The 53,426-nt window shown below is 71.9% G+C and carries 57 protein-coding genes, 1 rRNA gene and 1 pseudogene (1 of these 59 running past the window's edge); 24 read left to right on the forward strand and 35 right to left on the reverse strand.

Annotated elements, in window-relative coordinates; translation table 11 throughout:
- A 5S ribosomal RNA gene (gene rrf / locus ACWCV9_RS28660) occupies nucleotides 1-91 on the forward strand; the annotation flags it as partial.
- Nucleotides 92-151: 60 nt separating this feature from the next.
- Here rrf and ACWCV9_RS28665 read toward each other — a convergent pair.
- The 9 genes from ACWCV9_RS28665 to ACWCV9_RS28705 form a co-directional block, all read right to left on the reverse strand.
- On the reverse strand, nucleotides 152-700 hold the full coding sequence (locus ACWCV9_RS28665) for a cysteine hydrolase family protein (protein ID WP_450790826.1): 549 nt from the start codon (nucleotides 698-700) through the stop codon (nucleotides 152-154).
- A gap of 52 nt (nucleotides 701-752) precedes the next feature.
- Nucleotides 753-2,273: a type VI secretion protein gene (locus tag ACWCV9_RS28670; protein WP_450790827.1), complete on the reverse strand. Its 1,521-nt coding sequence runs from the start codon at nucleotides 2,271-2,273 to the stop codon at nucleotides 753-755.
- Nucleotides 2,274-2,326: 53 nt separating this feature from the next.
- On the reverse strand, nucleotides 2,327-3,739 hold the full coding sequence (locus tag ACWCV9_RS28675) for an ATP-binding protein (RefSeq protein ID WP_450790829.1): 1,413 nt from the start codon (nucleotides 3,737-3,739) through the stop codon (nucleotides 2,327-2,329).
- A 14-nt stretch (nucleotides 3,740-3,753) separates the two neighbouring features.
- Nucleotides 3,754-5,313 carry an SCO6880 family protein gene (locus tag ACWCV9_RS28680; protein ID WP_450790831.1) on the reverse strand — a complete coding sequence of 520 codons (1,560 nt, stop codon included), beginning with the start codon at nucleotides 5,311-5,313 and terminating at the stop codon, nucleotides 3,754-3,756.
- Entirely contained in the window at nucleotides 5,310-6,653 is a 1,344-nt protein-coding gene (locus tag ACWCV9_RS28685; RefSeq protein WP_450790833.1) for a hypothetical protein, read from the reverse strand. Before ACWCV9_RS28685 ends, ACWCV9_RS28680 begins: the two co-directional genes overlap by 4 nt.
- Nucleotides 6,643-7,467 (reverse strand): hypothetical protein, encoded by an 825-nt coding sequence (locus ACWCV9_RS28690; protein WP_450791098.1) that lies wholly within the window; start codon nucleotides 7,465-7,467, stop codon nucleotides 6,643-6,645. Before ACWCV9_RS28690 ends, ACWCV9_RS28685 begins: the two co-directional genes overlap by 11 nt.
- A gap of 154 nt (nucleotides 7,468-7,621) precedes the next feature.
- Nucleotides 7,622-7,930: a hypothetical protein gene (locus ACWCV9_RS28695; protein ID WP_009189392.1), complete on the reverse strand. Its 309-nt coding sequence runs from the start codon at nucleotides 7,928-7,930 to the stop codon at nucleotides 7,622-7,624.
- A 390-nt stretch (nucleotides 7,931-8,320) separates the two neighbouring features.
- The gene (locus tag ACWCV9_RS28700) at nucleotides 8,321-9,640 is read right to left on the reverse strand and encodes a S53 family peptidase (RefSeq protein ID WP_450790835.1); all 1,320 of its coding nucleotides are present in this window, start codon (nucleotides 9,638-9,640) and stop codon (nucleotides 8,321-8,323) included.
- Between the two features lie 262 nt (nucleotides 9,641-9,902).
- Nucleotides 9,903-10,508 (reverse strand): TetR/AcrR family transcriptional regulator, encoded by a 606-nt coding sequence (locus ACWCV9_RS28705; protein ID WP_450790837.1) that lies wholly within the window; start codon nucleotides 10,506-10,508, stop codon nucleotides 9,903-9,905.
- An 80-nt stretch (nucleotides 10,509-10,588) separates the two neighbouring features.
- On the opposite strand from ACWCV9_RS28705, the gene ACWCV9_RS28710 reads away from it, so the two are divergent.
- The gene (locus tag ACWCV9_RS28710) at nucleotides 10,589-11,509 is read left to right on the forward strand and encodes an oxidoreductase (RefSeq protein WP_450790838.1); all 921 of its coding nucleotides are present in this window, start codon (nucleotides 10,589-10,591) and stop codon (nucleotides 11,507-11,509) included.
- Here the strand turns inward: ACWCV9_RS28710 and ACWCV9_RS28715 are convergent.
- Entirely contained in the window at nucleotides 11,496-11,966 is a 471-nt protein-coding gene (locus tag ACWCV9_RS28715) for a plastocyanin/azurin family copper-binding protein (RefSeq protein WP_450790839.1), read from the reverse strand. The two genes, ACWCV9_RS28710 and ACWCV9_RS28715, sit on opposite strands and share 14 nt — an antisense overlap.
- 152 nt (nucleotides 11,967-12,118) lie before the next feature.
- Here ACWCV9_RS28715 and ACWCV9_RS28720 point away from each other — a divergent pair, with 152 nt between their 5' ends.
- From ACWCV9_RS28720 to ACWCV9_RS28735, 4 genes are all read left to right on the forward strand, one after another.
- Nucleotides 12,119-12,889 (forward strand): SDR family oxidoreductase, encoded by a 771-nt coding sequence (locus tag ACWCV9_RS28720; RefSeq protein ID WP_450790840.1) that lies wholly within the window; start codon nucleotides 12,119-12,121, stop codon nucleotides 12,887-12,889.
- Nucleotides 12,890-13,064: 175 nt separating this feature from the next.
- Nucleotides 13,065-13,832: a trypsin-like serine peptidase gene (locus ACWCV9_RS28725; RefSeq protein ID WP_450790842.1), complete on the forward strand. Its 768-nt coding sequence runs from the start codon at nucleotides 13,065-13,067 to the stop codon at nucleotides 13,830-13,832.
- A 112-nt stretch (nucleotides 13,833-13,944) separates the two neighbouring features.
- Complete coding sequence (locus tag ACWCV9_RS28730) at nucleotides 13,945-14,946, forward strand: bifunctional lytic transglycosylase/C40 family peptidase (protein ID WP_450790844.1); 1,002 nt, start codon at nucleotides 13,945-13,947, stop codon at nucleotides 14,944-14,946.
- Between the two features lie 249 nt (nucleotides 14,947-15,195).
- On the forward strand, nucleotides 15,196-15,891 hold the full coding sequence (locus ACWCV9_RS28735; RefSeq protein ID WP_450790845.1) for a phosphatase PAP2 family protein: 696 nt from the start codon (nucleotides 15,196-15,198) through the stop codon (nucleotides 15,889-15,891).
- Nucleotides 15,892-15,919: 28 nt separating this feature from the next.
- Here the strand turns inward: ACWCV9_RS28735 and ACWCV9_RS28740 are convergent, their stop codons facing one another.
- A complete protein-coding gene (locus ACWCV9_RS28740; protein ID WP_450790846.1) occupies nucleotides 15,920-17,482 on the reverse strand; it encodes an FAD-binding oxidoreductase in 1,563 nt (520 codons plus the stop codon).
- Between the two features lie 329 nt (nucleotides 17,483-17,811).
- Between ACWCV9_RS28740 and pstS the strand changes: the two genes are divergently transcribed.
- The 4 genes from pstS to pstB all read left to right on the forward strand — a co-directional run bounded on the left by pstS (nucleotide 17,812) and on the right by pstB (nucleotide 21,942).
- Nucleotides 17,812-18,942 carry a phosphate ABC transporter substrate-binding protein PstS gene (gene pstS, locus ACWCV9_RS28745; protein WP_450790848.1) on the forward strand — a complete coding sequence of 377 codons (1,131 nt, stop codon included), beginning with the start codon at nucleotides 17,812-17,814 and terminating at the stop codon, nucleotides 18,940-18,942.
- 121 nt (nucleotides 18,943-19,063) lie between these two features.
- Entirely contained in the window at nucleotides 19,064-20,074 is a 1,011-nt protein-coding gene (gene pstC, locus ACWCV9_RS28750; protein ID WP_450790850.1) for a phosphate ABC transporter permease subunit PstC, read from the forward strand.
- Nucleotides 20,071-21,132, forward strand: coding sequence for a phosphate ABC transporter permease PstA (gene pstA, locus ACWCV9_RS28755; RefSeq protein WP_385845491.1), 1,062 nt, complete (start codon nucleotides 20,071-20,073; stop codon nucleotides 21,130-21,132). The genes pstC and pstA overlap by 4 nt, the downstream gene beginning before the upstream one ends.
- 33 nt (nucleotides 21,133-21,165) lie before the next feature.
- Nucleotides 21,166-21,942 carry a phosphate ABC transporter ATP-binding protein PstB gene (pstB, locus tag ACWCV9_RS28760; protein ID WP_450790851.1) on the forward strand — a complete coding sequence of 259 codons (777 nt, stop codon included), beginning with the start codon at nucleotides 21,166-21,168 and terminating at the stop codon, nucleotides 21,940-21,942.
- 95 nt (nucleotides 21,943-22,037) lie between these two features.
- Here pstB and ACWCV9_RS28765 read toward each other — a convergent pair whose 3' ends face one another.
- Nucleotides 22,038-22,379, reverse strand: a complete 342-nt coding sequence (locus ACWCV9_RS28765) for a winged helix-turn-helix transcriptional regulator (protein WP_450790853.1) — start codon at nucleotides 22,377-22,379, stop codon at nucleotides 22,038-22,040.
- A 97-nt stretch (nucleotides 22,380-22,476) separates the two neighbouring features.
- Between ACWCV9_RS28765 and ACWCV9_RS28770 the strand changes: the two genes are divergently transcribed.
- Complete coding sequence (locus tag ACWCV9_RS28770; RefSeq protein ID WP_450790855.1) at nucleotides 22,477-23,358, forward strand: NAD(P)-dependent oxidoreductase; 882 nt, start codon at nucleotides 22,477-22,479, stop codon at nucleotides 23,356-23,358.
- A gap of 377 nt (nucleotides 23,359-23,735) precedes the next feature.
- Here the strand turns inward: ACWCV9_RS28770 and ACWCV9_RS28775 are convergent, their stop codons facing one another.
- Both ACWCV9_RS28775 and ACWCV9_RS28780 read right to left on the reverse strand, forming a co-directional pair.
- Complete coding sequence (locus tag ACWCV9_RS28775) at nucleotides 23,736-24,734, reverse strand: inorganic phosphate transporter (RefSeq protein ID WP_385845504.1); 999 nt, start codon at nucleotides 24,732-24,734, stop codon at nucleotides 23,736-23,738.
- Nucleotides 24,735-24,741: 7 nt separating this feature from the next.
- On the reverse strand, nucleotides 24,742-25,362 hold the full coding sequence (locus ACWCV9_RS28780) for a DUF47 domain-containing protein (RefSeq protein WP_015493282.1): 621 nt from the start codon (nucleotides 25,360-25,362) through the stop codon (nucleotides 24,742-24,744).
- 209 nt (nucleotides 25,363-25,571) lie between these two features.
- Between ACWCV9_RS28780 and ACWCV9_RS28785 the strand changes: the two genes are divergently transcribed.
- Nucleotides 25,572-25,889 (forward strand): metal-sensitive transcriptional regulator, encoded by a 318-nt coding sequence (locus ACWCV9_RS28785; RefSeq protein ID WP_385845505.1) that lies wholly within the window; start codon nucleotides 25,572-25,574, stop codon nucleotides 25,887-25,889.
- Nucleotides 25,890-25,899: 10 nt separating this feature from the next.
- On the opposite strand, the gene ACWCV9_RS28790 is transcribed toward ACWCV9_RS28785, so the two are convergent.
- The gene (locus ACWCV9_RS28790) at nucleotides 25,900-26,094 is read right to left on the reverse strand and encodes a hypothetical protein (protein ID WP_450790858.1); all 195 of its coding nucleotides are present in this window, start codon (nucleotides 26,092-26,094) and stop codon (nucleotides 25,900-25,902) included.
- Nucleotides 26,095-26,184: 90 nt separating this feature from the next.
- Nucleotides 26,185-27,069 (reverse strand): hypothetical protein, encoded by an 885-nt coding sequence (locus ACWCV9_RS28795; RefSeq protein ID WP_450790859.1) that lies wholly within the window; start codon nucleotides 27,067-27,069, stop codon nucleotides 26,185-26,187.
- A gap of 158 nt (nucleotides 27,070-27,227) precedes the next feature.
- On the opposite strand from ACWCV9_RS28795, the gene ACWCV9_RS28800 reads away from it, so the two are divergent.
- The gene (locus ACWCV9_RS28800; protein WP_385845508.1) at nucleotides 27,228-27,401 is read left to right on the forward strand and encodes a hypothetical protein; all 174 of its coding nucleotides are present in this window, start codon (nucleotides 27,228-27,230) and stop codon (nucleotides 27,399-27,401) included.
- On the opposite strand, the gene ACWCV9_RS28805 is transcribed toward ACWCV9_RS28800, so the two are convergent.
- From ACWCV9_RS28805 to ACWCV9_RS28830, 6 genes are all read right to left on the reverse strand, one after another.
- Complete coding sequence (locus tag ACWCV9_RS28805) at nucleotides 27,383-27,790, reverse strand: NUDIX hydrolase (protein WP_450790861.1); 408 nt, start codon at nucleotides 27,788-27,790, stop codon at nucleotides 27,383-27,385. The genes ACWCV9_RS28800 and ACWCV9_RS28805 overlap by 19 nt on opposite strands.
- Before the next feature lie 12 nt (nucleotides 27,791-27,802).
- Nucleotides 27,803-28,978, reverse strand: coding sequence for a CHAD domain-containing protein (locus ACWCV9_RS28810; protein WP_450790863.1), 1,176 nt, complete (start codon nucleotides 28,976-28,978; stop codon nucleotides 27,803-27,805).
- Nucleotides 28,959-31,313, reverse strand: coding sequence for an RNA degradosome polyphosphate kinase (locus ACWCV9_RS28815; protein WP_450790865.1), 2,355 nt, complete (start codon nucleotides 31,311-31,313; stop codon nucleotides 28,959-28,961). Before ACWCV9_RS28815 ends, ACWCV9_RS28810 begins: the two co-directional genes overlap by 20 nt.
- Nucleotides 31,314-31,423: 110 nt before the next feature.
- Nucleotides 31,424-32,404, reverse strand: a complete 981-nt coding sequence (locus ACWCV9_RS28820; protein WP_450790866.1) for an ABC transporter permease — start codon at nucleotides 32,402-32,404, stop codon at nucleotides 31,424-31,426.
- Nucleotides 32,401-33,276, reverse strand: coding sequence for an ABC transporter ATP-binding protein (locus ACWCV9_RS28825; RefSeq protein WP_450790868.1), 876 nt, complete (start codon nucleotides 33,274-33,276; stop codon nucleotides 32,401-32,403). Before ACWCV9_RS28825 ends, ACWCV9_RS28820 begins: the two co-directional genes overlap by 4 nt.
- A complete protein-coding gene (locus ACWCV9_RS28830) occupies nucleotides 33,273-33,659 on the reverse strand; it encodes a GntR family transcriptional regulator (RefSeq protein WP_450791100.1) in 387 nt (128 codons plus the stop codon). Before ACWCV9_RS28830 ends, ACWCV9_RS28825 begins: the two co-directional genes overlap by 4 nt.
- 123 nt (nucleotides 33,660-33,782) lie before the next feature.
- On the opposite strand from ACWCV9_RS28830, the gene ACWCV9_RS28835 reads away from it, so the two are divergent.
- The 5 genes from ACWCV9_RS28835 (at nucleotide 33,783) to ACWCV9_RS28855 (ending at nucleotide 38,343) form a co-directional block, all read left to right on the forward strand.
- A complete protein-coding gene (locus ACWCV9_RS28835; RefSeq protein ID WP_385845514.1) occupies nucleotides 33,783-34,334 on the forward strand; it encodes an RNA polymerase sigma factor in 552 nt (183 codons plus the stop codon).
- Nucleotides 34,331-35,197, forward strand: coding sequence for a zf-HC2 domain-containing protein (locus tag ACWCV9_RS28840; RefSeq protein ID WP_450790869.1), 867 nt, complete (start codon nucleotides 34,331-34,333; stop codon nucleotides 35,195-35,197). The genes ACWCV9_RS28835 and ACWCV9_RS28840 overlap by 4 nt, the downstream gene beginning before the upstream one ends.
- Before the next feature lie 64 nt (nucleotides 35,198-35,261).
- A complete protein-coding gene (locus ACWCV9_RS28845) occupies nucleotides 35,262-36,134 on the forward strand; it encodes an ABC transporter ATP-binding protein (RefSeq protein ID WP_450790871.1) in 873 nt (290 codons plus the stop codon).
- Complete coding sequence (locus ACWCV9_RS28850; RefSeq protein ID WP_450790873.1) at nucleotides 36,131-37,660, forward strand: ABC transporter permease; 1,530 nt, start codon at nucleotides 36,131-36,133, stop codon at nucleotides 37,658-37,660. The genes ACWCV9_RS28845 and ACWCV9_RS28850 overlap by 4 nt, the downstream gene beginning before the upstream one ends.
- Nucleotides 37,648-38,343, forward strand: coding sequence for an ABC transporter (locus ACWCV9_RS28855; protein ID WP_450790875.1), 696 nt, complete (start codon nucleotides 37,648-37,650; stop codon nucleotides 38,341-38,343). The genes ACWCV9_RS28850 and ACWCV9_RS28855 overlap by 13 nt, the downstream gene beginning before the upstream one ends.
- Here the strand turns inward: ACWCV9_RS28855 and mshD are convergent.
- The 3 genes and pseudogenes from mshD to ACWCV9_RS28870 form a co-directional block, all read right to left on the reverse strand.
- Complete coding sequence (gene mshD, locus ACWCV9_RS28860; protein WP_450790877.1) at nucleotides 38,300-39,226, reverse strand: mycothiol synthase; 927 nt, start codon at nucleotides 39,224-39,226, stop codon at nucleotides 38,300-38,302. The genes ACWCV9_RS28855 and mshD overlap by 44 nt on opposite strands.
- Before the next feature lie 103 nt (nucleotides 39,227-39,329).
- A pseudogene (locus ACWCV9_RS28865) lies at nucleotides 39,330-40,298 on the reverse strand (pectinesterase family protein); the annotation flags it as partial.
- A 190-nt stretch (nucleotides 40,299-40,488) separates the two neighbouring features.
- Nucleotides 40,489-41,364: an NmrA/HSCARG family protein gene (locus ACWCV9_RS28870; RefSeq protein ID WP_450790879.1), complete on the reverse strand. Its 876-nt coding sequence runs from the start codon at nucleotides 41,362-41,364 to the stop codon at nucleotides 40,489-40,491.
- 160 nt (nucleotides 41,365-41,524) lie between these two features.
- On the opposite strand from ACWCV9_RS28870, the gene ACWCV9_RS28875 reads away from it, so the two are divergent.
- Nucleotides 41,525-42,028, forward strand: a complete 504-nt coding sequence (locus ACWCV9_RS28875) for a MarR family winged helix-turn-helix transcriptional regulator (RefSeq protein WP_385845522.1) — start codon at nucleotides 41,525-41,527, stop codon at nucleotides 42,026-42,028.
- A 9-nt stretch (nucleotides 42,029-42,037) separates the two neighbouring features.
- On the opposite strand, the gene ACWCV9_RS28880 is transcribed toward ACWCV9_RS28875, so the two are convergent.
- The 6 genes from ACWCV9_RS28880 to ACWCV9_RS28905 form a co-directional block, all read right to left on the reverse strand.
- Nucleotides 42,038-43,486: a HAMP domain-containing sensor histidine kinase gene (locus tag ACWCV9_RS28880; RefSeq protein WP_450790881.1), complete on the reverse strand. Its 1,449-nt coding sequence runs from the start codon at nucleotides 43,484-43,486 to the stop codon at nucleotides 42,038-42,040.
- Nucleotides 43,483-44,217 (reverse strand): response regulator transcription factor, encoded by a 735-nt coding sequence (locus ACWCV9_RS28885; RefSeq protein WP_385845524.1) that lies wholly within the window; start codon nucleotides 44,215-44,217, stop codon nucleotides 43,483-43,485. Before ACWCV9_RS28885 ends, ACWCV9_RS28880 begins: the two co-directional genes overlap by 4 nt.
- An 81-nt stretch (nucleotides 44,218-44,298) precedes the next feature.
- Entirely contained in the window at nucleotides 44,299-44,553 is a 255-nt protein-coding gene (locus tag ACWCV9_RS28890) for a hypothetical protein (protein WP_385845525.1), read from the reverse strand.
- 29 nt (nucleotides 44,554-44,582) lie between these two features.
- Nucleotides 44,583-45,599, reverse strand: coding sequence for a S1C family serine protease (locus ACWCV9_RS28895; protein ID WP_450790883.1), 1,017 nt, complete (start codon nucleotides 45,597-45,599; stop codon nucleotides 44,583-44,585).
- Nucleotides 45,600-45,717: 118 nt separating this feature from the next.
- On the reverse strand, nucleotides 45,718-46,743 hold the full coding sequence (locus ACWCV9_RS28900; protein ID WP_385845527.1) for a LacI family DNA-binding transcriptional regulator: 1,026 nt from the start codon (nucleotides 46,741-46,743) through the stop codon (nucleotides 45,718-45,720).
- Between the two features lie 96 nt (nucleotides 46,744-46,839).
- Nucleotides 46,840-47,619 carry a response regulator transcription factor gene (locus tag ACWCV9_RS28905; RefSeq protein WP_385845528.1) on the reverse strand — a complete coding sequence of 260 codons (780 nt, stop codon included), beginning with the start codon at nucleotides 47,617-47,619 and terminating at the stop codon, nucleotides 46,840-46,842.
- Nucleotides 47,620-47,813: 194 nt separating this feature from the next.
- On the opposite strand from ACWCV9_RS28905, the gene ACWCV9_RS28910 reads away from it, so the two are divergent.
- From ACWCV9_RS28910 to ACWCV9_RS28920, 3 genes are read left to right on the forward strand one after another with little or no spacing between them, the layout of a single operon-like run.
- Nucleotides 47,814-48,665 (forward strand): alpha/beta hydrolase, encoded by an 852-nt coding sequence (locus ACWCV9_RS28910; RefSeq protein ID WP_450790886.1) that lies wholly within the window; start codon nucleotides 47,814-47,816, stop codon nucleotides 48,663-48,665.
- Nucleotides 48,666-48,711: 46 nt separating this feature from the next.
- Nucleotides 48,712-48,966: a MoaD/ThiS family protein gene (locus ACWCV9_RS28915; RefSeq protein ID WP_450790888.1), complete on the forward strand. Its 255-nt coding sequence runs from the start codon at nucleotides 48,712-48,714 to the stop codon at nucleotides 48,964-48,966.
- Nucleotides 48,967-48,970: 4 nt separating this feature from the next.
- On the forward strand, nucleotides 48,971-50,167 hold the full coding sequence (locus tag ACWCV9_RS28920) for a hypothetical protein (protein ID WP_450790890.1): 1,197 nt from the start codon (nucleotides 48,971-48,973) through the stop codon (nucleotides 50,165-50,167).
- A gap of 90 nt (nucleotides 50,168-50,257) precedes the next feature.
- Here the strand turns inward: ACWCV9_RS28920 and ACWCV9_RS28925 are convergent, their stop codons facing one another.
- Together ACWCV9_RS28925 and ACWCV9_RS28930 are read right to left on the reverse strand one after the other, a co-directional pair.
- Nucleotides 50,258-50,503 carry a hypothetical protein gene (locus ACWCV9_RS28925; protein WP_450790891.1) on the reverse strand — a complete coding sequence of 82 codons (246 nt, stop codon included), beginning with the start codon at nucleotides 50,501-50,503 and terminating at the stop codon, nucleotides 50,258-50,260.
- A 145-nt stretch (nucleotides 50,504-50,648) separates the two neighbouring features.
- On the reverse strand, nucleotides 50,649-51,140 hold the full coding sequence (locus ACWCV9_RS28930; RefSeq protein ID WP_450790893.1) for a DUF3515 family protein: 492 nt from the start codon (nucleotides 51,138-51,140) through the stop codon (nucleotides 50,649-50,651).
- Between the two features lie 118 nt (nucleotides 51,141-51,258).
- On the opposite strand from ACWCV9_RS28930, the gene ACWCV9_RS28935 reads away from it, so the two are divergent.
- A complete protein-coding gene (locus tag ACWCV9_RS28935; protein WP_450790895.1) occupies nucleotides 51,259-51,831 on the forward strand; it encodes a TlpA family protein disulfide reductase in 573 nt (190 codons plus the stop codon).
- A gap of 6 nt (nucleotides 51,832-51,837) precedes the next feature.
- On the opposite strand, the gene ACWCV9_RS28940 is transcribed toward ACWCV9_RS28935, so the two are convergent.
- Nucleotides 51,838-52,809, reverse strand: coding sequence for an ArsR family transcriptional regulator (locus ACWCV9_RS28940; RefSeq protein ID WP_450790896.1), 972 nt, complete (start codon nucleotides 52,807-52,809; stop codon nucleotides 51,838-51,840).
- A 117-nt stretch (nucleotides 52,810-52,926) separates the two neighbouring features.
- On the opposite strand from ACWCV9_RS28940, the gene ACWCV9_RS28945 reads away from it, so the two are divergent.
- Nucleotides 52,927-53,322, forward strand: coding sequence for a hypothetical protein (locus ACWCV9_RS28945; RefSeq protein WP_385845535.1), 396 nt, complete (start codon nucleotides 52,927-52,929; stop codon nucleotides 53,320-53,322).
- Between the two features lie 82 nt (nucleotides 53,323-53,404).
- Here the strand turns inward: ACWCV9_RS28945 and ACWCV9_RS28950 are convergent, their stop codons facing one another.
- Nucleotides 53,405-53,426: the final stretch of a DUF1416 domain-containing protein gene (locus ACWCV9_RS28950; RefSeq protein ID WP_385845536.1), read on the reverse strand. Its footprint extends 269 nt past the window's final position; the window shows 22 of its 291 coding nt (coding positions 270-291); its start codon lies off the right edge, out of view; the stop codon is at nucleotides 53,405-53,407.

The raw sequence follows: 53,426 nt of genomic DNA on the forward strand, positions 1-53,426 counted from the left end.
GCCCGGTTACATTCCGAACCCGGAAGCTAAGCCTCACAGCGCCGATGGTACTGCAGGGGGGACCCTGTGGGAGAGTAGGACACCGCCGAACAATCATTGGGAAAGGCCCACGCCGTATGGCGTGGGCCTTTCTGCATTTTCAGGGCATTTTTCAGAAGGTCACGTCGGCGGTCTTGATGATTCCGCCCCGGCGGCCCGGTGCCGACTGGTCGCTCCAGTAGAGGTTCGTGTGGGCGATGACCTGCTCCGCGGCCGGCGCGCCGTACTCGGTGAGGTCCTGCGTGGTGTGGGCATCGGCGACCAGTGTCGTGTCGTAGCCCCGCGCGAGGGCGCCGTGCAGGGTCGAGCGGATGCAGAAGTCGGTCATGGCGCCCGTGACGAGGAGCCGGCCCACTCCCCGCTCGGCGAGGGCGGACTCCAGGACGGTGTCCTCGAAGGAGTCCCGGTAGGCCTTGGCGACCAGGGGTTCGGTGTCCAGGCGCTTCAGTTCCGGGACGAACTCCCAGCGCTCGGTGCCGGGCACCAGGTCCTCGTCCTGGTGCTGCACCCAGATCACCGGGACGCCGGCGGCGCGGGCCTTGTCGATGAGGGTCGTGATGTTGCTGATGACGGTGTCACGGCGGACGGCGTGCTCCACCACACCGTTCTGGACGTCGATGACGAGCAGTGCGGTGTGCGGGCGGTCGGGAAGTGTGGTCATGCGGACCACGGTATGTCGTGTTACTGACAGGCCAGGCCGGAATGGGTGCGTCCTAGACCGGTAGGTGCTGGTGGGGCCAGCGGGTGCGGGCCTGTTCGGGGGAGCGGAGGAGGGCCAGGGTGGGGAGGCCCTGGTCGGGGCCCATTGCCAGGAGGTCCGGGAGCTGGGGGACGGGGGCCACGGCCGCGATGTCGTCCAGAATCAGGGTGAGTGGTGGGTCGAGCCGACCGGAGGATGACCGTTCGGCCATGCGCCGGCCGCGCTCGACCACGCTGGAGACGAGGGCCGTCAGCAGAGGCATCGCGCCCGGGTGGGTCCTGGGGTCCTCGATGGAGTCACCCACCACATAGAGCGTTCCCCCTTCGTGGACAAAGGAATCCAAGGCGAGCGCATCTGTTCGGTTTGGAGTGCATGCCTCGCGGACGTTGACCGTGGAGATGGCCGACAGGGCGCGGCTGGTCAGCTCGTGGGCCATGTCGCGGCGCTCGGGGTGCGCGGTGAGCGCGGCCTCGAGTTCACCGGCGGCGCCCGGGGCGGCCTTGGGGTGGGTGCGCAGGGTGCGGACGGCGTCCTGCACCTGGGTGCCCTGGGCCCAGCGGTGGACGTGCCGGATCGTGCGGTTCTCCAGGGCGGCGGCGTGCAGGTAGCTGCGGAGCAGGGTGATCGCCGTGTCCGTGAGGATCTGGTCGATCTTGGCGGTGGGCTGCACCGGGGCGAGCAGGGCGGTCGCTCGCTGGAGGGCCGTCTGTTTGTCCTCGCAGCCGGTCACCGGGGACCAGTGCAGCCGGGCCGGGGTGTCGCAGAGGTGGGTGGGGTCGTAGAGGAGGCTGGGGCCGAGTTTGGCCCGGGCGTCCTTGGTGTCCTGCCAGAGGGCGGGGTTGGAGGTGACGAGGAGGGCGGGGCCCTCGGCGTCGAGGAGGGCCTGGGCGGCGGAGGTGTGGCGGGCTTCCCTGGGGGCGTAGAGCACGGCTGGCTGGGCCGTGAGGGTGGGGGGAGCGGGTGGAGCGGGTGCCGTGGTGACCGTCCCCGGCTCCGGCTCCCGCTCCGGCTCCCGCTGTGGCAGGGGGACGGCTTCGGTCGCTTGCGGCTGCGGCTGCGGCTGCGGTTGGGGCTCGGGCTGGGGCTGGGGTGCCGGTTCGGTGCGGGGTACGGGGACGTCGTAGCGAAGGTTCTGGGACTGGCGGGTGCGGGCTCTTGCCGTGCGCCAGCGGGCCACCGCGCCCATCACGAAGACCGTGAGGACGAACAGGATCATCAGCTGGGCGATGAAGAGGCCCCAGAACAAGCCCCAGCCGGAGAGCCGGCCGGCGGAGGTGTCGGGCCAGGCGCCGGGGAGGTCGTGGGGGTGGCCGATGAGGTGGCGCATGGCCAGAGGGGTGCGGGTGAAGGTGACGCCGTCGGGCCAGTCCCCGTGGGCGAAGAAGGACGCCAGGCCCGTGGCCGTCCACACCAGCACGGTCATGCCGAGGAGGAACGCGAGTATGCCGACCAGCAGGCCGTCCGGGATGCCGCCGGCCCGGCCGCCTGGGTGCCCGCCGCCCTGGTGACGGTCGCGGCGCTCGTCGGGTGTCACCGTGTTCCTCCCCTGTCTCCCCTGTCTGCCCCGGGTCTCCCTGGTCCTGCCGTCTACGCCACCGTCGACTCGGAGTCGCCCAGGTGCTGTTCCACGAAGGCGGCGGCCCGCTGCTCGGCCTCCAGTTCGGCGGCGTGCAGGGCGTCGTCGGCGGTGAGGGCGCTGGAGGACTCGGTCATCGCGCGGTCGGTGAAGACGAGGGGGCGTTCGGTCTCCGTGACCAGGTGTTTGACGACCTGGACATTGCCGTTGACGTCCCAGACGGCGATGCCGGGGGTGAGGGTGGGGATGATCTCCACGGCCCAGCGGGGCAGGCCGAGGACACGGCCGGTCGCCCTCGCCTCGTCGGCCTTCTGGGCGTAGATCGTCCTGGTGGAGGCCATCTTCAGGATCGCCGCGGCCTCCTTGGCGGCCGCGCCGTCGACCACGTCGGACAGGTGGTGGACGACCGCCACGAAGGAGAGTCCGAGGCGTCGGCCGAACTTCAGCAGGCGCTGGAACAGCTGGGCCACGAAGGGGCTGTTGATGATGTGCCAGGCCTCCTCGACCAGGAAGATGCGCTTCTTCCGGTCGGGGCGGAGCCAGGTGTGTTCCAGCCACACGCCGACGATCGCCATGAGGATGGGCATGGCGATGGAGTTGCGGTCGATGTGGGACAGGTCGAAGACGATGAGGGGGGCGTCGAGGTCGATGCCGACCGTGGTGGGGCCGTCGAACATGCCGCGCAGGTCGCCGTCGACCAGGCGGTCGATGACGAGGGCGACGTCCAGGCCCCAGGCCCGTACGTCGTCTATGGCGACGTTCATGGCTTCGGCGGACTCGGGCTCGGGGTGTCGTAGCTGCTCGACGATGTCGGAGAGGACGGGCTGGCGGTCGACGATCGTCTCGTTGACGTAGGAGTGGGCGACCTTGAGGGCGAAGCCGGAGCGTTCGTCCAGGCCGTGGCCCATCGCGACCTCGATGATCGTGCGGAGCAGGGCCAGCTGGCCGGTGGTGGTGATCGACGGGTCGAGCGGGTTGAGGCGGATGCCGTGGTTCAGGGCGGCCGTCGGGTCGAGGCGGATGGGTGTTATCCCCAGCTCCTGCGCGATCAGGTTCCATTCGCCGACGCCGTCCTCGCCCTGGGCGTCCAGGACGACGACCTGGCGGTCCTTGAAGCGCAGCTGGCGCAGGACGTAGGTCTTCTCCAGGGCCGACTTGCCGTTGCCGGACTCGCCGAGGACGAGCCAGTGCGGGGCCGGGAGCTGTTGGCCGTAGAGCTGGAAGGGGTCGTAGATGTAGCCCTTTCCGGAGTACACCTCGCGGCCGATGATGACGCCGGAGTCGCCGAGGCCCGGGGCGGCGGTGGGCAGATAGACGGCCTGGGCCTGGCCCGTGGAGGTGCGGACCGGGAGACGGGTCGTCTCGACCCTTCCGAAGAGGAAGGACGTGAAGGCGTCGGTGAGGACGGACAGCGGATCCCGCATCGGCGAATCAGCCCCTACCTTCGGATGCCGGTGGCGAAGGGAAGTGTGTTCACGAAGGCGCGGTGGTGCTCTCGGTCGCACCACTCCAGCTTGAGGTACGACTTGCCGGCGGAGGCCCTTATCGTGCGCTTGTCGCGGGCGAGGGCGTCCGGGGTGCGGGAGGACACGGTGATGTAGCCGACCAGGTTGACGCCGGCCGCGCCGCTGGCGAGGTCTTCGCCGCGCTGGTCGAGCCGGTTGTGGGCGGCGATGTCGCGTGGGTCGACGGTGCGGTTCATCTTGGCGGCGCGGGAGGCCTCGGCCACGTCGTTGGTCTTCTCGGTCAGCATGCGTTCGATGGCGATCTCGGTGGGTTCGAGGTCCATGGTCACGGCGACCGTGCGGATGACGTCCGGGGTGTGGACGAGCAGGGGAGCGAGGAAGTTCACGCCGACGGGGGTCATGGGCCATTCCTTCACCCAGGCGGTGGCGTGGCACCAGGGGGCGCGGGTGCTGGACTCACGGGTCTTGGCCTGGAGGAAGGTGGGTTCGGTGGCGTCCAGTTCGGCCGGCCAGGCGTTGCGCTGGGTCATCGCCTGGATGTGGTCGATGGGGTGGTCGGGGTCGTACATGGAGTGGATGAGGGAGGCGAGCCGGCCCTGGCCGAGGGGCTGGCGGACGCGGATGTCGGCCTCCTGGAGGCGCGAGCAGATGTCGGTCAGCTCGCGGGCCATGACGACGGCGAGTCCGGCGTCCCGGTCGACCTTGCCGCCGTGGGCGCGGACGGCGCGGGCCATGGCGTTGGCCTCGGCGGCGAGTTCGCGGTTGAAGTGCATGCAGGCGACGAGGTAGGCGCGGTGCTGCTCGCTGCTGGTGGAGACCATGGACTGGAGCTGGTCGTAGGACTGCTGGAGCCAGGTCGGGGCGCGGTCGTCGCCGCGCTGGGCGACGTCCTTGGCGTGGGCGTCGGGGTCGGCGGGGAGGGTGCGGGCGAGCATCTGGAGGCGGGTGACGAAGCCGTCGCCGTTGGCCACGTGCTTGAGGAGGGTGCCGAAGCGGTCGACGAGGGCTTCCTGGTCCTCGGAGTCGCGCAGGCCGACGCCGGGGCCCTCGATCTCGATGGCGGCGGTGACGGTCTTGCGGTCGGCGTGCAGGAGTACGGCGATCTCGTCGGGGCCGAAGGGGGCGGCGAGCCAGGTGATGCGGCCGATGCCGGGGGGCGGGCCGATCTCGATCTCGTGGCCGTCGAGGCGGGTGCCGGCCTCCATGGCGCTGGAGCGGTAGACGGCGCCGCGCTTCAGGGTGCGCTTGTAGCTGCGGTTGATCTCGAACCACTTGTAGAAGGTGCGGCGCTTGTACGGCATGTAGACGGCGGCGAGCGCGAGCAGGGGGAAGCCGGTCAGCAGCACGATGCGCAGGGACAGGACGGGGACGAGGAGGCCGCACATCATGCCGAGGAACGCGCCGACGACGATGAGCGCGATCTCGCCGGACTCGCGGTTCCGGCCGATGATCGCGTTCGGCCGGGCGCGGCCGATGAGATAGGTACGGCGGGGCGTGACCGGGTGGGACGACAGGTGGGACTCGGTCGTCAACGCCCTTCACCTCCTGTGCGGTTGTTGCGGGTGTTGCTGGCGTGCGGGGTGTTGACCGGGCTGGGTGCGCGGGGGGCGGGGGTGGCGGAGGGGACGGATCCGCCGGTGCCCGTGCTGGGGGTACGGCTGCTGTGGGCGGCGACGCCGCCGGTGGCGGGGTTGGCGGGGCGGGGGGCGCTGCTTGCGGTGCCGGCGGAGCCGTTGCTGTCGGCGCGGGTGCTGTGGGTCTTGATGCCCTGGGCGACGAGGCTGGCGGGGGAGCTGATGACGGCGGCGGCCTTGGATTCGGCGCCCTGCATGATGCGGTTGTTGCGGCCGGACGCGATCTCGTCGCCGAAGCCGGGGACGAAGCGGTAGATGGCGGCGCTGGCGAAGATGGCGAGCAGGATGATGGCGAGGCCGGAGACGACGGCGGAGAAGGCGTCGGGGCCGTGGCCGGAGGAGAGGGCGCCGGCGAGGCCGAGGACGATGACGATGACCGGCTTGACCAGGATGACGGCGATCATGATGCCGGCCCAGCGGCGGACGTGTCCCCAGAGGTTCTTGTCGACGAGTCCGGCGTAGACGACGGTGCCGAGGAGGGCGCCGACGTAGAGCAGGGCGGCGCGGATGACGAGCTCCAGCCAGAGGACGCCGGCGGCGAGGATGCTGACGAGGGAGACGACGATCAGCATGATGGGGCCGCCGCCGATGTCGTTGCCTTTGCCGAGGGCGCCGGAGAAGGTGCCGAAGAAGGTGTCGGCCTGGTCGCCGGTGGCTTTGGCGAGGACGTCGGTGACGCTGTCGGTGGCGGAGACGACGGTGTAGAGGATCAGGGGGGTGAAGGCGGAGGCCAGCACGGTGAGCCAGAGGAAGCCGACGGCTTCGGAGATGGCGGTGGTGAGGGGGACGCCGCGGACGGCTCGCTTGGCGACGGCGAGGAGCCAGAGGACGAGGGTGAGGATGGTGGAGGCGGCGAAGACGATGGCGTACTGCTGGAGGAACTTCTGATTGGTGAAGTCGACGTTGGCGGTGTCCTTCACGGCCTTGCTCAGCTTGTCCACCGTCCAGGAGGCGGCTTGGGCGCAGCCTTTGGCGAGGGAGGAGAGGGGGTCCTGGGTGGAGGTGTCCGGGACGTTGGCACCCTTCGAGCCGCTGGTGGTGTTGCCTCGCTCGCAGTACTTCTTGGCCTCGCCCGAGATGACGGAACAGTTGTACTTGCCGGACGGCGAAGGCGACGGGCTGCCCGAGGGGGTGGGCGAGGGCGCGGCGAAGGCGCGCGTGGCCAGCAGTACGGCCGTTGTCTGTACGGCTGCCACCACTCCGGCCAGCTTGAGCGCACGCTGCGGGCTACCGGGCATACGTGAACCCTCCGTACTCTTCGATGGCCTTGCTGATCTCGTCGGAGGTGGCGGCCCTGTCGTCGCCGGGGACCGGGGCGGGGCCGTCCTTCTGTGCGTCGGTGCTGATCTTCCAGTCGCCGTCGATCCACCGCAGGTCGAACGTCCAGGTCTTCCACGAAGTGGTGACCGGGTCTGTCGAGGAGTTGCCGGCCATGCCGATGAGTCCCACGTACCAGACCGCGACCTGCGTTTCGTCGTCCGTGTAGTGCTGCAGCGTGGTGCCGATCGGGACCACTCGGGAGACGAAGGTGTCACCCTTCGGCGGGTTGCCCTGTGCGTCGAGCCCCATCTTGGCGAGGAAGTCGGCCGAATAGGCCTGGTCCGTCGCGCTCTGGAGGCGGTCTGCGGCCTCGGGGGTGTAGAGGGTATGGAGCAGGGTGTGACGGCTGTCCTTGTTGAACATGCCCGTGGAGCCCAGCGCCACGGCGTAGTTCGAGGCCGCCGACTGCGCGCCCTGCTCCGTATGGGCGAAGCCCGAGGGGATGCCGGCGGTCTTCGTGTCCACCGGGCGGGTGCCGGACGGGGCGGTGGCCGCTGCCTGTGGCTGGGCGCCCTTTCCGGATGCGCTGTTGGCTGGTGAATCGTCTCCCCGGTTCGCGAATGCGATTGCTGCGATCAGGAGGACCACCACGCCGACGACCGTCACCAGGCTTTTCGAGGAGCTGCGGGTGGGGCGGCGGGGAGCGCCGCCGTAGGGGTCGTTGTCCGGTAGGCGGGTGCGGGTGTGGCCCGTGTCGGTGTCGTGGTACGGCTGGTCGTCGCCGGGATTCATGGGACTCATGCCGTGCGTGCCCCCTCCGCCTCGTGGATATACGACGGTAGCCGTGCTGGTTCCCGCGCGGGCGCGGTGTGGTGACTCGACATCAGGGAAACGCAACCTCAGCCGGTGGGCACGACGGGTGGGTGGGGAGGGAGAGGGGGAGGGGTCAGACCGCCATGCCGTAGACGATGGTGAACAGCGTGCCGAGGGAGCCGATGATGAAGACTCCGGTGAGGCCGGCGATGATCAGGCCCTTGCCCTGTTCCGCGCTGAAGGTGTCCCGCAGGGCCGTGGCGCCGATGCGCTGTTTGGCCGCGCCCCAGACCGCGATGCCCAGGCAGAGGAGGATGGCCACGGCCATGACCACCTCGATCATCACCTTCGCCTCGTTGCCCAGGCTGCCGAAGGGGCCCCAGTTCGGGGCGATCCCGCCGATGATGGTGTTGATGTCTCCCTTGTCGGCCGCAAAGAGCATGTAAGTCACCGCCCCTGGTGGGTAGTTCCGCGAACGCCCCTGCGGGTGTGCAGAGGTCGGGCCTCATTCTCGCCGACAACGTCGCCTTCGTATGTCGACTTGACGTCATTGACTGACGGGTTTCGTACGAATAGCTCGTACGGTCACTCTGTGTATCACGGCAGGTCACCCCGGGCAACGAGGTCAGATCGGAACCTGCCGCGGGTTCCGTCGTTGTCCCCCTTTACCGAAGATGTTCTCACGGTACGTCAGGCACCGGTCAGAACAGGGAAAACGGGTCACGGCCGGTTGCCGTGACCCGTCTTCCTTTCCGTGCCGCCGAGGGGACCCCACGTCCCCCTCCCACTGGCGGCTCCCCGTGACCCGACGGGGTGGACCGGTCGAGCCTGGTCAGCCCGTGAAGGCGTCCGTGCCCTCGGGGGTGCCCCAGCCGGTCGGGCCGTCGTAGCCGGACCGGGCGGTGCACAGGTAGCTCGCGCCGGCGGAGCAGCTGCCGTTGCTGCCGCTGGTGACGTCGTTCAGGGCGGAGGTGCCGGCGGCCGCGTAGGGGAACTCGGCCGGATAGCTGCCGCTGCTGGGGGTGCCGGCGAGGGCGTAGACGCCGGCGATGATCGGCGCGCTGGCGCTGGTGCCGCCGAAGGTGTACCAGCCGGCGGTGACGCCGTAGGAGTCGTAGACCGCGACGCCGGTCGCCGGGTCGGCCACCGCCGAGACGTCGGCGATGGTGCGCTTGGCGCAGCCGGTGTCCGTCTGCCAGCTGGGCTTGGCGTCGTAGGCGGAGCAGCCGGAGCCGGTGCCCTCGGTGGAGCTGGTGTTCCAGACCTTCTCGGTCCAGCCGCGGGAGGTGGACGAGGTCGACAGGGCGGTGCCGCCGACGGCGGTGACGTACTTGGAGGCGGCCGGGTACTCGGCGCCGTAGCCCTCGTCGCCCGCGGAGACGGTGATGGCCACGCCCGGGTGGTTGTAGTACGAGGAGTCGTAGGTCGAGTCGGAGGAGGACTCGGAGCCGCCGTAGCTGTTGGAGACGAACGTGGCGCCCAGCTTGACCGCCTCGTTCACCGCGGTACCGAGGTTGGTCATGGAGGCGGACTTGGCCTCGACCAGCATGATGTTGCAGTTCGGGCAGACGGCGGAGGCCATGTCCAGGTCGAGCGACTCCTCCTGGGCCCAGCCGGAGTCGGCGGTGGGCAGGGAGGTGGTGGAGCCGGTCTGGCCGACCTTGGTGAAGCAGCCGTTGGCGGTGGTGCAGGAGGAAAGGCCGTAGGAGGAGCGGTACTTCGCGAGGTCCGCCTCGGCGTTCGGGTCGTCGTAGGCGTCGACGATCGCGATGGTCTCGCCGGAGCCGTTGGCGGAGGCGGCGTCGGTCAGGCCGTAGGCGTCCTGGAGGTCGGAGGGGCCGTATCCGGTGGGGCTGGCGGCGGCGGCCTTGGGTGTGACTTTGGCGGCCTTGCCGGTCCGCTGGGCCAGGGCCTTCTCGAAGGCGGTCACTCCGCCGGTGACCCGGAAGGAGTTGCAGGCCAGGTCGCCGTGGTGCTTGGGCGTGGCGCAGGGGGTGGCGGCCCAGGTCACCTGGGGGGCGGTGGTGGCGGCGTCCGCGTGGGCGGCGGTGGCCAGACCGGCGGCGAGCAGCGCGGCGGTGGCCGCGACGGCCGAGCCGGCCCGGCGCCATCTGCCGGATATGTGGGGGGAGCTGGGGGTGGTCGTACGCAACGTACAGCCTCCTGGAAATGGTGGGCAGAGGCCTGCGGGTGGGGGGACCACCGGTGGGTGACCGGTGGGGGCGGCGGCCCGCGCACGACACTCGCTTGTTGAGTACGCAACAACAAGCGGCTTTCGGAATTCTGACTCTCGCGTTACTGAAGGAGGCCCGGCAATTACCGGCCAATGGCGGTGGGATGGCTGTGCGCTGGCAGCCGCTTGACCGTGATCACAGCGGGGGCACAGGGGCGGGTCCAGGGACGGGGCGCGTCGGTCAGCGGGGCGTGAGGCCGTGCAGCAGCAGGTGGACGTGGTCGTCCAGGCCGGCCAGCGCCTCCTCGGCGTCCAGCGCGCAGGCGGCGATCAGCCCGGCGAGGCCGTGCAGGCTCGCGGCGGCGACCAGGGTGAGGCGCTCGGGGTCGCCCGGCACCAGCTCGCCCTGCTCCTGGGCGGCGGCGAAGGTGCGGGTCAGGGAGCCGAAGGAGCGGTCGACGGCCGCGGCGAGCCGGTCGGAGCTGTCCGGGTGGTGCTTGCGCGCGAACATCAGCTCGAGCAGTTCCGGGTTCTCCACGGCGAACTCGAGGTAGGCGCGGGCCAGGGCCGTCATCCGCTGTTCGAAGGTGCGGCCGGGGTGGGCGGCGGCGCCGTCCAGGGCCTGGGTCAGGCGCTCGTAGCCGTCCAGGGCGAGCGCGTCCAGCAGAGCCTGCTTGTCCTTGAAGTGGCGGCCGGGGGCGGCGTGGCTCACGCCGGTGTCCCGGGCCAGCTCGCGCAGCGAGAGCGCGCCGGCCCCCTTCTCGCGCAGGGTGCGCTCGGCGCTCCTGAGCAGGGCGGCGCGCAGGTCTCCGTGGTGGTAGGGGCGGCTCTGGCGGATGCGCGGCATGTGGGCCATCGTAACCAGATGTTGTCATCGTCAGCTTTGTTGTCGTTGACTGCATTGTTGGCGATGTCTACATTGGGGTCATGGCTGCTACGAGCGCACAGCGCGAGACCTGGAACGTGAACCTCCTGCCCGACCTGACCGGCCGTACGGTCGTGATCACCGGCGCCAACAGCGGCATCGGCCGCACCACCGCCCAGGCGCTGGCCCGGGCCGGGGCGCATGTGGTGTTCGCCGTGCGCGACCCCGAGCGCGGCCGGGCCGCGGCGGCGCAGGCGGGCGGCAGCACCGAGGTGCGCCGGCTGGACCTCGCCGACCTGGACTCGGTGCGCGCGTTCGCCGCCGGCTGGGACCGCCCGCTGGATGTGCTCATCAACAACGCGGGCGTGATGATGCTGCCGGAGCTGCGCACCAAGGACGGCTTCGAGATGCAGTTCGGCACCAACCACCTCGGCCACTTCGCGCTGACCAATCTGCTCCTGCCGCACATCACCGACCGCGTGGTGACCGTCTCCTCCGGGCTGCACCGCGGCGGCGACGGCGTGATCCACTTCGCCGACGTCAACCTCACCGGCCGTTACTCGCCTACCCGCGCCTACGCCCAGTCCAAGCTGGCCAACCTGCTGTTCACCCTGGAGTTGCAGCGCCGGCTGACCGAGTCCGGTTCGGCCGTGCGCGCCCTCGCCGCGCATCCCGGGTACGCGGCGACCAACCTCCAGAGCCACGCGGGCAACCCCCTGCTGCGGGCGGCCATGGCGGTCGGCAACAGGCTCTTCGCGCAGGACGACCGCTCCGGCGCCCTGCCCACCCTCTTCGCCGCGACCCAGGACCTGCCCGGCGCGGCGTACGTCGGCCCCGGCGGCCTCGGCGAGATGCGCGGCGCGCCCACCCTGGTCGGGCGGAGCGCGGCGGCGAGCGACCCGGCGGCCGCCCGCCGGCTGTGGACGCTGTCGGAGGAGATGACCGGGGTGACCTGGCCGTCGGCACCGGTCAGCCGACCGTGATGTGCTGGTCCATCCCGAGCTGCTTGTGGCCGTCGACCGGGCAGTACAGGTCGTAGGTGCCCTTCTTCAGGGTGACCGTGAGCGTGGCGTGCTGCCCGCCCGCGATGGTCTTGGTGTGGGCGTCCTCCACGCCGGGCCCGTCGATGGACAGGGCGTGGGTGATGTGGCCGGCGTTGTCGGAGACGAAGGTGTAGGTGCCCGGGGTGAAGGACGACCGGGACAGCTTCAGCGCGTACTCCGTCTCGGTGACGGTGACCCGGGTTCCCGAGCCCGCCGTCCCCGAACTCGCCGTCCCCGGGCTCGTCGCGGGACCTCCGGTGCCCCCGCCGCCGGTGCTCCCGCCTCCGCCGCCTCCGCAGGCGGCCAGGAGGAGGGCGGCGGAGAAGGCCACCGCCGTGCCGCCGAGTGCCGTACGGGCGGTGTGTGCTGCACGAGCGATGTGTGCCGAGAGCGCCATCAGAACCACCTCTTCCAGCTCTTTCCGGGTGTTCGCTCCCATGGGTGCTTATAAGGGGTACGTCCGGACACGTCCGGGCGTTCAGTGGGGGGCGGCCGAGCGGATACCGTGACGGGGACGGAATCTTCCCCGCACACGGAGGGCGGCAGGGCATGGACGGCACCGGCGGCCCGGTCTTCCGGCTCGACGGCCGGACCGCCCTGGTGACCGGGTCCGTGCGCGGCCTCGGCCTGGAGATGGCCCGCGGGCTGGCCGGGGCCGGTGCGCGCGTCGTCCTCAACGGCCGCGATCCGGCCGCGCTGGAGGCGGTCGCGGCGGGGCTGCGGACGGACGCCGGGTACGACGTCGCCACGGCCGCGTTCGACGTCACCGACCGGCCGGCCGCCGAGGAGGCGGTGAGCGCGCTCGGCGCCATAGACATCCTGGTCAACAACGTCGGCCACCGCGACCGCAGGGGCGTGGCCGAGATGACGCCCGAGCAGCTGGCCGCGCTGCTCGATGTGCATCTGACCTCGGCGTACGCCCTGAGCCAGACGGTCGCACGGGGGCTGGCCGCGCGGGGGACGGCGGGCCGGATCATCAACATCTCCTCGGTGGTCGGGCAGTTGGGCCGTACGGGTGATGTCGGCTACGCCACCGCGAAGGCGGGCCTCGACGGGCTGACCCGGGCGCTCGCCGCCGATCTGGGGCCGGGCGGTACGACGGTCAACGCGGTCGCGCCGGGCACCTTCGCCACCGAGGTCAACGCCGAGCCGGCCGAGGACCCGGACTGGCGGCGCTGGCTGCGCACCCGCACCGCCCTGGGCCGCTGGGGCCGCCCGGAGGAGATCGCGGGCATCGTCGTCTTCCTGGCGAGCGACGCGGCGTCCTTCGTCACCGGGCAGACCATCGCGGTGGACGGCGGCATGACGACCACGTTCTGAGCGGTGCCGCCCCTTTCTGGCGCGTTCTGCTTCCGTTGTGTCGTTTTCCCGCCCCGCTCCGACCTCACTTCGCACGCGTTTTCGGTGCTGCGGTGGCGGCAATACGGGGGTTCACAGGAAAATCTCAGTGAAGTCGGAGCGGGATTCTCACCTTCGTGAGACAGAGTGGGGCCTGATGAAGCGCATCTCACGCATCTGGATCACCGCACGTCCCACGCTGCTGTGTGTCGTGGTGACGCTTGCCCTGACCTCGGCGTCGGTGGCGGCTGCCGACGAGCCGGGTCCCTTCGGGATCACCGCGGAGGTCGGTGCCTCGGGGCAGAGTGCGCGGATCGGTGCGCTGTTCGGTGCCGACCGGGCCCAGAAGCTGGCCGGCGGCCACTACTGCACCGCCTCGGTGGTGCACAGCCCGCGGGGCGACCTCATCCTCACCGCGGCGCACTGCGTGGACGGCGTCGACGGCGACCTGGTGTTCGTGCCCGGATACCGGGACGGGAAGGCGCCGTACGGGGTGTGGAAGGTGCAGCGGCGCTTCGTGCCCGACGGCTGGGCCAAGGACCAGGACGAGGACAGCGACGTCGCCTTCGCGACCCTGGCCGAGCTGCACGGCAAGCGGGTCGAGTCGGTGGTCGGCGCGAACCGGTTCATGCCCGGCACGGTGACCGGGGTCACCGCGGTGACGGTCACCGGCTATCCCGATGTCCGCGAGACGCCCATCGGCTGCACCAACCGGCCGTCCCGGCACAGCGGCACCCAACAGCGCATCGACTGCCCCGGCTTCACCAGCGGCACCAGCGGCAGCCCCTGGATCAACGGCGACAACCAGGTCGTCGGCGTCCTCGGCGGCCATGAGCTGGGCGGCTCGACCCCCGACACCTCCTACAGCGTGGTGCTGGGCGGCGAGGCGGCGGAGCTCTACAAGGACGCGATCGCGGCCTCCTGACCCCCCGTCAGCAGCCGCTGATTCGGCTGTACAGCCCCGCCCGGGCGCGAAATGACGCCACATCACCCCGAAATTGTCGTGAACGGCACCCACATGGGGGAAAGTTGACCCCGTGCGGAAGGTATGGGTGATCGGTGGAGCGGCCGTCGGGCTCGGGCTGAGCTTCGTCCTGCTGCTGGTCGTGGGGGTGTACGTCGTCGCCGGGAACATCCTGGGCGGGGTGACCTCGGGCAGCCGGGGGCTGGCCAAGGGCGCCGTGCCGGCCGCGTACAAGTCCCTCGTGCAGCAGTGGGGGAACCTGTGTCCCGCGCTCACCCCGGCGCTGCTCGCCGCCCAGCTGTACCAGGAGAGTGGCTGGAACCCGACCGTCGTCAGCCCGGCCGACGCCCGGGGCATCGCGCAGTTCATCCCGAGCACCTGGGCCACGCACGGCATCGACGGCAACGGGGACGGCAAGAAGGACATCTGGGACCCGGCCGACGCCATCCCGTCGGCCGCGTCGTACGACTGCGAACTCGCCAAGTACGTGAAGGACGTGCCGGGGAACGTCTCCGACAACATGCTCGCCGCCTACAACGCCGGTGCCTACCGGGTCATCCGCTCGGGTGGGGTTCCGGCCATCAGCGAGACACAGAACTACGTCCAGCGGATCAACAGCCTGGCCAAGAGCTTCGCCGCCCCCACCAGCCGTATCGACCCCACCCAACAGGCCGCCGGAGCCATCGAGTTCGCGCAGCAGAAGCTCGGCACGCCGTATCTGTGGGGCGGCGAGGGCACGCCGGAGCAGGGCGGGCGGTTCGACTGCTCGGGGCTGACGCAGGCGTCGTACGCCAGTGTCGGGATCACGCTGCCGCGGGTCGCCAACGACCAGTACAACGCGGGCCCGCACCCCTCGCGGGACCAGCTGCTCCCCGGTGACCTGGTGTTCTTCTCCAACGACCTGAGCGACTCCCGCGCCATCCACCACGTCGGGATCTATGTGGGCGGCGGGTACATGATCGACGCGCCGAGGACCGGCGCGGTGATCCGCTTCGACCCGATCGACAGCCCGGACTACTTCGGGGCCACCCGGGTCACCGAGGATGGCGCGAAAGCACTCCCCACCCATGTCTGAGCGGAGCGTGAAGTCACCCCCTGAGCTGCGATGACGAGTCTCTCTTCGATAACGTCTGCGTGATCATTCAGTGGAGAGTGGAACGTATTGATGGTGGCTGTGCGTTCCTGTTGACGTAGCCGAGCGGACGTCAGTACGGGCAGTGCGGGCAGGACCGCAGTACAGCGGAAGCGGATCTACGACACCACGGGGGTGGGAAAGCGGCGCACACGAGGTGCGTCCGGTAGCCGACGAAGGGGCCACAGCACCATGGCTGTACTCGCCGAATCCGGATCGAACCCCGACGTCGACCTGCTCTACGACATCAATGGTCTTGCCAAGGACGCCCCGCACTGGTTCGACCGGATCATGGCGTTCGTCGGTGAGTACGGTCTGTTGGTCGCGATGGTGCTGCTGGTGCTGTGGTGCTGGTGGTCCGTGCGGCGGCGGGGCGGCGAGGAGGCCGCGCCCTCCCTGGCCGCGCTGGTCTGGGCGCCGCTCGCGGCCGCGATCGCGGTGCTGGTGAACATCCCGATACGGGGTTTCGTGGAGCGCCCCCGGCCGTTCCGGGACCACCAGGGGCTGGACGTCCTGGTCTCCGGCAAGACCGACTTCTCCTTCGTCAGCGACCACGCCACCCTCACCATGGCGCTCGGGGTGGGGCTGTTCGTCGCCCACCGCCGCTTCGGCCTGGCCGGGATCGGGCTCGCGCTGTTCGAGGGGTTCTGCCGGGTCTACATGGGCGTGCACTACCCGACGGACGTCATCGGCGGCTTCGCGCTGGGTACGGCGGTGGTGCTGCTGCTGTCCCCGCCGGCCACCGCGCTGCTCACGCCGGTGCTGCGGGCGGTGGAGCGGTCGCCCCGGCTGGGCCGGCTGGTGCGCCGGGGTACGGCGGCGGGGGTGCCGGTGCTTCCGGGTGCGCGCAGCTCGGTGGAGCGTGAGGAGCGGGACCTGGCGGCGTGACCGGGTACGCCGCCGGGCCCCTGAGGGCTTACAGGCTCTGGCCGTAGGAGAAGAAGCGGGACGGGTCGTACTGCTGCTTCACCTTGGCCAGGCGGGCCGCCGCGTCCCCGTAGTAGGCGCGCCGCCAGTCCTTCAGCGTCGGGTCCGTGTAGTTCTGGTACGCCGCGCCGGACGCGTACGGCGCCATCGCCGCGTGGGCCGAGGTCAGCCAGGACTGGGCCGTGCTGCCGGAGGACGCCGCACCCCAGCTCGCGATGTACTGCGCCAGCATCCGCGAGCGGCGGTGGACGAACGCCGTGGCCGTCGGGGAGACCCTGTTGACCGCGCCGCCGAGCGCCGTGAACGCGATGCTGCCCCCGCCGCCCCGCACCGAGGCGATCTGCCTCAGCACCGTCTGGATGCCGGCCGCGGACAGCGAGCGGTCGAAGAAGTCGGAGCGGGCCGCGTAGGTCTCGCGGCCGAGCGCGCCCTGCGGGGAGCGGCCCGGGGTGGAGCCCGGGAGGTGGCACTGGGCCGGGGTGGAGAAGGAGGAGCAGCCGGCGTAGACCTCCATGGCCTGCTCGTAGCCGCGGCGGTGCAGGGAGACGGAGGAGGCGTCGGCGCCGGCCAGGTGGGCGAGGCGGTCCACGGCGTTCTGGAGTTCGCCGTAGGTGCCGAGGGAGAAGCAGGAGACGGAGATCGTCGGGGTGTGTCCCGGCGCGCAGGACAGGTGCAGGGCGGACCAGATCTCGTCCGGCTGGCTCGGGCCCCACTCCTGCCAGGCCTTCAGCACGGCGGCGGCCTTGGCCCAGGGCCAGGTGAGGTACGCGGTCACCGCCTGCGGGGCCGGGTGGGTCTTGAACTGGAGCTCGGTGACGACGCCGAAGTTGCCGTTGCCCGCGCCGCGCAGCGCCCAGAAGAGGTCGGAGTGGGTCGACGCGTTCGCGGTGATCTGCGTGCCGTCGGCCGTGATCAGGGTCGCCTGGGTGAGGCTGTCGCAGGTCAGGCCGTAGGCGCGGGAGACGACGCCGTGGCCGCCGCCCAGGACCAGGCCGGAGACGCCGACCGTGGGGCAGGAGCCCGCGGGTATGGTCACGCCCTTGGCGCCCAGTCCGCGGTAGACGTCGATCAGCTTGGAGCCGGCGCCGACCACCGCCTGCCCGCCGCTCACCCGGATCCGGTTCAGCCGGGAGACGTCGAGGATGAGGCGGTCGTCGCCGGAGGAGTAGCCGGCGTAGGAGTGGCCGCCGTTGCGGATCGCCACCCGGATGTGGTGGGCCTTGGCGTACGCCAGGGTCGTCCGGATGTCGTCGGTGTGCGCGACGTAGGCGACCGCGGCCGGCTTCAGGCCGTCGAAGCGGGTGTTGTACAGCTGGTGGGCGGTCTTCCAGGTGGTGTCGCCGGGGCGGACCAGGGTGCCGTCCAGGTCCCGGGCGAGGGCCGCCCAGTTCGCGGCGGCGCTCGCGCTGGTGGTCTTCAGCGACGTACGCGAGACTGTGGACGATGTGTTGAGCGCCGCGGAACCGGCGGATGGTCCGCCGGTGCTGCACCCGGCGAGGGTGGCCGTCGCAAGCGCGGCCGCGCCGCCGGATATGAACGTCCGCCGTTCCATGCCCATGGTGTCCGTCGCCTTTCCTCGGCTCTCCTGGAACGAGACGACGTCCCGGGCGGCGGGGTTCCCCCGGACGGGTGAAGAGCATCGAATACGCGTGCGTGTAACCCGCTCGTCGGAACCTCCACGTGCCCTCCCCGTAAGCATTCCGTGACCTCACCGGGCCGATGGCAGGGGTTCACTCCCCGTTCACTTCCGGCCATCGGCGGCTTCACCTGTTCTGCCTAATTTCGGCCGTACCGGATGAGGAGTGCGGCCGTAAGCGCGCTCCCGTCACCTGACTTTGCGCGCCGCCGACAGCGGCGGCTCCTGGAAGGAACTCCCGAAAAGTGAAGCTTCAGCGCAAGAACCGGCTGCGGGCCCTTTCCCTCGGTGCTGTCGCCGTCACCGGCGCCCTGGCCCTGACGGCGTGCGGCTCCGACGACACCGGCAAGACCGGCTCGACGGGCGGTAACTCGTCCGCCCCCGCGGCCGGCTCGATCAAGTGCGACGGTGCCAAGGGGCAGCTGCTCTCGGACGGCTCTTCCGCGCAGAAGAACGCGATCGACGCCTGGGTCAAGAACTTCTCCCAGGCCTGCAACGTGCAGATCAACTACAAGGCGGGCGGCTCCGGCGCCGGTGTGACCGCGTTCACCCAGGGCCAGATCCCGTGGGCCGGCTCCGACTCCGCGCTGAAGCCCGAAGAGGTCGCCGCCTCCAAGAAGGTCTGCTCCGGCGGCCAGGGCATCGACCTGCCGATGGTCGGCGGCCCGATCGCGATCGGCTACAACCTGAACGGCGTGGACAACCTGGTCCTCGACGCCCCGACCCTGGCGAAGATCTTCGACGGCAAGATCACCAACTGGAACGACGCGGCGATCGCGAAGCTGAACCCGAAGGCGAAGCTCCCCGACCTGAAGATCCAGGCCTTCCACCGCTCGGACGACTCCGGCACCACGGACAACTTCACCAAGTACCTGAAGGCCGCCACCCCGGAGAACTGGAAGTACTCGGGCGGCAAGACCTGGCAGGCCCAGGGCGGCCAGTCCGCCGCGCAGTCCTCCGGTGTGGCCCAGCAGGTCAAGCAGACCAACGGCGCCATCGGCTACTTCGAGCTGTCCTACGTCGGTGACGGCCTCAAGGCGGTCAGCATCGCCACGGGTGCCGCCCAGCCGGTCGCCCCCACCACCGACAGCGCCACCAAGGCCATCGCGGACGCCAAGGTCGTCGGCACCGGCAAGGACCTGTCGCTCAAGCTCAACTACACCACCAAGGCCGAGGGCGCGTACCCGATCACCCTGGTGACGTACGAGATCGTCTGCGACAAGGGCAACAAGGCCGACACCCTGCCGACCGTGAAGTCCTTCCTCAACTACATGGCTTCCGAGGACGGCCAGAAGATCCTCAGCGGCATCAGCTACGCGCCGATGCCCGACGCGATCATCGGCAAGGTCCGCTCCACCATCGCGGGCCTGAGCTGACCTGATCCGAGAGTGCGGCCCGGTTCCCACGGCCTTTCCGCGGGCCGGGCCGCACCGTCCGGTGCACCGCCGCCAGGAGCCGCCCACCGAACGTGAGCGGCTCCGCAGACCGGAGATCCCGATGGACATATCGACGACGAAGACAACCGACGCACCTCCCCCCACCCCCCAGCCGACCGCGACCGAGAACAAGCTCGCCGCCCGTGGCGCGACCCGCCCCGGCGACCGCGTCTTTCTCGGGCTGTCCCGCGGCTCCGGCATCCTGCTGCTGGTGGTCATGGCCGCGATCGCGGTCTTCCTCACCTACCGTGCCTCGCTCGCGATCAGCAAGGACCACGGCAACTTCCTGACCACCTTCGAGTGGAACACCAACACCGTGCCGCCGGTCTTCGGCATCGCGGTGCTGGTCTTCGGCACCGTGGTCTCCTCGGTCATCGCCATGGTCCTGGCCGTGCCGGTCGCGGTCGCCATCGCGCTGTTCCTCACCCACTACGCCCCGCGCCGGCTGAGCGGTGCCATCGCGTACGTCATCGACCTGCTCGCCGCCGTACCGTCCATCGTGTACGGCCTGTGGGGCGCCCTGATCCTCGTCCCGCACATGACCGGTCTGTACGGCTGGCTGAACGACTACCTCGGCTGGACGGGCATCTTCTCCTGGCAGGGCGGCGCGCCCCGCTCGATGCTCACCGTCGGCGTGCTGCTCGCGATCATGATCCTGCCGATCATCACCAACGTCAGCCGCGAGGTCTTCCGGCAGGTCCCGCGGATGCACGAGGAGGCCGCCCTGGCCCTCGGCGCCACCCGCTGGGAGGTGATCCGGATGGCCGTGCTGCCCTTCGGCCGCTCCGGCGTGATCTCCGCCTCCATGCTCGGCCTCGGCCGCGCCCTCGGCGAGACGATGGCCGTGGCCACCGTGCTCTCGCCGACCTTCGACATCCAGACCAGCCTGCTCGACCCGGGCGGCGGCACCTTCGCCCAGAACATCGCCAGCAAGTTCGGCGAGGCGACGCAGGACGGCCGGGACGCGCTCATCGCCTCCGGTCTGGTGCTGTTCGTCATCACCCTGCTGGTCAACGGCGCGGCCCGCGCGATCATCGCCCGCCGCAAGGAGTACTCGGGGGCCAACGCATGAGCACCGCAGCCGTCACCGACAAGCTGCCCGGCAGCCTGCGCAGCGCGCGTCTGCCGAAGTGGTCGCCGTGGGCGATCGCCGCCGGCTCCGTCGCCGTCGCGGTGGGCATCGGCCTCGCCGCAGGACTGCACAGCAAGGTGGAGTGGGGTCTGATCGCCGCGCTCCTCTTCCTGCTCGGCACGTTCGTCATCGCCACCCGTGTCGAGGGCCGCCGGCAGGCCAAGGACCGGATCGCCACCGCGCTGGTCTGGGTCGCCTTCCTGCTCGCGGTCATCCCGCTGGTCTCGCTGATCTGGACCACCGTCAAGCGCGGTGTGAAGGTCCTCGACTTCTACTTCCTCTCCCACTCCATGGGCGTCGTCGCCGACTCCGAGCCGGGCGGCGGCATCTACCACGCCATCCTCGGCAGCCTGGAGCAGGTGGGTCTCGCCACCCTGATCGGCGCCCCGATCGGTGTGCTCACGGCGATCTACCTGGTGGAGTACGGCCGCGGCAAGCTCGCCCGTGCGGTCACCTTCTTCGTCGACGTGATGACGGGCATCCCATCGATCGTCGCGGGTCTGTTCATCCTCAGCATCATGCTGATGTTCCAGATGCAGCCGTTCGGCTTCGCCGGCTCGCTGGCCCTGGCCATCCTGATGATGCCGGTCGTGGTCCGCTCCACGGAGGAGATGCTGAAGCTCGTCCCGAACGAGCTGCGTGAGGCGTCCCTGGCGCTCGGTGTGCCGAAGTGGCGCACCATCCTGAAGGTGGTCCTGCCGACCTCCATCGGCGGCATCACCACCGGCATCATGCTGGCCATCGCCCGTATCGCGGGTGAGACGGCGCCGGTGCTGCTGCTGGTGTGGGGCAACTCCTTCATCAACGCCAACCCCTTCTCCGGGGCCCAGCAGGCGCTGCCGCTGTACATCTACCAGCAGTACGCCAACAGCTCCGGCTCCACCGCGGCCTACGACCGCGCCTGGGCGGCGTCGCTCACGCTGATCGCCTTCGTGATGATCCTCAACATGGTGGCCCGCGGCATCGCCCGCTGGAAGGCCCCGAAGACCGGTCGCTGACGCGGCCAGCGACTGACTGGAAGTGAAGTAGTAATGGCCAAGCGAATCGACGTAAGCGGACTGACCGCCTACTACGGCTCCCACAAGGCGATCGAGGACATCTCGATGACCGTCGAGCCGCGTTCGGTGACGGCGTTCATCGGGCCCTCCGGCTGCGGCAAGTCGACGTTCCTGCGCACGCTCAACCGGATGCACGAGGTCACCCCGGGCGGCCGCGTCGAGGGCAAGGTGCTCCTGGACGACGAGGACCTCTACGGCACGGGTGTCGACCCGGTGTCGGTGCGGCGCGAGGTGGGCATGGTCTTCCAGCGCCCGAACCCGTTCCCCACCATGTCGATCTTCGAGAACGTGGCCGCGGGGCTGCGGCTCAACGGCAACTTCAAGAAGTCCGAGCTGAGCGACATCGTCGAGAAGTCGCTCAAGGGCGCCAACCTCTGGAACGAGGTCAAGGACCGCCTGAACAAGCCGGGCTCCGGCCTCTCCGGCGGCCAGCAGCAGCGTCTGTGCATCGCCCGCGCGATCGCGGTCGAGCCGAAGGTCCTGCTGATGGACGAGCCCTGCTCCGCCCTGGACCCGATCTCCACCCTCGCCATCGAGGACCTGATCGGCGAGCTGAAGGAGCGCTTCACGATCGTCATCGTGACGCACAACATGCAGCAGGCGGCGCGTGTCTCGGACCGTACGGCGTTCTTCAACCTGGCCGCGGTCGGCCAGCCGGGCCGCCTGATCGAGATCGACGACACCGAGCGCATCTTCTCCAACCCGTCCGTCCAGGCCACGGAGGACTACATCTCCGGCCGCTTCGGCTGAGCCGGACCCCGATACCCCTCGCGGTGCTGCATGGCGGTGCCACCGCGAGGTCGCAAGAGGGCCCGCCCCTGACTCCCGGGGGCGGGCCCCTTGCGTTATGCGCGTTCCCTGCGCTCGCGTCCCCACGCGGCCAGCGGCTCGAGTGCGTCGTTGAGGCGCATCCCGTCCGCGGTCAGGGAGTACTCGACGCGGGGCGGCACCTCGTCGTAGGAGACGCGGTGCACGACGCCGTCCGCCTCCAGCTCACGCAGGTGGGAGGCCAGCACCTTCTCGGTGATCCCCGGAAGCAGCCGACGCAGCTCGCCGAAGCGGCGGCGGGGGTGCTCGTGGAGCGCCCAGAGGATCAGCACCTTCCACTTGCCGCCGATCACCTCCATCGCGGCGTCGATCCCGCAGACGTGTCCGTCCGGCGTGCTCGGCCGGTTCAGCGTCGTCATGCCCCCACCCTTCCGACGTGCTCGCTCACCCCGGGGTAACCACCCACAACCAAGTGCGTACTTGATCACCCCCGGCCCTGTGACGAGCCTAATCGGCATGACCCGCAACCCTGTTGAGAAGACTCCCGTCACTGTGCTGGGCCTCGGCGCGATGGGCACCGCGCTGGCCCGCACCTGGCTTGCCGCCGGCCACCCGCTCACCGTCTGGAACCGCACCCCGGCCCGCGCCGCGGCACTCGCCGCCGAGGGCGCACGGGTGGCGGACGACGCCGCCGAGGCAGTCGCAGCGAACACCCTGATCGTCGTCTGTCTCCTGGACGACACCTCGGTCGACGAGGTGCTGGCCGACACCGACCTGGCCGGCAAGGACGTGGTCAACCTGACCACCGGCACCCCCGCCCAGGCCCGCGCCCGGGCCGCGTGGGCCCACGCGCGCGGCGCCCGCTACCTGGACGGCGGCATCATGGCCGTCCCTCCGATGATCGGCGTCCCCGAAGCCGGCGGCTACGTCTTCTACAGCGGCTCCCGGCAGCTCTTCGAGCACCACCAGGAGACCCTGGCCGTCCCGGCCGGCACCACCTACGTCGGCGAGGACGCGGGCTTCGCTGCCCTGCACGACGTGGCCCTGCTCAGCGCCATGTACGGCATGTTCGCGGGGGCCGCACACGCCTTCGCCCTGATCCGCAAGGAGAACATCGACCCGGCGTCCCTTGCCCCCCTGCTGGCCGACTGGCTCGTCGCGATGGCCCCGTCGGTCCACCAGACCGCCGCCCATCTGCGCAGCGGCGACTACACCGAGGGCGTCGTCTCCAACCTCGCGATGCAGGTGGCCGGCACACCGACCTTCCTGACCACCGCCGAGGAACAGGGCGTCAGCCCGCACCTGCTCACCCCCTACTTCGCCCTGATGCGCCGCCGCCTGGCCGAGGGCAGCGGCGAGGAGGATCTGACGGGGGTGATCGACCTGCTGGTGCACTGACCAGCCTGCGTTGTCAGTCCAGGGTGGGCCGTGCTCTTGCGGCCTGCTGCCCACCCACCTCGAACCACAGCAGCTTCCCGCCCTCCGATCCAACGGGCTGTCACCGAGCGGCCACCCGCCCCACGCGTCGGCGCATTCCTGTACGAGGTGCAGCCCCCGCCCCGCTTCGGCGCCGACCGTCGCAGGCGGAACAGTGCAACCAGGATGTGCTGGTCACCGGTGATCTCGCGGTGCCGGAGCTGAGTGCCGAGCAGGTCGCGTCGAGGCACACCTGGTATCCGCAGTACGGGGAGTGACGGCCGGGGCCCATAAAACAGCCCACCCGCCTCCGGCCTGATGGGGGGCGGGGCGGGTGGGTCAGGTGTGTGGGAGAGGCGTTACAGCACCGTCAGTTTGAGGATGCCGAAGGCCGCGGCTGCCACCAGGGCTGCTGCCGGCATGGTGATGAACCAGCCCAGGACGATGTTCTTGGCCACGCCCCAGCGGACCGCGTTGACCCGCTTGGTCGCGCCGACGCCCATGATCGCCGAGGTGATGACATGGGTGGTGGAGATCGGCGCCTTGAAGAGGAACGCCGTACCGAACATGATCGACGCGCCGGTGGCCTCCGCGGCGAAGCCCTGCGGGGGATCCAGCTCGATGATCTTGCGGCCGAGGGTGCGCATGATGCGCCAGCCGCCGGCGTAGGTGCCGAGCGACAGCATGACCGCCGAGACGATCTTCACCCAGACCGGGATCGGGGCGCCGAAGGTGGTGTGGCCGGAGATCACCAGGGCCATCACCACGACACCCATCGTCTTCTGGGCGTCCTGGAGGCCGTGACCGAGGGCCATGCCGGCCGCCGACACCGTCTGCGCTATGCGGAAGCCCCGCTTGGCCTTGTGCGGGTTGGCGCGGCGGAACAGCCACATGATCGCCAGCATTGCCAGATAGCCGATGATCAGGCCGACCACGGGGGACAGGATCATCGGGATGATGATCTTGTCGACGACGCCGTTCCAGTGGACCGCCGTACCGCCCGCCAGGGCCGCGCCCACCAGGCCGCCGAACAGCGCGTGGGAGGAGGAGGACGGCAGGCCGTAGTACCAGGTGACCAGGTTCCACGCGATGGCGCCGACGAGGGCGGCGAAGAGGATGCCCATGCCGGTGGAGCCGGAGGGCGACTCGATCAGGCCCTCGCTGACCGTCTTGGCGACCCCGGAGCCGAGGAAGGCGCCGGCCAGGTTCATCACGGCCGCCATGGCAAGGGCGGCGCGCGGGGTGAGGGCGCGGGTCGACACGGACGTCGCGATCGCGTTGGCCGAGTCGTGGAAGCCGTTGGTGTACGTGAAGAGGAGCGCGACCGCGATGGTCACGACCAGGGCGAGGGTGGCCATCGACGCCTCAGGACTCCTTGACGGCGATGGTCTCCACCGTGTTCGCCACGTGCTCGAACGCGTCCGCCGCCTCTTCCAGGACGTCCACGATCTGCTTGAGCTTGAGCACCTCGATCGCGTCGTACTTGCCGTTGAAGAGGTGGGCCAGCAGCTTGCGGTGGATCTGGTCGGCCTGGTTCTCGAGGCGGTTGACCTCGATCCAGTACTCGGTCAGGTTGTCCATCGTGCGGAGGTTGGGCATCGCCTCCGCGGTCAGCTCGGCCGCGCGCGCGAGGACCTCGATCTGCTGCTCGACGCCCTTCGGCAGCTCCTCGACGTTGTAGAGGACGACGAGGTCGACGGCCTCCTCCATGAAGTCCATGATGTCGTCCAGGGAACCGGCGAGGGCGTAGATGTCCTCGCGGTCGAACGGCGTGATGAACGAGGAGTTCAGCTGGTGGAAGATCGCATGCGTGGCGTCGTCACCTGCGTGTTCCGCGGCCCGCATACGCTCTGCGATCTCGGCCCGGGCGGACGAGTCCGCCCCGAGCAGTTCCATCAGGAGTTTCGAGCCCGTGACGATGTTGTCCGCGGATGCGGCGAACATGTCGTAGAAGCTCGTCTCCCTGGGGGTCAGACGAAAGCGCACGTGTGGTCCTCGGGGTGCTTCGGTTTCGGTCAGGCTGATGCTAGGCGCATCATCCGGCCACGGCTAATGGGCCGTCCCCCAGTGTCGCCCATCAGGCACAGTGATCAGCACGGGGGCGTACCAAGGGGTCCCTACCCCGCGAAGTTGGTTACCATATACCCAATGGGGGTATGTGTTCACAATTGCTCGTCCCTGGACGGAGGCCCGCGATGACGACGACCGAGGCCGGCGCCACGCACGCCACCACGCACGGCTACCACAAGCAGAAGGACGAGCACCTCAAGCGGCTGCGCCGGATCGAGGGGCAGATCCGCGGGTTGCAGCGCATGGTGGACGAGGACACCTACTGCATCGACATACTCACCCAGGTCTCCGCCTCCACCAAGGCGCTCCAGTCGTTCGCCCTCCAGCTGCTGGAGGAGCATCTGCGGCACTGTGTCGCCGACGCGGCGCTGAAGGGCGGGGACGAGATCGAGGCGAAGGTGGAAGAGGCGACCAAGGCGATCGGGCGGCTGCTGCGCACCTGAGCCGCGGCCGTCAGCGGGTGGCTGAAACCGGCTGCTGGGGGGCGGGGCGGTCCTCCGAGACGCGGAGCACCTGGTCGATGCTCTCCAGGCTGAGCCGGTCCTCGGCGGCCGAGGCCGCGATGATCAGCTCTCCGCACAGCTCGATCTCGGCGAGGGCCACGTGGTCCTGAACCGCCGTGCCGCCGACCGGAGCCACCCGTCTCACCTCTTCTCTGCCGTCACCGCTTCCTAGGGTAGGGAGCCCCCTACACACCGCGCATGGCACGGACGGGCTAGTAGGGGGTGGCGGCACGGACTAGTCGCGGCCCCCGGCACCGCCCCTTTCCCCCTCCTCTCCACCGTCCTCCGCGATCCGGCCCGCGTAGATGTCCCGGCCGGCCGGAAGCCGTACGTCGGCAGGGCTGCCGAAGTCGTACAGCAGGGTCGTCGAGGCGACCGCCACGGGCGTCTTCTGCCGGCCGTTGACGAAGCTGAAGCGCTGTCTGAGCTTGCGGATCCGGCCCTGGTCGTCCAGATAGGCGTCGAACGGCACCTCGGTCGTGGCGAACCCTTTCGCCGCGGCGGCGAGCGCCGCCCGGTCGGGCGGGCCCGCGGACCGGGCGGCGCGGGCCAGGTCCGCTGTGCCCCGGTAGTGCCGTACGGCGGTCCCGGCGACCTCGGTCGTGCCCAGGTACGTCGCCTCGCGCGTCCCGCGCAGCACCTCCGCCGCCGTGTACGGGTCGGTCGCGCCGCCGGTGACCAGGTTGCCGTCGGAGAGGCCGGCGGTGTCCACCCGCACCCACTTGTCGGCCGGCACCCCGGCGCCGCGGTTCTTCATGAACAGCGCGCCCGGCGCCAGCAGTTCGGTGATGGGCCGGTGTTCCGGGGCGCCGGCCGGGTCCTCGGGCAGGACGACGGTGAGCCGGCCGAGGTGGTGCCGGTAGTCGTAGACGCCCTTGCCGCGGATGGTGACCCGGGTGCCGCCGGTGGCCATCTCCATGGAGGTGGTGGCCTTCGACGTGCCCGCCCCGGCGAGGTTGTCGGCCGCCCGGTGCAGCAGGGTCACCGGGTCGCCGGCGCCCTTGGCGGCCTCGGCGGCGGCGCCGCTGCCGGCACAGCCCGAGGTGCCCGATCCGAGGCCGAGCACGATCCCCATGGCGAGGACCGTCCTGCCCGCGCGCCACCGCTGCCGCCGATCCATCGCCTGCCTACCCCCAGCCGGGTACGTCCGTCACGGGCCCACCTGTCGACCGGTTAACGACCGGTAGGGGGTGCCGTCACGCGCCGTCGGTACGGGCAGAGGCGCAAAAGGCATACGACCGTACGAGCCTTTTACCTCGGGTGGGTAACGTTGTCGGGGTGGCGCAGGAGGACGGGCCGGAGCGGGTCCGACAGGGGCAGGAGCACCTCACCTCGACGATGGAACAGGGCCGTTTCTGTGTGGCCCGGTGCAGCTGCGGCTGGCGCGGCCCCGCCCGCAGAGCCCGCAGCCAGGCGCGTACGGACGCGGAGCATCACGCCGCCGAGCTGTGAAAGGCGTCCACCAGGTCCCGGTCGCGGGGCTGGGTGAGGCGGGCACGGGCCTCGTCCGGGGAGAGCCAGCGGACCCGGTCGACCTCGGCGTTCGGCGTGAAGTGGCCGGAGACCGCCTCGGCCGCCCAGTACCGCACCTGCTTCGGGCGGCCGCCCGCCAGATAGTGCAGGGTGGGCAGCTCGGGGCCGGGCCGCGCCGTGTAGCCGGTCTCCTCGGCGACCTCGCGCAGGGCGCCCGCGAGCGCGTCCTCGCCCCGCTTGAGCTTGCCCTTCGGATGCGACCAATCGTCGTACTTGGGCCGGTGGACCAGGCAGATCTCCAGCTCGCCGGTGAGGGGCGAGCGGCGCCACAGGACGCAGCCCGCCGCCCGGACCGGGGTGTCGTTCACACCGCCTCCTGTCTAGGGAGTACCGACCGTCTGCTTCTGCCAGGCCTGCTGGAAGGCGAACCTGGCGGCTTCGACCTCGTGCCGCTGGTCGGCGTGGAGGACACCGAGGGCGTAGGCCGTCGCCGGGGCGATCCGTGGGGTGCGGGCCGCCTGGGCCGCCGCGGCCGCCGCCTCCGAGGCGTCCCGGTGCCGGTTCAGGGCCCGGCCTGCGGTCAGCAGCCGCACGTCCACCGGGGTGTTGCCGCCGTGCAGCACCTCCTGGGCGTACCGGTGCAGGCGCAGCAGCAGGCGGACCTGGTGCCAGGGGCCGTCCTGGGGGTGCGGGGACGGGTCCGGGGACAGGCCGTGGACCAGGGCCTCCGCGTTGTAGGGGTGGCCGGCGGTGACCAGGGGCAGGGCGACGACGGCGTCCGTGAGGCGTTCCTCGGCGGCCTTGGCGAGGGGGTGCAGGCCGGTGTCGGAGGCGCCGGCGGTGAGCGGCACCTCGCTGGCGAGTAAGGCCACCTTGTCGGCCACGGCGTGGAAGCGGCTGGAGCCCAGGGCCTGGAGGGCCGTGGAGTGCGCCCTGGTCCGGGCGAGGGTGAGCTGGCGGTCCAGGAGGGCGCCCGCCTTCGCCGCGCCCACGGTGAGGTTGCCGCGCTCCGGGGCCGCCGTGGCGCGGGCCGGGCCGGCGGCGGTGTCCAGTGCCCGCGCGGCCGTGGCCGAGGCGCCCGCAGCCGTGGCCGAGGCGCCCGCAGCTTTGGCCGAGGCGCCTCCGGCCCGGCCGTCGGCCATCGCTGGGGCTCCTCCGGGGCGGCCGTCCGCCATCGCCTGGGCCGGGAACACCGTCGCCCCCGACAGCCGGTGCAGCGCCAGCAGCAGCCGCTCCAGGCGGGACTCGTAGGCGTGTTCCAGGGCCAGGGTGCCGGAGACCCAGGCCAGTTCGGGCCGCATCTCCTCGGCCCAGTCGGGGTCGAGGAGGGTGCGGAAGGTGTGCAGGCTGGCGCTGATACGACGGGCCGAGCGGCGCAGCAGCAGAGCCGCGTCGACGGTGTCCTCCGTGCCGCCGGCCGCGCCGCCGCCGGTCTCCCGGTGCAGGCGCAGCGCGCGGAGGAACTCCGTGGCCTGGGTGCGCAGATACGCCGCGAGGGCGTCCCCGGTCACCACCCCGGCCGCGGGGTCCGTCGGGTCAAGGTGTTGCTGTGCCACGCCGGCGCCTCCGGGCGTCTATGAGCATCTCCTGGACGTTGCGCAGGGGTTGGCCGTCCGCGTCGGTCGCGTGTCGCGTCCACTCGCCGTCCGGGCCGAGGTGCCAGGAGGCGGTGGAGTCGGACATGCCGGTGTCCAGCAGCCGGTTGAGGGCTGCGCGGTGGCCGGGGTCGACGACCCGGACCAGGGCCTCTATCCGGCGGTCGAGGTTGCGGTGCATCATGTCGGCGCTGCCGATCCACACCTCGGGCTCGCCGCCGTTGCCGAAGGCGAAGACCCGGGAGTGCTCCAGGAAGCGGCCGAGGACGGAGCGGACCCGGATGTTCTCCGACAGGCCCGCGACGCCGGGGCGGATCGCGCAGATGCCGCGCACCCAGACGTCCACCGGCACGCCCGCCTGGGACGCGCGGTAGAGGGCGTCGATGACCGCCTCGTCCACCATCGAGTTGACCTTGATGCGGACGAAGGCCGGGCGGCCCGCGCGGTGGTGCTGGACCTCCTTGTCGATCCGCGAGACCAGGCCGTCGCGCAGCGACTTGGGGGCCACCAGCAGCCGGCGGTAGGTCTCGCGGCGCGAGTAGCCGGACAGCCGGTTGAAGAGGTCGGAGAGGTCCGCGCCGACCTGCGGGTCGGCGGTGAGCAGGCCGAGGTCCTCGTACAGCCGGGCGGTCTTCGGGTGGTAGTTGCCGGTGCCGACGTGGCTGTAGCGGCGCAGGGTGTCGCCCTCCTGGCGGACCACCAGGGACAGCTTGCAGTGGGTCTTCAGGCCGACCAGGCCGTAGACGACGTGGCAGCCGGCCTCCTCCAGCTTGCGCGCCCACTTGATGTTGGCGTGCTCGTCGAAGCGGGCCTTGATCTCGACCAGCACGAGGACCTGCTTGCCGGACTCGGCGGCGTCGATGAGCGCGTCGACTATGGGGGAGTCGCCGGAGGTGCGGTACAGGGTCTGCTTGATGGCGAGGACGTCCGGGTCGGCCGCCGCCTGCTCCAGGAAGGCCTGCACGGAGGTGGAGAAGCTGTCGTACGGGTGGTGCAGCAGGACGTCCCGGGCGCGCAGGGCGGCGAAGATGTCGGGGGCCGACGCGGACTCGACCTCGGCGAGGTCGCGGTGGGTGCCGGCGACGAACTTGCGGTACTTCAGTTCCGGCCGGTCGAGGCTGTGGATGCGGAAGAGACCGGTGAGGTCCAGCGGGCCGGGCAGCGGGTAGACCTCCGCCTCGGAGATCTTCAGCTCGCGGACCAGCAGGTCCAGCACCTCGCGGTCGATGGACTCCTCGACCTCCAGGCGCACCGGCGGCCCGAAGCGGCGCCGCATCAGTTCCTTCTCCAGGGCCTGGAGGAGGTTCTCGGTGTCGTCCTCCTCCACTTCCAGGTCCTCGTTGCGGGTGAGCCGGAAGGCGTGGGACTCCAGCACCTCCATGCCGGGGAACAGTTCTTCCAGGTGAGCGGCGATGACGTCCTCGACGGGGACGTACCGGCCGGGGCTGCTCTCCAGGAAGCGGGACAGCAGCGGCGGCACCTTCACGCGCGCGAAGTGCTTGTGGCCGCTGACCGGGTTCCGCACGATCACGGCCAGGTTCAGGGACAGGCCGGAGATGTACGGGAAGGGGTGCGCCGGGTCGACGGCCAGCGGGGTGAGCACGGGGAAGATGCGGTGCCGGAACAGCGTGAACAGGCTGGCCTGCTCCTTGTCGGTCAGCTCGTTCCAGCGGACCAGGTGGATGCCCTCCTCCGCGAGCGCGGGGGCGACGTCCTCGTGGTAGCAGGCGGCGTGCCGGGCCATCAGCTCGCGCGAGCGGGCCCAGATCATCTCCAGGACCTCGCGCGGCTGGAGCCCGGAGGCGGACCGGGTGGCCACCCCGGTGGCGATACGGCGCTTCAGGCCGGCCACCCGGACCATGAAGAACTCGTCCAGGTTGCTGGCGAAGATCGCGAGGAAGTTGGCGCGCTCCAGCAGCGGGGTGTCCGGGTCCTCGGCCAGCTCCAGCACCCGCTCGTTGAAGGCCAGCCAGCTGCGCTCCCGGTCGAGGAACCGGCCCTGCGGCAGGGGGGTGCCGCCGGTCGCCGACTCCTCGTACGCGTCGAGGTCCGCGTCGATGTCGGGTTCCAGGTCGGAGACGGTCGCCGCCACGGTGTGCGGGCGGTGAGCGGCTATGGAGCCCACGGGGGGCTGGGCGGGCGGGACCGGTGCCTGGGCTTCTTGCTGACTCATGAACCCATTCTTCCGCGCCGAGGGCATCACAGGCGCGTCGGAACGTGCGGGCGGCAGCGGCACCACCCCGTTGGGCACGGGCCCCTCGGGGGGCGGCGAAGGCTCTGGCACGGCGGGCTTCATTGGCCGAGCGTCGCAAGCCCGGCTGAATCACTGGTTACGGCGACATGACGTGCGGGATAGCGGGGGGCGGCTCCCGAGGGGCCGGCGGTGCGGGCCGCCGCCGGCCGCGCTCACGAGGTGAGGCGGCGCAGGACGCGGAAGGAGGCGAGCGCCAGCAGGGCGGCGGCGGTGAGGAGCAGCGCGGTGGTGAGGAGCTGGAGCGGCCAGTAGTGCGAGGCGGGGTGGTAGGTGTTGAAGTAGCCGACGGCGTGCGCCCGGCGCAGGGCGGCGTCGCACTGGGCCTCGCTGAAGCAGTCCGGCAGCGGGAGCCGGGCGCCGGTGCGGGTGACCAGGCCCTGGCCGAGGGAGATGCCCACGCCCGTGGGGCCGCCCGCCTTCAGGTCGCTGACCTCGGTGACCGTGGGCCACAGGTGCGGCATCAGCTGCTGGGCGAGGCTCTGCACACCGACGGTGACCGCCATGCCGAGGACGAGCGCGGGCAGCGTACGGCGGATCAGCAGGCCCGCCAGCGCGCCGGCCGCGAGCCCGGCGAGGGCCAGGGCGGCGGTGGTGGGGCCGTTGGCGTGGAAGGTCCAGATGTCGTACCAGCTCTTGCGGGTGTCGATACGGCCCCGGCCCGCCTCCCAGGCGAGGCGGTGCAGCCAGAACAGCAGTGAGGTGCCGGCGGTGACGAGGACCGCGGGGACGGCCAGCCGTACGGCGAGCCAGCGGGCGGGGGAGACGGCCTGGGTCCAGGCCAGCCTGGCGGTGCCGGTCTCCAGTTCCCGGGCGGTCAGCGTGGCGCCCGCCCAGGCGGCGACCAGGAGGGGCAGCGCGTCCAGGGCGTAGGTGAGCCAGTTGTAGGCGTCCTTGTAGCGGATGATCGCCGACTGGTCGTACCGGCAGCGGGGGGTCGTACAGGCGTTGTACTGCCGCCAGCCCTGGGCGGCCGCGTCGGCGAGCGGGCCGTGCAGCGCGAGCAGCGCGGCGGCCAGGGCCACGACCAGGGCCGCCCAGGTGTACAGGGCGGGGCGGTGCAGGCGCAGCAGCCAGCGGGCCTGGCGGGGGCGGGCCGGGGCGGTGCGGGCGGGGGCGATGGTCGCGGTGGTCATGCGGCGCACTCCTGGGTGAGGCTCGGCGCCTCGGGGTTGCGGAGATGGGCGAGGACCAGTTCCTCCAGCGAGGGCACCGTGGTGCGCCAGTCGGCGGGGAGCGGTCCGGTGGGACGGAGCAGCGCGCTGAGCTGGCGGCCGGTGACCCGGGACTCGACCACGGTGTGCGCGCCGAGGTCGGCGGAGGCGGCGCCGGAGACCCGGCGGTGGGCGGCGAGCAGGTCGTCGATCTCCCCGGACAGCCGTATCCGTCCGTCGCCGACCAGCAGCAGATGGTCGCAGGAGTCCTCCAGCTCGGCGACGACGTGCGAGGACATCACGATGGTGGTGCCGTACTGGGCGGCCTGGGACATCAGCGTGCCCATGAGGTCGTGCCGGGCCAGCGGGTCGAGGTCGGCCATCGGTTCGTCCAGGAGCAGCAGTCCGGGCCGTTTGCCGAGGGCGAGGGCGAGCGCGACGCGGGTGCGCTGGCCGCCGGAGAGGGAGCGGATCCGGGCGCCGGGGTCGAGGTCGCCGGCGGCGACCACGCGCGCGGCGAGGTCCGCGTCCCAGTGCTCCGGGTTGAGGTCGGCGCCCATGCGCAGCGTCTCGGCGACGGTGAGCTGCGGGTACAGGGGCTTGTCCTGGGCGACGAAGCCGACCCGGGGGCGGGCCGCGGCGGGGGTCGTGCCGAGCACCCGGAGCCGGCCCTCGGTGGGCGGGAGGAGTCCGGCGGCGAGGGCGAGCAGGGTGGACTTGCCGGCGCCGTTCGGTCCGACGAGCGCGCACACCCGCCCGGTGGGGAGCCGGAAGGCGCACTCGCGCAAGGCCCAGCCTCCCCGGCGTCCGAAGCGCCTGCCGAGGCCTTCCGCCTCGATCGCGGTGCCGCTCATGACTGTTCTCCCTGGAAGTGCGTGTCGAGTACGGCGGTGAAGAGTGCGGCCACGTCCTCGCGCTCCAGGCCCGCCGCGTGGGCGCGCCGGGCCCAGTCCGCCAGCTCGGCGCGGAGCGGGGAGTCGGCCGGGGCGGTGCCCAGCGTCCGGCGCACGAAGGTGCCGAGTCCGCGCCGCGCCTCGACCAGGCCCTCCCGCTCCAGTTCGCGGTAGGCCTTGAGGACGGTGTTGGGGTTGATCGCGGTGGCCTCGACGACCTCGCGGGCCGTGGGCAGCCGGTCGCCCGGCACCAGCAGGTTCAGCCGGATGGCCTGCTTGGTCTGCTGGACGATCTGCATATAGGTGGCGACCCCGCTGTGCCGGTCGATGCGGTACTCGACCACCCGCTCCACCACCCTTTCACTAATTGAGTAGTGAAAGGGTGGTGGTGAAGGGGGTCGGAAGTCAAGCCGAAATTGCCCGGTGGTTCCGTGAACCGATCAGCCGGTCCGGTCCGATGAGGGGATGTGAGCGAGACGAGAAGCGACGGGGAGCTGCTGCGGGCCATCGCGGCGGACCGGGACCGGCGCGCGTTCGAGGAGCTGTACCGGCGGTACGCGCCCTGGCTGACCGCGCGGCTGCGCGGCCGCTGCGCCGACCCCGGCCTCGTGGACGACGTCGTACAGGAGACGTTCCTCGGCATCTGGCGGGGCAAGGCCCGCTACCGCGAGGACGGGTCCGCCCCGGACGCCGCCGGATGGCTGTGGCGGATCGCGGCGCGCCGGCTGGTCGACGCGCTGCGCGGCGACGGGGCCCGCGGCCGGCTGCGGCAGGCGCTGGCCCGGCTGCGCCACCGGGACGAGGTGTCCGCCGAGGAGCGGGTGCTGGCCGGGGTGGAGCACGGGGATCTGGCGGGCGCGCTGGTCCGGCTCTCCCCGGAGCTGCGGGCGGTGCTCCAGGCGACGGTGGTCGACGGCCTGACCACGCGGGAGGCGGCCGTCCTGCTCGGGATCCCCCCGGGCACGGTCAAGACACGGGCGATGCGCGCCCGGAAGCAACTGCGGGAGGCGCTGGCATGAGCCGGGACATGGCCGAAGGCGCCGGGGCGACCTGGCATCTCGGGTCGGACGAGCTGCGGGCCTATGCGCGCGGCGAGCTGGTGGCCCCGCTGCTGTGGTCCGCCGACACCCATCTCGCCGGCTGCGCGCGCTGCCGGGCGGCACTGGCCGAGGCCGCGGACCCGGTGGCGCTGGACGCGGGCTGGGCGCGGCTGGACGCGGAGCTGGACGCGCCGCGCCCTGGCCTGCTGGAGCGGCTGCTGGTACGGCTCGGGGCCGCCGACCACACGGCCCGGCTGCTGGCCGCGACCCCGGTGCTGCGCCGCTCCTGGCTCACCGCGGTGTCGCTGCTGCTGGCGCTGTCGGTGCTCACCGCGCACTCCGCGCACTCGGACCGGCTCTTCCTGGCCGTGGCGCCGCTGCTGCCGCTCGCCGGGGTCGCCCTCTCGTACGGGCCCGCGCTGGACCCGACGTACGAGATGGCGGTCGTCGCGCCGCTGCACGGCTTCCGGCTGCTGATGATCCGCACGGTCGCCGTGCTCGTCGCCGGGCTCGGCCTGACCGGGCTGGCCACGCTGTTCCTGCCGGGCTTCGGGCTCGGCGCGCTCGGCTGGCTGCTGCCCTCGCTCGCGCTCACCGCGACCGGACTCGCGCTGACGCCCCGGCTCGGCCCCGTCCTCGCCCCCTCGCTCACCGGCGGGGCCTGGGCCGTGCTGCTGCTGGCGGCCGGCGGGGCGCCGGGCGGCGGCGGCCGGGTGCCGGTGCCGTTCACCGCGGCCGGGCAGGGCGTGGCGGCGGGGGTCGCCGCACTCGCCGCCGCGCTGCTCTACCTCGCCCGCGACCGCTTCGACCGCTCGGTTCTCGCCCACGGGGGTTCCGAGTGACGGGGCCGCCGTACCCCGCTCCTGACCGTTTCGACCGCTCTGCCTTCATCCACGGGGGTTCCGTATGACCGACTCCGATCTGATCACCGTCTCCGCCTCCGGGCTGGAGCTGCGCTACGGCGCCATCCGCGCCCTCGACGATGTCGCGCTGCGGCTGCGGCCGGGCGTCACCGGGCTGCTCGGTCCCAACGGGGCCGGGAAGACCACCCTGTTGCGGGTGCTCGCCACCGCCGTACCGGCCGACCGGGGCGCCTTCACGGTGCTCGGCCACGACCCGGCCACCGCCCGTGGCCGGCAGGACGTGCGGCGCGTGCTCGGCTATCTGCCGCAGACGCCCGGCTTCCACCCGGACTTCACTCCGTTCGAGTTCGTGGACTACGTCGCGATCCTGAAGGAGATGACCGACCGCGCCGCCCGGCACCAGGAGGTGCGGCGCGTCCTGGCGGAGGTCGACCTCGGCGACGTACGCGGCAAGCGCATCAAGAAGCTGTCCGGCGGCATGCGGCAGCGGGTGGCGCTGGCCGCCGCGCTCGTCGGCGACCCGGGGTTCCTGGTGCTGGACGAGCCGACCGTCGGCCTCGACCCCGAACAGCGCATGCGGTTCAGGGAGTTGATCGCATCCGCCGGTGAGGGCCGGACCGTGCTGCTGTCCACCCACCAGACCGAGGACGTGGCGATGCTCTGCCACCGCGTGCTGGTCATGGCCGGCGGCCGCATCCGCTTCGACGGCACCCCCGCCGAGCTGACCGCACGGGCCGCCGGACGGGTCTGGAGCAGCACCGAGCGCGACCCCGGCGCGAAGGCCGGCTGGCGCACCGGTACGGGCGCCTTCCGCAACGTCGGCCGTCCGCCCGAGGGCGCCGACCTGCTCGAACCCACCCTGGAGGACGGCTATCTGCTCACCCTCGACGGCGACCGCGCGGAGGTGACGGCATGACCACCGCCCTCACCCGCAACGCCGCCCCGGCCGCCGCCGTACGCACCGGGAACCGCGGCTCGTGGGCGGCCGTCGCCGCCCTCGCCCGCTTCGAGGGCCGCAGGCTGCTGCTGCGCGTCCCCGTCCTCGTCGTCCTCGCCGCCTACGCCGCCTGGATCGGCTGGCACACCACCCGCCCCGGGGACGACTACCCGGTCCTCCAGGACGCCGACCGCGCCGCCCAGGGCGGCGGGCTGTTCGTCGGCCTCGTGGTGCTGGTGTGCGCCAACCACGCCGTGCTGCGCTCCCGGCGCCGGGACACCGAACGCCACTTCGCCGTGCTGGTGCTGGAGCCCGGCCACCGCACGGCCGCGCACGCGCTGTCCGTCGTACCGGTGGCGCTGGTCACCGCGGTGGCCGTGGCCGTCCAGTTCGGCTGGGAGGCGCTCAAGCAGGGTGCGGTGGGCCGGGGTTCGGTGGCCGAGCTGCTGGTCGCGCCGCTGGTGGTGCTGCTGTTCGGGGCGGCCGGGGTGCTGCTGGCCCGGCTGCTGCCGTTCACCGCCGTCGCGCCGATGCTGGTCGTGGTGTTCTTCCTGCTGTTCGTCGGCGCCGCCTTCCCCTTCGGCGGGGAACGGGGGGCCGCCTGGCTGCTGCCGGTGGTCTCCACGTCCGGCGTGCATCCCTTCCCCTCCGCCCTGATGGCCCGTCCGGCCGGCTGGCACGCCCTGTACCTCGCGGGGTTCGCGCTGACGCTGACGCTGGCCGCGGTGCTGGTCGCCGGCGGCAAGGCGTGGGCCGTACGGGCGGCGTTCGCCCTCGCGCTGGCCGCGACCGTGCTCGGCGGGGTGATGCAGACCGAACCGCTGCCCGACGCGACGACCGCCGCCCGGGCGCGGGCCTCGCTCACCCCGGAGGCCGACCAGACCTGTGTACGACGGGGCCCCTCCTCCTACTGCGCCTTCCCCGAGTGGACGCCCCGCGTCGCGGACTGGGCGCGGATCGTGGACCGGGTGCAGTCCCTCGCGGGCGGCGAGGCGCACGGGCAGCCGCTGCTGGTACGCCAGCGGCTGGAGGCGCGCTACGGCCTCGACGTGGACTCGGCGCTCGCCCCCGCGACCCGCCCCCACCAGGTGACCGTGGGCACCGCCTGGGGCGGCAACCGGGTCCCGGAGTTCTCCACGGCCGTGGCCGGGGTGCTGGTCGCGGGCGACGAGAAGGCGGCGAGCCGGCTGTGCGACGGCCGGATGGTCACCGTGATGTGGCTGTCCCTGGCCTGGCAGTCCGACCCGGAGACCGAACTGCGGCACGTACGGCTGGACGACAGCCTCTCCGGCGACGCGGTCGTGGTCTCCCGGACCGAGCCGCTGCGCATGACGAACGCCCAGACCAAGGTGGTGCGGGCGCTGTTCCACCGGCCGCTGTACAGCGTGGCGGCGCGGATGAAGGCCCACTGGGACGAGCTGACCGCCCCCGGCGTCTCCACGTCCGAGGCGGCACGGCTGCTGGGCGCGAAGGTGACGGTGGAGGCGGACCGATGCGGCAACTGAGGAAGCTGCGGGACGGCCTGGGGGCGTTGGTGGCGGCGGTGTGGCGGATGCTGCCCTGGCGGGCGCTCGGGACCGCCGCGGTGACCGGGCTGGTGCCCCTCGCGGTCGCCCGGTTGGACGCCGGCAGGCCCGGTCCCCTCGCCGCGCTGGTCATGCTGCGCTGCGCCGCCCTCGCGCTCGCCCTGGGCGTCGGCTTCCTGCTGGACGATCCCGCCCGGCACACCACGGCCGCGGTCCCGGTCGGCCGGGGTGTCCGTGCCGTGCTGCGGGCCGCGCTGGCGGTGCCCTTCCTGGCGCTGTACTGGACGGCCGCGCTGCTGCTGGTCCCCGGCCCGGTCCGGCCGCCGTACGGGGGCGTCACCCTGGAGGCGGCCGCGGCCTGCGCCCTCGGGCTGGCCGCGGCCACGGTCGCCGTCCGCCTGACCGACGAGCCGGAACCCGGTCGCAGGGTGGTGGCGGCCCTGCTCACCACCGCCCTCCTCGCGCCCTTCCTGCTGCCCCGCAGCTGGGGCCTGTTCACCATCCCCACCGACCCGGGGTGGGACGGGGCGCACCAGCGCTGGGCGTGGCTGCTGGCGGGCGCGCTGGCGGCGGGCGCGGTGGCGCTCAGGGAGCCGCTGCGGCGCCGGGCCGGGGCGCTCAGGTCTCGGTGCGGTACATCAGGTCGGTCTCGTACGTCGTGAAGCCCAGCCGTTCGTACACCGACACGGCCGCCTTGTTGTCGGCGTCGACGTAGAGCATCGCGGTCGGCAGGCCCTGGTCGGCCAGGTGGCGCAGGCCGATCGTGGTGAGCGCCTTGCCGAGGCCGCCGCCCTGCTCGCCGGGGCGCACACCGACGACGTACACCTCGCCGAGCTGCTCCGCGGTGTGCACCTTGGTCCAGTGGAAGCCGATCAGCTCCCCGTCCCGCTCGGCGAGGAAGAACCCGGCCGGGTCGAACCACGGCTCGGCCTTGCGGTCGTCGAGGTCCCGCTGGGTCAGCGAGCCCTGTTCGGGGTGGTGGGCGAAGGCGGCCGCGTTGACCGCGAGCCAGGCCGCGTCGTCCTTGCCGGGCACGAAGGCGCGTACGGTCACGCCCGCGGGCAGCACCGGGTCGGGCAGCTCCAGGTCCGCCAACCGGAGCCGCATCTGGCGCAGTTCGCGGAACAGGGTGAGGCCGAGCACCTGCGCGAGATGCCGGGCGGCGGCGTGCCCGCCGTGCGCCCACACCCGCAGCCGCTTGCCGGACGCGGCGAGCAGCGCGGCGCCGAGCGCCCGGCCGTGCCCGTGGCCGCGCTGTCCCGGGTGGACGACCAGCTCGGCGGCCGGTGCCTCCACCGGGTCGGTGTCCTCCAGCTGGGCGTAGCCGACGAGTTCGCCGTCGACGCTCAGCAGCAGGTGCGCGACGCCCTCGCGGGCACCCCCGCGCAGTTGCAGCCGGCCCTGCTCGGACACCGGCTGCTGGCCGTCGACCCGCGCGGCCTCGGCGATCAGCCCGAGCACGGCCTCGGCCTGGTCCGGGGTGAGCGCGGAGTAGGTCTCGATGGAGCGGGAGGGGAAGGCACGTACGGTGTCGTCGCTGCTCATGGATACGAGGGTAGTCGGCCGGGCCCGGGGCGTGACCGAACACCGCGAAGCGGCCGGGGAGTCGAGCGGGCCCCGGCCGCTTCCCCCCGCGGCGGCGGATGCCTCAGGAAGCCGACGGCGTCCAGCCGCCCAGCCAGTCCGCGATCTCCTGGCCGGCCGCCTGGGCGTCCGTCAGCTGGGGGCGGTCGGCGCTCGCCGGGCCGGAGCCCGCGCCGGTGTTCCGGTACTCGGCGAAGCGGGCGTTCCTCCAGGAGAAGCCGCTCATGTCGGTCCACGGGGTGGTCTTGATCGCGGCGCTCAGCGAGGTGTTGCGGACCGTGGTCTGCGGGACGAGGGAGGCGTCGCCGCCGGCGTGCCAGGGGCGGCCCAGGTAGAAGCTGCGGTCGGAGACGTCGCCGGTCACCGCGGAGTCGGCGATGAGGAAGCCCTTGCGGTCCGCGGCGGTCGACGGCGCGGTGACGAACCCGGCCGAGGAGCCGTCCCACCGCTTCTTCAGGGTGATCACCGACTTCTCGATCACCGCGGTGGCGCGGCCGAAGATGAAGTCGACGTTGCCGACGACGTACGAGTTGGTCATGTAGACGCGGCCCAGCCGCTCTTTGGCCGCGGTGTCCAGCAGCAGGGTGTCCTGGTCGCCGCTGACGACGATCCCGTCCAGGAGGACCCGGTCGGCGGCGGTGCGCAGGGCCACCGCCTGCTGGGCGATGTCCTGGTGGGCGCGTTCGTCGAAGTCGTTGGCGACGGTGAGGTTGCGGGCCTGGAAGTCGTCGGCCTCCACGGCGACGGTGGCGCTGCCGCCGGTGCCGTACGTCCCGGACCCGTCCGGCTTCCGCGTGCCGGCCGCGTTGTTGTAGACGATCACGGTGTCCTTGCGGCTGCCGCCGGTGCCCTGGATCGTGAGGTGCGGCTTGTTCGCGGGCACCTTCACCGTCTCCCGGTAGGTGCCCGGAGCCACCTTGATCACCACCCGGGAGGGGTTGTTCGCGGGTACGGCGTCCACGGCGGCCTGCACGGTCCGGTACTGGCCGGAGCCGTCCTGGGCGACGGTGAGCGTGGTGGCTGCCGCCGCGGCGGAGGCCTGCTGGGGAAGGGCGCCGAGCAGGCCGCAGGCGAGGGCGCTGCCGAGGACGGCGGCGAGAGGCGCGAGTGCCTTGCGGCTTCGGGTGCTGCTGCTGGTGCGGGTGGGCTGGGACGGCATGGCCACTCCGGTCGGTCGGGGGTGTGGTGCCCCCGGGTCGTCGCCGGCCGGAGGAAGGTTGCCGCTAGCTGCCGAGCAGTTCCGGCCAGTTCGCGCTCGCGGCCCACTCGCTGAAGGTGTGCCAGCCGACCTCGGGATAGGTGCGGCGCAGCGCCGCGGTGTCCACGTCGAGGCCGGGGTCGGCGAAGTAGGCGAACATGGCCGCGAGGTCGGCGGAGTGGCTCCGGACGTACTCCAGGGGCACCTCGTGGTGGGTGATCGGGCGGCCGGTGGCGGTGGTGAGGGCTGCGGCGATCTGCGCGGGTGTGCACATGTCGGAGGCGAGGTCGATCCGGCGGCCGGTGAACTCCGCGCGGCGGTGCAGGACCAGTGCGGCGAACGCGCCGATGTCGGCGGCTGCGACGAGGGCGACCGGGCGGTCGGCGGGCATGGGCCAGCCGAAGGTGTTCTCGCGCAGCCCTTCGAGGGTCCAGCCGCCGGTGTAGTTGTCCATGAACGCGGCCGGGGCGATCACCGTCCAGGGCAGTCCGGAGGCGGCCAGGTGCTGTTCGATCAGCTGCTTGCTGTCGTAGTGCGGGATGCCGGTGCCGCGGTCGGCGTGCGTCGCGGAGGTGAGGACGACATGGCCGAGGCGGGCGGCCGCGGCGGCGTCGACGAGCGTACGGCCCTGCCGCACCTCGGTGTCGGTGTCGGTGCCGAAGGGGGTGGTGACCGCGAAGAGCGCGTCGGCGCCGGCGAGGGCGGCGTCGAGGGAGGCGCGGTCGTCGAAGTCGGCGTACCGGACGTCGGCGCCCAGGCTCCGCAGGGCCTCGGCGGCGGGGGAGGAGGGGGTGCGGGTCAGCGCGCGGACGGGCCGGCCAGCGGCCAGCAGGGCGCGGGCGGTGGCGCCGCCCTGGACTCCGGTGGCGCCGGTCACGGCGACGGGGGCGGTGCTGGACATGGGTGTGCCTCCGAAGGGGTGGCGGTAGGATCGGCAGCAGTTAGCTGCGTGGCGCATTTACTGCGTCGCGCAGCAGACTAACGGAGATTGCTGCGCGGCGCAGTGAATTGATCGGCGCAGTGAATGGATCGGCCGGGCGACCGGCTGCGGGAGGTGGCCCATGACCGACAAGCCGGACAAGCCGACCGACGACGGGCAGCGGGACCGGCTGCTCGAGGAACTCGGCACGGAATCCCGCCGCTATCTCGCGGCCTACGTCCTGTTCAACCAGGCCGTCGCCGACCATCTCGGCCTGCACCCCACCGACGTGCAGTGCCTGAGCCTGCTGACGGCCGAACCGGAACCGCTCACCGTCCGCCGGATCGCCGACCTGACCGGCCTCACCACCGGCTCGGCCACCCGCCTGGTGGACCGGCTGGAGCGCAGCGGCTATGTCGTCCGCACCCCCGACCCGCAGGACCGGCGCCGAGTCCTGGTCGCCCCGGTCCCGGACCGCCTCGCCCGGCTCGGCGCCCTCTGGGGCGACCTCAGGCAGCGCTGGCAGACCGTCTTCGACGACAACACCGCCGAGGAACTGGAAGTGATCATCCGGCACATGCGCCGCTCCAACGACGTCAGCCGCGCCCAGATCCGGTACCTGCGCGAGCTGCCGAAGGCGGACTGACCGCCGCCCTCACACCGTCTCCGGCGGCGGCACCGGGGCCCCCGGCAGCCGTACCGTCGCCACCGTGCCCGCGCCGTCCGCCGCGCGGGTCAGCGTGACCTCGCCGCCCGCCTGCCGGACCGTGCGGGCCACGATGGACAGGCCGAGGCCGGAGCCGGGCAGGGCGCGGGCGCTGGGGGAGCGCCAGAAGCGGTCGAAGACGTGCGGGAGTTCGTCCTCGGGGATGCCGGGGCCGTGGTCGCGCACGGTCAGTACGCCGTCGGCGAGCCGCACCTCGACCGTGCCGCCCTCGGGGCTGAACTTCACCGCGTTGTCCAGGATGTTGACGACCGCCCGCTCCAGCGCGGAGGGCTCCGCCCGGACGTACCAGGGCTCCAGGTCCGAGGTGATCGTCAGCTCCGGGCCGCGCAGCCGCGCCCGGCGCAGGGCGGCCTCGACGGTGTCCTGCAACGACACCACCTGCACCCGCTCCCCGCGCTGGCTCTCCGCGCGGGACAGTTCCTGGAGGTCGCCGATCAGCGAGGACAGCTCGGTCATCTGCGCCTTCACCGAGGCGAGCAGGGCCTTGCGGTCGGCAGGCGGGATCGGCCGGCCGGTCTCCTCGCTGCGGGTGAGCAGCTCGATGTTGGTCCGCAATGACGTGAGCGGCGTGCGGAGTTCATGGCCGGCGTCGGCGATCAGCTGCTGCTGGAGGTCCCGGGAGCTGGCCAGGGAGGCGGTCATCGAGTTGAAGGACCGGGACAGCCGGGCCACCTCGTCCTCGCTGTCGTCCTCCACCGGGATGCGGATGGTCAGGTCCTCGGTCCGGGCCACGTGCTCGACGGCCTCGGTGAGCTTGTCGACGGGCCGCAGCCCGGCACGGGCCACCGCGAGACCGGCGGCGCCGGCCCCGACGACTCCTATGCCGGAGACGAGGAGCAGGACGAGGGCGAGGTCCTTGAGCGTCTTCTCGGTGTTCGCGAGCGGGACGGCGATGAGCACGCCCACATTGGGGCCGCGTCCGCCGCTCTCGGTCGCGGTCGGCCCGATGGCGCGGGTGAGCACGCGCAGCACGTTGCCCTGCGCGTCGGTGCCGTTGCGGAAGTAGATCTTGCCGAGGTCCAGCGCCTTGATCTCGGCCCGGTCGGCCGGGGTGACCCTGATCCGGCCCGACGCGCCCCCGAAGAGGCAGACCCTGCCGTCCTCGGTGACCACCTGGGAGTACCGGTCCTTGAAGAACCCGGTCGAGGTCGGCGAGTCGGTGCAGTTCTGCAAGGTGAACTGGAGCTGGTCCAGCTGTGTGCTGCCGCGCAGCGACTTCTGGAGGTCGGCGTCCAGCTGGTCGTACAGCTTCCCCTGGACGATGAACCACGCCGTCATCGACACCGCCGCCACCGCGAACGCCACCGCCGCCGCGACCAGCATCGCCAGCCGGGCCCGGATCGGCAGCGCCCGATAGCGGCGCAGCAGCCTCCTCACTCGGCCCCGCCCTGGCGCAGGACATAGCCCACGCCCCGCACGGTGTGCACCAGGCGCGGCTCGCCGCCCGCCTCGGTCTTGCGGCGCAGGTACATGACGTAGACGTCGAGGGAGTTGGAGGACGGCTCGAAGTCGAAGCCCCACACGGCCTTCAGGATCTGCTCCCTGGTGAGCACCTGGCGCGGATGTGCCATGAACATCTCCAGCAGGGTGAACTCGGTGCGGGTCAGTTCCACCGGGCGGCCGCCCCGGGTGACCTCCCGGGTCGCGAGGTCCATGCGCAGGTCGCCGAAGGTCAGCGCCTCGTCCTCCTGCGCCTCGGCGGACACGGCGGCCGCGTAGGAGCTGCGGCGCAGCAGCGCGCGGATGCGGGCGAAGAGTTCGTCCAGCTCGAAGGGTTTGACGAGGTAGTCGTCCGCGCCCGCGTCCAGGCCGGTCACCCGGTCGCCCACGGTGTCGCGGGCGGTGAGCATGAGGATCGGGGTGGTGTCGCCCGCGCCCCGGATGCGCCGGGCGGCGGTCAGGCCGTCCATGCGGGGCATCTGGATGTCGAGGACGACCAGGTCGGGCCGGTAGGCCTGGGCCTTCTCCAGGGCGTCCGCGCCGTCGACGGCGACCTCGGTGCCGTACCCCTCGAAGGCGAGGCTGCGCTGGAGCGCCTCGCGTACGGCCGGCTCGTCGTCGACGATCAGGATGCGCTGGGGGTCACGGTCGCCTTCGGCGGGGCTCATCGCTCGCGGTTCCTCAAGGGTGGTGGGCGGACGGATGCCTCTCAGCGTGCCATGGGCGCGGACGTGACGGCCGGGACCGGCTCAGGTCCGGACCACGCTCAGCCGGTTCAGCGGAACCTTGCGGCGGTGGGTGCGCACCGCCGGGGTGCGCAGGCCCATCAGCTGCGGCACGGCCGCCGGTACGACCTCGGGGGCGCGCTGCGCCGTCGGTACAGCCTCGGGGGTGCGCGGCGCGGGGATGGCCGGCGGGTGCAGCTCGTGTGCGATCGCCAGGGCCAGGGTGAGGGCGTCGGGGCCGGTGGCCGGTGCGCCGGTGTGCGAAATGTGCTTGATCATGACGTGCTCCCAGCCGACTCGTGGAGTCGTTAGCTCTGTGCGCCCGACCGCAGCTTGGCCAGGTCGGACTTGACCGTGTTGACGGGGATCGCGAAGCCGAGCCCGACGCTGCCCGCGTCCGAGGACGAGGAGGCCTGGGAACTCGACGAGTACATCGCGGAGTTGATGCCGATCACATGACCGCTCGCGTCGATCAGCGCGCCACCGGAGTTGCCGGGGTTGAGCGAGGCGTCGGTCTGGATGGCCTTGTAGGTGGTGGTGGAGGAGCCGGTGTCGCCGTTGAACTGGCGGCCGCCGAACTCGAACGGCCACTGGCCGTCGCCGCCCTGCCCCTGGCTCTGGCCCTGGCTCTCGTCGGTGGAGACGGTGACGTCCCGGTCGAGGGCGGAGACGATGCCGCTGGTGACGGTGCCGGTCAGGCCCTCGGGGGAGCCGATCGCGACGACCGTGTCCCCGACCTGGACCCCGCGGGAGTCGCCGAGGCTCGCGGCCTTCAGCCCGGAGGCGCCCCGGAGCTTGATCAGTGCGAGGTCCTTGGAGCTGTCGGTGCCGACGACGTCGGCGGTGTAGCTCCGGCCGTCGCTGGTGCGCACCCTGATCGACTGCGCGCCGGCGATGACGTGGTTGTTGGTGACGATCTCGCCGCCCGAGGTGATGACCACACCGGAGCCGGTGGAGGTGCCGTTGTCCAGGGTGGCGTTGATCTCCACCACGCTCGGGCTGACGGCGGCGGCGATGGCGGCCACGTCCCCCCGCTTGCCGGTGGGCACCACGGTGGTGCTGGTACCGGCGGAGGCGACCGTGTCCGTACCGGTCAGCTCTTGGAAGGCGTACGCCGTGCCGCCGCCCACCGCGGCCGCGACGATCGCGACCGCCGCGAGCAGGGCGAACGGTCCCCGGGTCCGCTTGCCGCGGTGCGGGCCGGACGCGGTGGGCCCGTCCTCCGGCCGGTGCGGCGGCGGAGGCGGCCACTCGGGGTTCACCGGAGCGGAGTGAGAGGAGAAGGGGGAGTGGGACTGCTCGAAGGTGCCCTGGCTCTCGGTCATGACAGAAGCCTCCCCTGCGACCATGAGAGCTTCCTGAGTGCTCCCTGAGAAGCCCGGCAGAACCTTGTTTGTCCGATATAAAGACGGACCCCTGGGCGCCCTGCCGGGACGCGTCCGGCTACGACTCGCAGCCGCAGCTCGTCCGTACCACCAGCCGGGACGGGAACGTCTTCAGCCGCTCCCGCCGCGACCCGGGCACCCGCAGACCGTCGTCCAGGACGAGGTCGACGGCCGCGCGGGCCATCGCCGAGCGGTCCGAGGCGACCGTGGTCAGCGGCGGGTCGGCGAGCGCGGCCTCCTTGATGTCGTCGAAGCCGGCCACCGCCAGCTCGCCCGGCACGTCGATGCGCAGCTCGCGCGCGGCCCGCAGCAGACCGATCGCCTGGTCGTCGGTGGAGCAGAAGATCGCCGGCGGGCGGCGCGGCCCGGCGAGCACCTCCAGGCCCACGCGGTAGGCGTCGTAGCGGTTGTACGGCGCCTCGAACAGCCGGCCCTCGGTGGACAGGCCCGCCTCGGCCATGGCCCGCTTCCAGCCCTCGACGTGGTCGGAGACCGGGTCGCCGACGGCCGGGGTCTCGGCGGTGCCGCCCAGACAGGCGACGTACTCGTGGCCGTGCTCCAGCAGATGGCGCACGGCGAGCTGGGCGCCGCCCAGGTCGTCCGTGACCACGGCGACGTCGTCGATGGCCTCCGGCCGCTCGTGCAGCAGCACCACCCGGGCGTCCCAGGCGTCGATCTCGGCGGCGGCCAGGTCGTTCAGGGCGTGCGAGACGAGGATGAGGCCCGAGACGCGCATGCCGAGGAAGGCGCGGAGGTAGTGGACCTCGCGTTCACCGATGTAGTCGGTGTTGCCGACGAGGACCATCTTTCCGCGCTCGGAGGCGGCCTGCTCGACCGCGTGCGCCATCTCGCCGAAGAAGGGCTGGCGGGCGTCCGGGATGATCAGGCCTATGAGGTCCGTGCGGCGCGAGGCCATCGCCTGGGCGACCCGGTCGGGCCGGTACCCCAGTTCCTTGATCGCGGCGAGGACACGCTCGCGCGTGGCCGGGGCGACCGGCCGGGGTCCGTTGTTGATGACATAACTGACGACGGCGGTGGAGGTTCCAGCCAGCCGTGCCACATCATCCCGAGTCACCTTGGCCACGCGCGGAGTCTACGCGGATTGACCCAGTTCGGGCAGGGTGTATCTCACGCCGGATGTGCGGAAGCAACGTCCGCACCGGCGCCCCGCCACCCCGTCCTAGGCCTCCGCGTGGACCTCGGCGCCGCTGCGGACGGCGGATGCGTCCGCATCGTCGGCCTTTGCCCGGCCGGCCTTGGCCTTCGCCTCCTCGGCGGCCCGCTCCACCTTCTCCGGGGTAACGAATCGGTAACCCACGTTCCGGACCGTGCCGATCAGCGACTCGTGCTCCGGGCCGAGCTTGGCGCGCAGCCGCCGTACGTGCACATCCACCGTCCGGGTGCCGCCGAAGTAGTCATAGCCCCACACCTCCTGGAGGAGCTGGGCGCGGGTGAAGACCCGGCCCGGGTGCTGCGCGAGGTATTTCAGCAGCTCGAACTCCTTGAAGGTGAGGTCGAGGACCCGGCCCTTGAGCTTGGCGCTGTACGTCGCCTCGTCCACCGAGAGGTCACCGTTGCGGATCTCCATCGGGGAGTCGTCGTTGACGATCTGCTGGCGGCCCATGGCGAGCCGCAGCCGCGCCTCGACCTCGGCCGGACCCGCCGTGTCCAGCAGGACGTCGTCGATGCCCCAATCGGCGGTGACGGCGGCGAGGCCGCCCTCGGTGACGACCAGGACCAGGGGGCAGCCGGGGCCGGTGGAACGCAGCAGCTGGCACAGGCTCCGGACCTGCGGCAGGTCGCGCCGGCCGTCGACGAGGATGACGTCGGCACCGGGGGTGTCGACCAGGGCGGGGCCCTCGGCCGGGGCCACCCGGACGTTGTGCAGCAGAAGTCCCAGTGCGGGCAGGACCTCTGTCGACGGCTGGAGGGCGTTGGTCAGGAGCAGCAGAGAACTCATACGTCTGGTTCCTCCTCGGTCCCTGCGAGGACGTGTGCGGACGGGCACTGCTCTGCGATCCCGAAGGCCCCGTACACCGGCGGTTCCCCCCGGCCTTCACCAGGGGTTTCCCACTTCGTATACAACGCTTCCGAAAGCACAAAAGGACCCGGGGGCTTCGCTGCCCGAGTCCTCTGCCCAGCAGAATAGCCCACATGAGCAACCGTCCGGCAGGTCATGTGGCGCGTTCCACCGTTCGTCCGAATGGCGAGACGGGCGGACGGGGCCCTATCCGGACGTATCTGACCACGGCCGATGGCATTGCGATCGATTCCGTATACAACCCGGGCACGGTCGTATACGAAACCCCGCCGGACACCTCCGCTCCATCCCCCGATGGCCTGGCGTTCGTCATCGCCCACGGCTTCACCGGGGACGTGGACCGCCCGCATGTGCGACGGGTGGCCGGCGTCCTCGCCCGGTACGGCGCGGTCGTCACCTTCTCCTTCCGCGGCCACGGCCGCTCCGGCGGCCGCTCCACGGTCGGCGACCGGGAGGTGCTGGACCTGGCCGCCGCCGTCGACTGGGCCCGCGCGCTCGGCCACCCGCGGGTGGTGAGCGTCGGCTTCTCCATGGGCGGCTCGGTGGTCCTGCGCCACGCGGCCCTGCACCCGGGCACGGTCGACGCGGTGGTCTCGGTCAGCGCGCCCGCCCGCTGGTACTACCGGGGCACCGCCCCCATGCGCCGGCTGCACTGGCTGGTCACCCGCCCCGAGGGTCGGCTGGTCGGCCGCTACGGGCTGCGCACCCGCATCCACCACCGCGACTGGGACCCGGTGCCGCTGTCCCCGACCGAGGCGACCCGCCGGATCCCCCCGACCCCGCTGCTGATCGTGCACGGCGACCGCGACGGCTACTTCCCCCTCGACCACCCCCGCATGCTCGCCGAGGCGGCCGGGGAGCTGGGAGAACTCTGGATCGAGCCGGGCATGGGCCACGCCGAGCACGCCGCGGACGACACCCTGCTGACCAGGATCGGGGTCTGGGCCGCGGCGAAGGCGGGCTAGCCTGACAGCACTCTTATTTCTTTCTTGCCGTCGATTGAGGAACCAGATGCCCAAGGTCACGGTGCGCTATTGGGCCGCCGCCAAGGCCGCGGCCCAGGTCGCCGAGGAGCCGTACGAGGCGGAGACGCTCGCCGAAGCGCTCGCCGCCGTACGCGCCCACCACCCCGGCGAACTCACGCGCGTGCTCCAGCGATGCTCCTTCCTCGTCGACGGCGATCCCGTCGGGACCCGCTCGCACGAGTCGGTACGGCTGGCCGAGGGCGGCACGGTCGAGGTGCTCCCGCCGTTCGCAGGAGGGTGAGGCGATGAGCGACCAGCCGTATCAGGGCGGCCCGTACGAGGGCTACGACCCGTACCAGCAGCAGCAGTGGCCCGGATCCCACGCGGCCCCCGGGTCCGGGTACGACCAGCAGCAGCCCGGCTACGACCCCCAGCTCACCCAGCAGTGGCAGGGCCAGACCTGGGACACCCAGACGCACGCCCCGCTCCAGATGCCGGCACAGGCGGCGGAGCCGGCGTACCAGCCGCAGCACCAGCAGTACGACTACGACTACGGCTACCAGCAGCAGCACTACACGGACCCCTACGCCCCGCAGCAGGCCCAGCAGGCCCAGCAGGCCGCCCAGCCCGCCTGGGAGCCGCAGCCGGAGCCCCCGGCGCAACCGGAACCGGAACCGGTGGCCGATGTGGCCGATGCCGAGGGCGCCCCGACCTACGGCCCCGCCACCCTCGCCGGCAACACCCGGATAAAGGACAACCAGCGGGCGCGCCTGGAGGGCCGTTCGCCGATCATCGAGCCCGGTATGCAGCCGGCGGCGCTCACCGCGGTGCTCGGCCTGCTGCTGGCCGCCGCGGCGCCGGTCGCCTCCTACGCGCTCGTCGCCCCCCTGGTGATCCTCCAGGCGGTGACGGCGGCCGGCTGGTTCCGGCTGAACGGCATGTGGCCGGCCCGGCAGGGCATCGCGCTGGCCTTCCTGGGCGGCCTGGTCGCCGACGCGGCCGTCCTGCTGTCCGGGCGCGGACACGCCCCCGCCGCGATCCTCGGCACCCTCGGCGTCTGGGTGCTGCTCTGCCTGGTCCTCCAGCTGCGCTCGCACGCGGACCCGGACGAGCGGATGTACGGCCTGATGGCGACCGTCGTCTCGGCGGCCCTCACCGTGGTCGCGACCGGCTACCTCGGCGCCGGGGCGCACGCGGTGTCGGTGGGCGCGGCCTCGGTCGCGGTCGCGGTCCTGGCCCGTGCCCTGCCGCTGCCCACCCCGGCGTCGGTGGTGGTCGCGCTGCTCGCGGCGGCCGGCGCGGGCATCGCGGTCGGCGACATGACCGGATTGGGCACGAAGGGCGCCCTGCTCGGCGCGGCCGCGGGCGCCTGCGCCCTGATCGGCCACCGGGCCGCCTCCTACGACTACCCCTCCCGCTTCGTCCACTTCACCGCGGGCGTGGCCCTGCCGCTGTCGGCGGCGGCGCCGGTGGTGTGGGTGCTGGGGCGGGCGCTGGGCTAGGTGTACTCGGCCGGGAGGTTGTTGAAACGCCCGCTACCGGTTGCGATATGCCTCGCGCAGGGCCGTCCGTGATCGCGGTCGCTCTCGCCATCAATCCGGCAGGGCGGCCGAGTTGGCGCGTCGGCGCAGGATCTCCTGGTAGTCCTCTTCCGTGAGCTGCCCGTTCAGCACTGCGGAGGCCAGCACGTCTGCCGTGTTGTCCTGGTGGTCGGGCAGAGTGTGGGCGGGATCCGCGTCCCGCTCCTCCAGCGGCCAGGCTGCGACGGTGGCCAGCATTTCTTCTCGGCTCATCCGCCCCGCTGCGTAGTCGGCGAGATAGCTGCGCAGTGATGTCATCGAGAGTCTCCTCAGCGGCTGCCTCGTGGCGTTGCGTGGCTCACCTTCCTGGGGTGGCGCAGGGCGGTGAGCCAAGTGATGAAGTCGGGCTGTGCGTGACGGCCGGCATGGTCAACTTACCGCTGTTCGCGGCGATATACGCGTCTCACTTGTCCAGGCAGTGATCGGCCTGTCGGATCGGGGTGACCAGGTCCGACAGGTCGACCAGGGCCGTGTCGGTTTTGCCGGCGGTGAAGAAGGCCACCTGGGTCGCGGGGGTGCGGCCGTAGGTGACGATCACCTTTCGGGAGGCCGTGGACTGCTTCTCGTCGATCACCCAGTCCACCCCGTTCACCGAGAAGCACGCGTCCTGTGTCGGGCCAGGGGGAGTCACTCCGCAGCGCAGGACGACGTCGCGGTTGCCCCACACCACCACCCCCCGTACCGCGGTGGAGCGGCGGTCCAGGTCGGCGAGGCGGTCGGGGGCCTTGTCGGTGATGGTCCGGCAGGGCGCCGCACCGGCGAAGGGGCCCGGGGTCAGGCCCGCGTCGGCACGCCGGTCGTGGACGAGGTATTCGGTCGCCCCGGCCGCTGCGGACAGCAGGGCGAGAGCGGTCAGCGCCAGGACGCTGCGGCGCGGGCGTAAGGACGACGGCACGGCTTTCCCCTCCGGATGTACCAAGTGCTCCGCCTCACCGTAGAGGGCCCGCTGCAACGGCTGTCCGCCCGGGGAGCAGAATGATCGGCACGGGTGCCAGGGGAAAAAGGGGGAAGCCATGGTCGCCACCGGTGTCCGGTATGTGCTCGTCGCCGTTGCCGCCTGTCTGGTTCTCGCGGGGTGTTCGACGCCCGCGCCTCTCGGTGACACCAGTCCCGGGGATCCCCTGACCTCCGCCTTCGCCGAGGGGAAGCGGCCGGCGGCGCCGGATCTGACCGGGCCCGCGCTGGACGGACACACCGTGCGCCTCTCCGACTACCGGGGGAAGGTCGTGCTGGTCAACGCGTGGGCGTCCTGGTGCAGGCCGTGCCAGGCGGAGGCCGGGGAACTGCGCAGGATCGAGAAGCGGTGGGCGGGCCGCGGTGTGCAGCTCCTCGGGCTGAACCGGGACGACGGGGTCGCCGCCGCGCTCGCCTTCCAGCGCGCGCACGGGCTGTCGTACCCCTCGATCCACGACCCCGCCGGGAAGCAGGCCCTGCGGCTGCCGCGCGGCATGGTCCCCCAGTCCATCCCGTACACGCTGGTCGTCGACCCCTCCGGGCACATCGCCGCCTGCCGCCTGGGAGAGGTGACCGAGGAGGAGATGGACAAGGTCATCGCCGCCGTGGCCACGGGGAGGAGCAAGTCCTAGCCGTGCTCAGGGCCGGTCCGCGCCGCCTGTCAGCAGGGTGCCCAGGGCGGTGCGTTCGTGGCGGACCGCGCGGCCGGCGCGGACCGTGTCGATCAGGCCCGCGGCGCGCAGCGCGGCCGCGTGGGTGGAGGCCGCGCCCAGGCTGATGCCGAGGTGGCCGGCGAGTTCGCTGGTGCTCAGGGGATAGCCGAGGAGGCGCAGGGTCTGCGCCCGGGTGGTGCCGAGGACCGGCGCGAGCACGTCCTCGCCGACGGCCGAGGGCATCAGCGGGATGCCCGGACCGGCCGGGTAGACCACCAGCAGCGGCTCCTGCGCCCGCTCGGCGACCAGCGGCGCACCGGTCCAGTGGAAGGTGGGCAGCAGCACCACACCACGGCCGGCGGGCGCCACCTGCCACCGGTAGGGCGCGTCGATCTCCCAGTGGCCGTCGGCCAGCCGGGACCCCGGACAGAGCCGGGTCAGCGCGCCGACGACCCCGTGCTCGGCGGTGTTGAGGGCGTACCGGGCGTACTCGGCGGAGTGCAGGGCCGCCACCCGGGGCCAGGACGCGTGGAGTACGGCCCGGTAGGCGTCCTGGAACCCCTGGCAGACCAGTTCCCGGCAACCGGGGTCGCCCTGGGCCAGGTCGCGCACCCAGTGGGGCACCGGCCCCTGCCCCTCCTGCCGTGCCCACGCCCCTTCGAGGCAGACGCGCAGCTGGCCGGCGGGTACGGCCCGCACCACGTCCAGGGCGCTCGGCAGGTCCGGGCTGACCGGGTCCAGGAGGGCCGGGCCGCGGTACGGCGTGAGCAGGTCCCACAGCGGACGGGTGGAGGCGGGCAGCCGCTGCCGCACCCCGCGCCGCCACCGGCCGAACGTCTGCTCCGAGTCCGGGCGCCGCAGCATCATCAACGCGAGCTTGAGTTCGACCAGCGGTGCCGGCTGCGGCACGAACCGGATCCGTGCGAGGTCCTCTCCGGACAACTCGATGCGCAGCATGCCCAACCCCCCCGTTGGCAAGCCTTTTGGTCAGCGGAGAAAGGATGGCCCCGCCACCCCTGCCGCGCCAGGCTGAGTTCGCGCCACTCACCGGCGCCTTACCTGGAGGGGCACCACATGAGGATCAGATTCGGGCGCCGGGCGGCGATGGCCGTGACGGCCGCCGCGATGAGCATCGGTGCGATCGTGACGACAGCGGGGAGCGCCTCGGCCTCTGACCCCGTGAAGCTCACCACCAGCAACTGGGTCGGCATCTACAGGAGCCCGAACACGACGAACGGCAAGATCGGCTGGCCCGACCTCGCCCCCGGCGCCTGGATCTACGCCAACTGCTGGACGAGGGGCGAGCAGATCGGCACCTGGGGCAACACCTGGTACCAGGTGAGCGAGGTCGACTACTCAGACGGCGTGGGCTGGCGGTTCGTCGGCGGCACCGCCTACACCTTCGCCGGGTACGTCGACAACAACGCCCACAGCGTCGACCGGGATCCCTTCATCCCGCAGTGCCGCTGACATGGCGGAGGGCCGCACCCCCACTGGCGTCCAACCCAGGGGTGCGGCCCTCCGACCGTCACGGGACCCGTCGACCGGGACCTCAGACCGCGATGGCGACCTCG

Source organism: Streptomyces sp. NPDC001606, assembly GCF_053596835.1.

What these genes read in the sequence shown, in the direction of transcription:
- ACWCV9_RS28665 (WP_450790826.1), bottom strand. Translation starts at nt 700, where the DNA reads ATGACCACACTTCCCGACCGCCCGCACACCGCACTGCTCGTCATCGAC.
- ACWCV9_RS28675 (WP_450790829.1), bottom strand. Translation starts at nt 3,739, where the DNA reads ATGCGGGATCCGCTGTCCGTCCTCACCGACGCCTTCACGTCCTTCCTC.
- ACWCV9_RS28685 (WP_450790833.1), bottom strand. Translation starts at nt 6,653, where the DNA reads ATGCCCGGTAGCCCGCAGCGTGCGCTCAAGCTGGCCGGAGTGGTGGCA.
- ACWCV9_RS28690 (WP_450791098.1), bottom strand. Translation starts at nt 7,467, where the DNA reads ATGAATCCCGGCGACGACCAGCCGTACCACGACACCGACACGGGCCAC.
- ACWCV9_RS28695 (WP_009189392.1), bottom strand. Translation starts at nt 7,930, where the DNA reads ATGCTCTTTGCGGCCGACAAGGGAGACATCAACACCATCATCGGCGGG.
- ACWCV9_RS28705 (WP_450790837.1), bottom strand. Translation starts at nt 10,508, where the DNA reads ATGCCGCGCATCCGCCAGAGCCGCCCCTACCACCACGGAGACCTGCGC.
- ACWCV9_RS28710 (WP_450790838.1), top strand. Translation starts at nt 10,589, where the DNA reads ATGGCTGCTACGAGCGCACAGCGCGAGACCTGGAACGTGAACCTCCTG.
- ACWCV9_RS28715 (WP_450790839.1), bottom strand. Translation starts at nt 11,966, where the DNA reads ATGGCGCTCTCGGCACACATCGCTCGTGCAGCACACACCGCCCGTACG.
- ACWCV9_RS28720 (WP_450790840.1), top strand. Translation starts at nt 12,119, where the DNA reads ATGGACGGCACCGGCGGCCCGGTCTTCCGGCTCGACGGCCGGACCGCC.
- ACWCV9_RS28725 (WP_450790842.1), top strand. Translation starts at nt 13,065, where the DNA reads ATGAAGCGCATCTCACGCATCTGGATCACCGCACGTCCCACGCTGCTG.
- ACWCV9_RS28735 (WP_450790845.1), top strand. Translation starts at nt 15,196, where the DNA reads ATGGCTGTACTCGCCGAATCCGGATCGAACCCCGACGTCGACCTGCTC.
- ACWCV9_RS28740 (WP_450790846.1), bottom strand. Translation starts at nt 17,482, where the DNA reads ATGGAACGGCGGACGTTCATATCCGGCGGCGCGGCCGCGCTTGCGACG.
- pstC (WP_450790850.1), top strand. Translation starts at nt 19,064, where the DNA reads ATGGACATATCGACGACGAAGACAACCGACGCACCTCCCCCCACCCCC.
- pstA (WP_385845491.1), top strand. Translation starts at nt 20,071, where the DNA reads ATGAGCACCGCAGCCGTCACCGACAAGCTGCCCGGCAGCCTGCGCAGC.
- pstB (WP_450790851.1), top strand. Translation starts at nt 21,166, where the DNA reads ATGGCCAAGCGAATCGACGTAAGCGGACTGACCGCCTACTACGGCTCC.
- ACWCV9_RS28765 (WP_450790853.1), bottom strand. Translation starts at nt 22,379, where the DNA reads ATGACGACGCTGAACCGGCCGAGCACGCCGGACGGACACGTCTGCGGG.
- ACWCV9_RS28770 (WP_450790855.1), top strand. Translation starts at nt 22,477, where the DNA reads ATGACCCGCAACCCTGTTGAGAAGACTCCCGTCACTGTGCTGGGCCTC.
- ACWCV9_RS28775 (WP_385845504.1), bottom strand. Translation starts at nt 24,734, where the DNA reads ATGGCCACCCTCGCCCTGGTCGTGACCATCGCGGTCGCGCTCCTCTTC.
- ACWCV9_RS28785 (WP_385845505.1), top strand. Translation starts at nt 25,572, where the DNA reads ATGACGACGACCGAGGCCGGCGCCACGCACGCCACCACGCACGGCTAC.
- ACWCV9_RS28795 (WP_450790859.1), bottom strand. Translation starts at nt 27,069, where the DNA reads ATGGATCGGCGGCAGCGGTGGCGCGCGGGCAGGACGGTCCTCGCCATG.
- ACWCV9_RS28815 (WP_450790865.1), bottom strand. Translation starts at nt 31,313, where the DNA reads ATGAAGCCCGCCGTGCCAGAGCCTTCGCCGCCCCCCGAGGGGCCCGTG.
- ACWCV9_RS28820 (WP_450790866.1), bottom strand. Translation starts at nt 32,404, where the DNA reads ATGACCACCGCGACCATCGCCCCCGCCCGCACCGCCCCGGCCCGCCCC.
- ACWCV9_RS28825 (WP_450790868.1), bottom strand. Translation starts at nt 33,276, where the DNA reads ATGAGCGGCACCGCGATCGAGGCGGAAGGCCTCGGCAGGCGCTTCGGA.
- ACWCV9_RS28840 (WP_450790869.1), top strand. Translation starts at nt 34,331, where the DNA reads ATGAGCCGGGACATGGCCGAAGGCGCCGGGGCGACCTGGCATCTCGGG.
- ACWCV9_RS28845 (WP_450790871.1), top strand. Translation starts at nt 35,262, where the DNA reads ATGACCGACTCCGATCTGATCACCGTCTCCGCCTCCGGGCTGGAGCTG.
- ACWCV9_RS28850 (WP_450790873.1), top strand. Translation starts at nt 36,131, where the DNA reads ATGACCACCGCCCTCACCCGCAACGCCGCCCCGGCCGCCGCCGTACGC.
- ACWCV9_RS28855 (WP_450790875.1), top strand. Translation starts at nt 37,648, where the DNA reads ATGCGGCAACTGAGGAAGCTGCGGGACGGCCTGGGGGCGTTGGTGGCG.
- mshD (WP_450790877.1), bottom strand. Translation starts at nt 39,226, where the DNA reads ATGAGCAGCGACGACACCGTACGTGCCTTCCCCTCCCGCTCCATCGAG.
- ACWCV9_RS28870 (WP_450790879.1), bottom strand. Translation starts at nt 41,364, where the DNA reads ATGTCCAGCACCGCCCCCGTCGCCGTGACCGGCGCCACCGGAGTCCAG.
- ACWCV9_RS28875 (WP_385845522.1), top strand. Translation starts at nt 41,525, where the DNA reads ATGACCGACAAGCCGGACAAGCCGACCGACGACGGGCAGCGGGACCGG.
- ACWCV9_RS28885 (WP_385845524.1), bottom strand. Translation starts at nt 44,217, where the DNA reads ATGAGCCCCGCCGAAGGCGACCGTGACCCCCAGCGCATCCTGATCGTC.
- ACWCV9_RS28890 (WP_385845525.1), bottom strand. Translation starts at nt 44,553, where the DNA reads ATGATCAAGCACATTTCGCACACCGGCGCACCGGCCACCGGCCCCGAC.
- ACWCV9_RS28895 (WP_450790883.1), bottom strand. Translation starts at nt 45,599, where the DNA reads ATGACCGAGAGCCAGGGCACCTTCGAGCAGTCCCACTCCCCCTTCTCC.
- ACWCV9_RS28905 (WP_385845528.1), bottom strand. Translation starts at nt 47,619, where the DNA reads ATGAGTTCTCTGCTGCTCCTGACCAACGCCCTCCAGCCGTCGACAGAG.
- ACWCV9_RS28910 (WP_450790886.1), top strand. Translation starts at nt 47,814, where the DNA reads ATGAGCAACCGTCCGGCAGGTCATGTGGCGCGTTCCACCGTTCGTCCG.
- ACWCV9_RS28915 (WP_450790888.1), top strand. Translation starts at nt 48,712, where the DNA reads ATGCCCAAGGTCACGGTGCGCTATTGGGCCGCCGCCAAGGCCGCGGCC.
- ACWCV9_RS28920 (WP_450790890.1), top strand. Translation starts at nt 48,971, where the DNA reads ATGAGCGACCAGCCGTATCAGGGCGGCCCGTACGAGGGCTACGACCCG.
- ACWCV9_RS28925 (WP_450790891.1), bottom strand. Translation starts at nt 50,503, where the DNA reads ATGACATCACTGCGCAGCTATCTCGCCGACTACGCAGCGGGGCGGATG.
- ACWCV9_RS28935 (WP_450790895.1), top strand. Translation starts at nt 51,259, where the DNA reads ATGGTCGCCACCGGTGTCCGGTATGTGCTCGTCGCCGTTGCCGCCTGT.
- ACWCV9_RS28940 (WP_450790896.1), bottom strand. Translation starts at nt 52,809, where the DNA reads ATGCTGCGCATCGAGTTGTCCGGAGAGGACCTCGCACGGATCCGGTTC.
- ACWCV9_RS28945 (WP_385845535.1), top strand. Translation starts at nt 52,927, where the DNA reads ATGAGGATCAGATTCGGGCGCCGGGCGGCGATGGCCGTGACGGCCGCC.